45 protein-coding genes, 1 tRNA gene and 1 other RNA gene (1 of these 47 running past the window's edge) are annotated in these 57,671 nt (G+C 39.7%); 40 read left to right on the top strand and 7 right to left on the bottom strand.

All coding sequences use genetic code 11. The features are described 5' to 3' along the window. From BLS16_RS07840 to lgt, 13 genes are all read left to right on the top strand, one after another. Nucleotides 1-1,035, top strand: partial view of a PrkA family serine protein kinase gene (locus tag BLS16_RS07840; protein WP_092331973.1) — the 3' portion only. 867 nt of this gene lie to the left of the window's left edge; 1,035 of the gene's 1,902 nt are visible here — the last part of the coding sequence; its start codon lies off the left edge, out of view; its stop codon occupies nucleotides 1,033-1,035. 17 nt (nucleotides 1,036-1,052) lie between these two features. After that, on the top strand, nucleotides 1,053-2,192 hold the full coding sequence (yhbH, locus tag BLS16_RS07835) for a sporulation protein YhbH (protein WP_092331971.1): 1,140 nt from the start codon (nucleotides 1,053-1,055) through the stop codon (nucleotides 2,190-2,192). Between the two features lie 59 nt (nucleotides 2,193-2,251). Next, nucleotides 2,252-3,724 carry a SpoVR family protein gene (locus BLS16_RS07830; protein ID WP_092331968.1) on the top strand — a complete coding sequence of 491 codons (1,473 nt, stop codon included), beginning with the start codon at nucleotides 2,252-2,254 and terminating at the stop codon, nucleotides 3,722-3,724. Between the two features lie 336 nt (nucleotides 3,725-4,060). Then, entirely contained in the window at nucleotides 4,061-4,675 is a 615-nt protein-coding gene (locus BLS16_RS07825; protein WP_092331966.1) for a DedA family protein, read from the top strand. A gap of 86 nt (nucleotides 4,676-4,761) precedes the next feature. Then, on the top strand, nucleotides 4,762-5,274 hold the full coding sequence (locus BLS16_RS07820; RefSeq protein ID WP_092331963.1) for a peptidylprolyl isomerase: 513 nt from the start codon (nucleotides 4,762-4,764) through the stop codon (nucleotides 5,272-5,274). Between the two features lie 174 nt (nucleotides 5,275-5,448). Further along, complete coding sequence (locus BLS16_RS07815) at nucleotides 5,449-6,342, top strand: selenium metabolism-associated LysR family transcriptional regulator (protein WP_092331960.1); 894 nt, start codon at nucleotides 5,449-5,451, stop codon at nucleotides 6,340-6,342. A 123-nt stretch (nucleotides 6,343-6,465) separates the two neighbouring features. Beyond that, nucleotides 6,466-7,449 carry a DnaA/Hda family protein gene (locus BLS16_RS07810; RefSeq protein ID WP_092331958.1) on the top strand — a complete coding sequence of 328 codons (984 nt, stop codon included), beginning with the start codon at nucleotides 6,466-6,468 and terminating at the stop codon, nucleotides 7,447-7,449. Between the two features lie 53 nt (nucleotides 7,450-7,502). Further along, nucleotides 7,503-8,471 carry a 6-phosphofructokinase gene (gene pfkA / locus BLS16_RS07805; RefSeq protein WP_092331955.1) on the top strand — a complete coding sequence of 323 codons (969 nt, stop codon included), beginning with the start codon at nucleotides 7,503-7,505 and terminating at the stop codon, nucleotides 8,469-8,471. A 36-nt stretch (nucleotides 8,472-8,507) separates the two neighbouring features. Next, nucleotides 8,508-9,923 carry a glucose-6-phosphate isomerase gene (locus BLS16_RS07800; protein WP_092331952.1) on the top strand — a complete coding sequence of 472 codons (1,416 nt, stop codon included), beginning with the start codon at nucleotides 8,508-8,510 and terminating at the stop codon, nucleotides 9,921-9,923. A 268-nt stretch (nucleotides 9,924-10,191) separates the two neighbouring features. Next, nucleotides 10,192-11,823 carry a sensor domain-containing diguanylate cyclase gene (locus BLS16_RS07795; RefSeq protein ID WP_092331950.1) on the top strand — a complete coding sequence of 544 codons (1,632 nt, stop codon included), beginning with the start codon at nucleotides 10,192-10,194 and terminating at the stop codon, nucleotides 11,821-11,823. Nucleotides 11,824-11,877: 54 nt separating this feature from the next. After that, nucleotides 11,878-14,013 (top strand): cell division protein FtsA, encoded by a 2,136-nt coding sequence (locus BLS16_RS07790; RefSeq protein WP_092331947.1) that lies wholly within the window; start codon nucleotides 11,878-11,880, stop codon nucleotides 14,011-14,013. 49 nt (nucleotides 14,014-14,062) lie between these two features. Continuing rightward, a complete protein-coding gene (locus BLS16_RS07785; protein ID WP_014903445.1) occupies nucleotides 14,063-14,263 on the top strand; it encodes a hypothetical protein in 201 nt (66 codons plus the stop codon). A gap of 193 nt (nucleotides 14,264-14,456) precedes the next feature. Next, entirely contained in the window at nucleotides 14,457-15,248 is a 792-nt protein-coding gene (lgt, locus tag BLS16_RS07780; RefSeq protein ID WP_092331945.1) for a prolipoprotein diacylglyceryl transferase, read from the top strand. Nucleotides 15,249-15,274: 26 nt separating this feature from the next. Here the strand turns inward: lgt and BLS16_RS07775 are convergent, their stop codons facing one another. Together BLS16_RS07775 and BLS16_RS07770 are read right to left on the bottom strand one after the other, a co-directional pair. Further along, complete coding sequence (locus BLS16_RS07775; RefSeq protein ID WP_092331942.1) at nucleotides 15,275-15,709, bottom strand: formylmethanofuran dehydrogenase subunit E family protein; 435 nt, start codon at nucleotides 15,707-15,709, stop codon at nucleotides 15,275-15,277. Nucleotides 15,710-15,907: 198 nt separating this feature from the next. After that, complete coding sequence (locus BLS16_RS07770; protein ID WP_092331940.1) at nucleotides 15,908-16,279, bottom strand: TIGR04086 family membrane protein; 372 nt, start codon at nucleotides 16,277-16,279, stop codon at nucleotides 15,908-15,910. A gap of 148 nt (nucleotides 16,280-16,427) precedes the next feature. Between BLS16_RS07770 and panB the strand changes: the two genes are divergently transcribed. The 4 genes from panB (at nucleotide 16,428) to BLS16_RS07750 (ending at nucleotide 18,893) form a co-directional block, all read left to right on the top strand. Continuing rightward, the gene (gene panB / locus BLS16_RS07765; RefSeq protein ID WP_092331937.1) at nucleotides 16,428-17,261 is read left to right on the top strand and encodes a 3-methyl-2-oxobutanoate hydroxymethyltransferase; all 834 of its coding nucleotides are present in this window, start codon (nucleotides 16,428-16,430) and stop codon (nucleotides 17,259-17,261) included. Nucleotides 17,262-17,477: 216 nt separating this feature from the next. Further along, on the top strand, nucleotides 17,478-17,945 hold the full coding sequence (locus BLS16_RS07760; protein ID WP_092331936.1) for a catalase family protein: 468 nt from the start codon (nucleotides 17,478-17,480) through the stop codon (nucleotides 17,943-17,945). A 51-nt stretch (nucleotides 17,946-17,996) separates the two neighbouring features. Then, a non-coding RNA gene (gene ssrS / locus BLS16_RS07755) (6S RNA) lies at nucleotides 17,997-18,178 on the top strand. A gap of 94 nt (nucleotides 18,179-18,272) precedes the next feature. Next, nucleotides 18,273-18,893: a histidine phosphatase family protein gene (locus tag BLS16_RS07750; RefSeq protein ID WP_092331934.1), complete on the top strand. Its 621-nt coding sequence runs from the start codon at nucleotides 18,273-18,275 to the stop codon at nucleotides 18,891-18,893. 73 nt (nucleotides 18,894-18,966) lie between these two features. Here the strand turns inward: BLS16_RS07750 and BLS16_RS07745 are convergent, their stop codons facing one another. Beyond that, nucleotides 18,967-19,989, bottom strand: coding sequence for a phospholipase D-like domain-containing protein (locus tag BLS16_RS07745; protein WP_092331932.1), 1,023 nt, complete (start codon nucleotides 19,987-19,989; stop codon nucleotides 18,967-18,969). 140 nt (nucleotides 19,990-20,129) lie between these two features. Here BLS16_RS07745 and BLS16_RS07740 point away from each other — a divergent pair, with 140 nt between their 5' ends. Next, nucleotides 20,130-22,436 (top strand): M28 family metallopeptidase, encoded by a 2,307-nt coding sequence (locus BLS16_RS07740; protein ID WP_092331929.1) that lies wholly within the window; start codon nucleotides 20,130-20,132, stop codon nucleotides 22,434-22,436. A 66-nt stretch (nucleotides 22,437-22,502) separates the two neighbouring features. Then, complete coding sequence (locus tag BLS16_RS07735; protein WP_092331926.1) at nucleotides 22,503-22,742, top strand: YkuS family protein; 240 nt, start codon at nucleotides 22,503-22,505, stop codon at nucleotides 22,740-22,742. 234 nt (nucleotides 22,743-22,976) lie between these two features. Here BLS16_RS07735 and BLS16_RS24545 read toward each other — a convergent pair whose 3' ends face one another. Beyond that, entirely contained in the window at nucleotides 22,977-23,111 is a 135-nt protein-coding gene (locus BLS16_RS24545) for a hypothetical protein (protein WP_282433728.1), read from the bottom strand. A gap of 66 nt (nucleotides 23,112-23,177) precedes the next feature. Here BLS16_RS24545 and BLS16_RS07730 point away from each other — a divergent pair, with 66 nt between their 5' ends. From BLS16_RS07730 to surE, 8 genes are all read left to right on the top strand, one after another. Beyond that, nucleotides 23,178-24,455: a class I SAM-dependent rRNA methyltransferase gene (locus BLS16_RS07730; protein WP_092331924.1), complete on the top strand. Its 1,278-nt coding sequence runs from the start codon at nucleotides 23,178-23,180 to the stop codon at nucleotides 24,453-24,455. A gap of 64 nt (nucleotides 24,456-24,519) precedes the next feature. Then, the gene (locus BLS16_RS07725) at nucleotides 24,520-24,969 is read left to right on the top strand and encodes a Fur family transcriptional regulator (protein ID WP_014903434.1); all 450 of its coding nucleotides are present in this window, start codon (nucleotides 24,520-24,522) and stop codon (nucleotides 24,967-24,969) included. Nucleotides 24,970-25,196: 227 nt separating this feature from the next. Then, nucleotides 25,197-26,363, top strand: coding sequence for a tetratricopeptide repeat protein (locus tag BLS16_RS07720; protein ID WP_092331921.1), 1,167 nt, complete (start codon nucleotides 25,197-25,199; stop codon nucleotides 26,361-26,363). A 185-nt stretch (nucleotides 26,364-26,548) separates the two neighbouring features. Continuing rightward, complete coding sequence (queD, locus tag BLS16_RS07715; RefSeq protein ID WP_092331918.1) at nucleotides 26,549-26,926, top strand: 6-carboxytetrahydropterin synthase QueD; 378 nt, start codon at nucleotides 26,549-26,551, stop codon at nucleotides 26,924-26,926. Between the two features lie 35 nt (nucleotides 26,927-26,961). After that, the gene (locus BLS16_RS07710) at nucleotides 26,962-27,693 is read left to right on the top strand and encodes a 7-carboxy-7-deazaguanine synthase QueE (protein WP_092331916.1); all 732 of its coding nucleotides are present in this window, start codon (nucleotides 26,962-26,964) and stop codon (nucleotides 27,691-27,693) included. A 36-nt stretch (nucleotides 27,694-27,729) separates the two neighbouring features. Further along, complete coding sequence (gene folE, locus BLS16_RS07705) at nucleotides 27,730-28,302, top strand: GTP cyclohydrolase I FolE (protein ID WP_176786104.1); 573 nt, start codon at nucleotides 27,730-27,732, stop codon at nucleotides 28,300-28,302. 17 nt (nucleotides 28,303-28,319) lie between these two features. Then, on the top strand, nucleotides 28,320-28,511 hold the full coding sequence (locus BLS16_RS07700; RefSeq protein ID WP_014903429.1) for a YpmA family protein: 192 nt from the start codon (nucleotides 28,320-28,322) through the stop codon (nucleotides 28,509-28,511). Nucleotides 28,512-28,524: 13 nt separating this feature from the next. After that, on the top strand, nucleotides 28,525-29,277 hold the full coding sequence (gene surE, locus BLS16_RS07695) for a 5'/3'-nucleotidase SurE (protein ID WP_092331913.1): 753 nt from the start codon (nucleotides 28,525-28,527) through the stop codon (nucleotides 29,275-29,277). 99 nt (nucleotides 29,278-29,376) lie between these two features. On the opposite strand, the gene BLS16_RS07690 is transcribed toward surE, so the two are convergent. Continuing rightward, nucleotides 29,377-29,601, bottom strand: a complete 225-nt coding sequence (locus BLS16_RS07690; RefSeq protein WP_092331910.1) for an alpha/beta-type small acid-soluble spore protein — start codon at nucleotides 29,599-29,601, stop codon at nucleotides 29,377-29,379. Nucleotides 29,602-29,715: 114 nt separating this feature from the next. On the opposite strand from BLS16_RS07690, the gene BLS16_RS07685 reads away from it, so the two are divergent. Then, nucleotides 29,716-29,979 carry a hypothetical protein gene (locus tag BLS16_RS07685; protein ID WP_092331908.1) on the top strand — a complete coding sequence of 88 codons (264 nt, stop codon included), beginning with the start codon at nucleotides 29,716-29,718 and terminating at the stop codon, nucleotides 29,977-29,979. A 5-nt stretch (nucleotides 29,980-29,984) separates the two neighbouring features. On the opposite strand, the gene BLS16_RS07680 is transcribed toward BLS16_RS07685, so the two are convergent. Next, nucleotides 29,985-31,529, bottom strand: coding sequence for a putative polysaccharide biosynthesis protein (locus BLS16_RS07680; protein ID WP_092331905.1), 1,545 nt, complete (start codon nucleotides 31,527-31,529; stop codon nucleotides 29,985-29,987). Nucleotides 31,530-31,722: 193 nt separating this feature from the next. On the opposite strand from BLS16_RS07680, the gene iadA reads away from it, so the two are divergent. The 5 genes from iadA to BLS16_RS07660 all read left to right on the top strand — a co-directional run bounded on the left by iadA (nucleotide 31,723) and on the right by BLS16_RS07660 (nucleotide 40,552). Then, nucleotides 31,723-32,886, top strand: a complete 1,164-nt coding sequence (gene iadA, locus BLS16_RS07675; RefSeq protein WP_092331903.1) for a beta-aspartyl-peptidase — start codon at nucleotides 31,723-31,725, stop codon at nucleotides 32,884-32,886. 146 nt (nucleotides 32,887-33,032) lie between these two features. Beyond that, the gene (gene fusA / locus BLS16_RS07670; protein WP_092331900.1) at nucleotides 33,033-35,051 is read left to right on the top strand and encodes an elongation factor G; all 2,019 of its coding nucleotides are present in this window, start codon (nucleotides 33,033-33,035) and stop codon (nucleotides 35,049-35,051) included. Between the two features lie 235 nt (nucleotides 35,052-35,286). After that, complete coding sequence (locus BLS16_RS23510) at nucleotides 35,287-35,463, top strand: hypothetical protein (protein WP_176786103.1); 177 nt, start codon at nucleotides 35,287-35,289, stop codon at nucleotides 35,461-35,463. A 115-nt stretch (nucleotides 35,464-35,578) separates the two neighbouring features. After that, a complete protein-coding gene (locus BLS16_RS07665; RefSeq protein ID WP_092331898.1) occupies nucleotides 35,579-36,154 on the top strand; it encodes a TetR/AcrR family transcriptional regulator in 576 nt (191 codons plus the stop codon). Between the two features lie 51 nt (nucleotides 36,155-36,205). Further along, nucleotides 36,206-40,552, top strand: coding sequence for a 2-hydroxyacyl-CoA dehydratase (locus tag BLS16_RS07660; protein WP_092331895.1), 4,347 nt, complete (start codon nucleotides 36,206-36,208; stop codon nucleotides 40,550-40,552). A gap of 437 nt (nucleotides 40,553-40,989) precedes the next feature. Here BLS16_RS07660 and BLS16_RS07655 read toward each other — a convergent pair. Next, nucleotides 40,990-41,063: transfer RNA gene (locus BLS16_RS07655), tRNA-Trp, on the bottom strand. A 182-nt stretch (nucleotides 41,064-41,245) separates the two neighbouring features. On the opposite strand from BLS16_RS07655, the gene BLS16_RS07650 reads away from it, so the two are divergent. From BLS16_RS07650 to BLS16_RS07620, 7 genes are all read left to right on the top strand, one after another. Further along, nucleotides 41,246-42,073 carry a PHP domain-containing protein gene (locus BLS16_RS07650; RefSeq protein WP_092331893.1) on the top strand — a complete coding sequence of 276 codons (828 nt, stop codon included), beginning with the start codon at nucleotides 41,246-41,248 and terminating at the stop codon, nucleotides 42,071-42,073. 12 nt (nucleotides 42,074-42,085) lie between these two features. Continuing rightward, nucleotides 42,086-43,123: a potassium channel family protein gene (locus BLS16_RS07645; RefSeq protein ID WP_092331890.1), complete on the top strand. Its 1,038-nt coding sequence runs from the start codon at nucleotides 42,086-42,088 to the stop codon at nucleotides 43,121-43,123. A 90-nt stretch (nucleotides 43,124-43,213) separates the two neighbouring features. Further along, nucleotides 43,214-44,101 (top strand): BON domain-containing protein, encoded by an 888-nt coding sequence (locus tag BLS16_RS07640; protein WP_092331888.1) that lies wholly within the window; start codon nucleotides 43,214-43,216, stop codon nucleotides 44,099-44,101. A 276-nt stretch (nucleotides 44,102-44,377) separates the two neighbouring features. Next, nucleotides 44,378-45,340 carry a metal-dependent hydrolase gene (locus BLS16_RS07635; RefSeq protein WP_092331886.1) on the top strand — a complete coding sequence of 321 codons (963 nt, stop codon included), beginning with the start codon at nucleotides 44,378-44,380 and terminating at the stop codon, nucleotides 45,338-45,340. Nucleotides 45,341-45,414: 74 nt separating this feature from the next. Then, on the top strand, nucleotides 45,415-47,907 hold the full coding sequence (locus BLS16_RS07630) for a DNA translocase FtsK (protein ID WP_092331882.1): 2,493 nt from the start codon (nucleotides 45,415-45,417) through the stop codon (nucleotides 47,905-47,907). 134 nt (nucleotides 47,908-48,041) lie between these two features. Continuing rightward, the gene (locus tag BLS16_RS07625) at nucleotides 48,042-56,621 is read left to right on the top strand and encodes a glycoside hydrolase family 94 protein (protein WP_092331879.1); all 8,580 of its coding nucleotides are present in this window, start codon (nucleotides 48,042-48,044) and stop codon (nucleotides 56,619-56,621) included. 55 nt (nucleotides 56,622-56,676) lie between these two features. After that, entirely contained in the window at nucleotides 56,677-57,405 is a 729-nt protein-coding gene (locus BLS16_RS07620; RefSeq protein WP_092331877.1) for a class I SAM-dependent methyltransferase, read from the top strand. The last annotated feature ends 266 nt before the right edge of the window (nucleotides 57,406-57,671 follow it).

The following is a 57,671-nucleotide window of genomic DNA, read 5'->3' as shown; positions in this document are numbered from 1 at the left end:
GTAATCGCGCATACGAATGAGAATGAATATCGTGCGTTTATTGGAAACAAGAAAAATGAAGCTCTACAATCACGGATAATTGTTATGCCAATACCATACAATCTGCGGGTGTGTGATGAAGTGAAAATTTATGAGAAACTAATTAGCCAAAGTGATATCAGAAATGTACATCTGGCACCACACAGTCTATGGGCCACGTCTGTATTTAGTGTTCTTTCAAGGTTAAAACCTTCAAAGAAGCAGGGTATGGATTTGGTAAAGAAGTTGCGTATTTATGATGGTGAGGATGTTGAAGGATTTAATCAAAAAGATATTAAAGAACTAACTATGGAAGGGGAAGAACTGGCCGAGGGCATGAGCGGTGTAGATCCGCGTTATGTTATTAACCGAATATCGACTGCTTTAATTCGTGATGAGCATAAGTGTATTAATGCCTTAGATATTTTAAGAGCATTGAAAGATGGGTTATCTCAGCATACATCGATAATGAAAGAAGATAAGGAAAATCTTTTGAATCTCATCGCTGTAGCCCGGCGTGAATATGATGAAATGGCTAAAAAGGAAGTTCAGAAGGCTTTTGTATATGCTTATGAAGAATCAGCCAAATCACTTTTGAATAATTATCTGGATAATGTTGAAGCCTTCTGCAATTCTACAAAAATATACGATACCATTACCGGGGAAGAAATGGCACCTGATGAACAACTTATGCGCAGTATTGAAGAACAAATTGGTGTATCAGAAAATGCTAAGAAAACCTTTAGAGAAGAAATACTAATTCGCATTTCAATGTATGCCAGAAAAGGCAGAACCTTTGGGTATGAATCTCATGAGCGTCTGAAAGAAGCTATCGAAAAGAAATTATTTGCCGATCTTAAGGACATAGTGAAAATTACCACTTCAGTATCTCATCCTGATCAGGAACAGCTGAGGAGAATTAACAATGTTATGGATAGACTCGTTAAAGAACATGGATACTGTTCTATCTGTGCCAATGAGATTGTCAAATATGTTGGAGCCCTCCTTAACCGGTAGAGAGGATAGGGATTTGTATGGCGGATGACATTATTGTAAGCCGAGATGACTGGAGTTTGCATCGCAAAGGATATCTGGATCAATCAAGACATAAGGAGAAGGTAGAAGAAGTTATAAAACAACAAATGGGAGATTTGATCGTCGATGAAAGCATAATACTATCAGATGGTAAAAAGAACACTAAGATTCCCATGCGCTCATTAGAGGAATTTCGCTTTAGGTATGACTTTAATAAGCAGAACCATACCGGACAAGGCAGTAAAAAGATGGCTCCGGGGGATATCTTAGGACGGGAACAAGCTACCGGCAAAGGAAAGGGTAAGGGCAGTGGCGCCGGTGAAGAACCAGGACAGGATATTTATGAAGCAGAAGTCACCTATGAAGATCTGGCAAATATATTGTTTGAAGAATTAAGACTTCCTAATCTTGATGATAAGAAACGGCCTCTTATTGCTCATGATCGTCCGGAATTTAATGATGTACGTAAAAAAGGCTTAATGGCAAATGTTGATAAAAAACGCACGTTACTTGAAAGCATTAAAAGGCAGGCTTTTTCGAAGAAGATAGAAAAAGACAAACGCTTAAAAATTACTCCGGAAGATCTGAGGTTTAAGACTTGGGAGACTCGACCGAATTTTGAGACTAATGCAGTTATCTTAGCAATGATGGACACATCTGGATCAATGGGCCAGTTTGAAAAGTACATTTCCAGAACCTTCTTTTTTTGGATGGTGCGATTTCTCCGCTTAAAATATGAAAACGTAGAAATGCGTTTTCTGGCACATCATACGGAAGCAAAAGAAGTTACCGAGGAAGAGTTTTTTACTCGGGGTGAAAGCGGCGGTACTCGTTGCTCATCCGTCTATAAGTTTGCACTAGATTTAATTGAAAAGGATTATCCTCCAGCTCACTACAATATTTATCCGGTTCATTTTACGGATGGGGATAACATTGGTTCAGATAATTCCAGAGCATTGACTCTGATGAAAAACTTGGTTGAAGTAAGTCAGGTTGTTGGATATGGAGAGATCTTAAGAACCCATTATTCAAGTACACTTATGTCCACCTTAAAGCGTATATCAGACCCGAAACTGCGTTTAGTAACGATTAGGGATCGTAACGAAGTATATGATGCACTCAAAACAGTTTTCTCTTAAATTAGCTACGCTCAGGTAAAGTTGATTTAGTCTAATGACAGTATACGAGGGGGGGAGTCATGGACAGTGAGATGGAAGCCTTAAGTAAGGCAGCGCAAGAGATTGCCCAAGTGGCACGAGGCATGGGGCTTGATTTTTACCCGGTGAATTTTGAAATCGTTCCAGCGGAAGCATTGTATACATTTGGAGCATATGGGATGCCCGTTCGTTTTACTCATTGGAGTTTTGGTAAAGCCTTTTATAAAATGAAAATGCAGTATGATTTAAACCTCAGCCGAATCTATGAATTAGTCGTTAATACCAATCCAGCCTATGCCTTCTTGTTAGAGGGAAATCGATTCGTACAGAATAAACTTGTTATTGGGCACGTTTATGCTCATGTCGATTTCTTTAAGCATAATCACTATTTTTCAAGAACCCCTAAGGATATGGTTGAACGTATGAGTGCGCATGCTGAGAGAATCCATGACTATGAAATAAAGTATGGTAGAGACAAAGTTGAGAAATACATGGATGCAGTCTTGGCGATTCAAGAGCACGTAGATTATCGAGCCCACATCGGCTCTCTACAAGAATCCGATAATCTAGGGAAGATTGACAGAATGAGCACGGCTCAGAACTTGAATTGTCAAAGTAAAGGGTGTAAAGGCAACTGTGGCGGAGGGGTTGTTAAAGACCTAGGGAAAGGAGATTCTGTTAATAAGACTAATAAGAAGGGCGCCGCGTCACCTTATGAAGATTTGTGGGAAGACATGTCAAGAGATGATGCTGATGTTGACCCACTACTGGAATATGAAGACTTACTGTTATACTTGATTAAATTTGCCCCAGGTCTTGAACCATGGCAAAAAGATATCGTAAGTATTATTCGAGAAGAATCACTTTATTTTTATCCGCAAATTGAGACTAAAATAATGAATGAAGGTTGGGCAACTTTCTGGCACGCAAGAATCATGCGAGAACTCAGTCTAACAGACTCAGAAGCAATTGAATTTGCGTTAATGCATAGTCAGGTTGTTCAGCCTTCGCGCTTAGGCTTAAATCCTTACTACTTGGGAGTGAAGATTTGGGAACATTTAGCCGAAAAGAGATCTATCTCTGAACTTTTTGAACTACGTGAGATCGAAACCGACCTTTCTTTCATTCGAAATCACCTCAGCAAAGAATTGGTCGAGGATCTGAATCTATTCAATTATCGTAAAGTTGGTGCTCATTGGCAGGTTACTGAAAACGAATGGGAGAAGGTTCGTGATAATCTAGTCAAACAATTAGTTAACGGAGGGCATCCGCGGATTGTTGTTCTTGAAAGAGATTTTGAAGGTAAAGGGGGGCTATTGCTAAAACACTGTCATGAAGGTATTGATTTAGATATAATTTATCTCGAGAAAACTTTAGCGTTAGTACAATTTCTCTGGGGAAAATCAGTCGCCCTTGAAACTGTAGTCGATAACAAGAAATTCATTTATGAATCATCCAATGGGATGGTAAGCCGTCGTTTAGGATCAAAAAGTGAAGAAAATGGCGGTAAATAGCTATAAATAGGAGAAACTTAATCAAATTGAAACAGATGCTAGAAATAGCGTCTGTTTTTATTGTAAATAAAGGATTTTAACCACATAAGGTAGAATTTACTTAGATAAATTCTCTTAGCTTTGAGGAAAAAAATGTCTGAAGAAAGCAAATGTTATTCATGATAAGATTAGATGGCTAAGAGTTAAGGTATATGGTAAAATACCCACGGACATAAGTATTATTTAAATAAGCTAGTTTGTGATAATTGTCTTAAGCTCATAATAGTCGTGACAGTTTAGAATAAACTATGCCCTAAAATTTACCTAGGGTAATATGGTGGGGAAAGTAGGTAGGGCATGCAAGGGTTAGAACAGAATTTAATTGACATAATCTATCATTTTCGGTATATCGGTTTATTTGTTTTACTTACCTGTGGTCTAGTTGGGGTTCCGGTCCCAGACGAATTTCTGATGACTTTTAGTGGTTTTCAGACCTCTCTAGGAAGAATGGATTTTGGAAAAACACTTATTGTTGCTACCTTTGGGAGTTTTCTTGGTATGATTTTAAGTTATTGGATAGGAAGGAGATTAGGCATTCCCTTCTTACATAAAGTCGCTCCCTATCTTCATATCAATGAAAAGAAGATTGCTAGAGCTGAAGGATGGTTTCAGTGTTATGGTGATAGGCTAATCGTCATTGGCTACTTCTTTCCTGGATTTCGTCACTTTACAGCTTACTTCTCAGGGATGAGTAAGCTGAATTTTGGAAGGTATGTTATCTTGGCTGCCACAGGGGCCTTTATCTGGTCTTTAACCTTTATCTCGTTAGGAAGAATTCTTGGCGTGCATTGGCAGAAGATCACTCATATCTTACACCATTACTTGGCAAGGAGCGGAATTGTATTAGCAATCATTGTATTCTTGATCTATCTCTATAGTCAAAAACGAGGGAGGACAAGTCGTACTAACTAAAATATTTTCCATACATTAGGGAAACTCTAAATCCGGTGGTATAATATACAATGGAAAATATCCAAAACATAAAGGAGGTCACTGGGGTGACAAACGAAACTCAAGATCAAACAAAGGAAAACCCAATAGTAATCATCGAAATGGAAAACAACAACACGATTAAAATTGAACTTTATCCATCAATAGCCCCTGAAACTGTTGAAAATTTTATAATGCTTGTTTCTGAAGGCTTTTACGATGGACTAATTTTCCATCGATGTATACCAGGCTTTATGATTCAAGGGGGGGACCCGAATGGCACCGGAATGGGTGGAAGTAAAAAGAATATTCGTGGAGAGTTTACCGGTAATGGCTTTAAAAACGACTTGAGACATGATCGTGGCGTAATATCTATGGCTCGTACTTCAGCTCCTAATTCTGCAAGTTCCCAGTTCTTTATTGTTGTTAAGGCTTCAAGTCATTTAGATGGACAATATGCTTCTTTTGGGAAAGTCATCGAAGGTATGGAGGAAGTCGATCGTATTGTCAACGCCCCGAGAGATAGATCGGACAAACCTCTGGAAGATCAAAGGATGAAAAAAGTTACAATTCAAGCTTAAGTATAAAGTAAATTGTTTTGAGTGATTCTATAGTATAAGAGGAGGGCTTGCCCTCTTCTTTCTATATCTAATTTAATCAAAGTTAACAAAGTTAACAAAGTTAACAAAGCTAACAAAGCTAAGCTGCCATACTCAAGGTTTGTTGAATAAGTTCACTCAGGATAGAGGTGCAATATGTTAGATTTGATGCGGTTGTTTGGACAGGTAGTCGAAGAACAGAGTTTTACTGTTGTAGCGCGAAAATTAGGGATCAGTCAACCTGCTGTTTCAAACCAAATTAGAGCTTTTGAAGAAAAACTAGGGGTCAAGTTGCTTTATCGCAAAGGTAAGGGATTTGCTCTTACCCCGGAAGGAGAGACGGTTTATCGTCATACCTTGCACATGCTTGCTGAATGGTCAGAGCTTATGCGAGAAATTGGAGATTCAGAAATCCTGATGAGTGGAAAAGTACATATTGGGGCTTCTCACATTCCAGGCGAATACTTACTTCCTGGGTATTTATCTGAATTTCGTAAACTTTATCCGGAGATCAAATTCAAATTGTCTATTGGGGATAGCTTGGAGATGGCAGAAAAAGTACTTGCCCATGAAGTAGATTTTGCTGTAGTTGGGGCAATATTTGATACTGAAAAATTAACCTCCGAATTTTGGATGAAAGATGAATTGGGTTTTGTAGTATCTTGCCAACATCCTTTAAGTACTAGTGAATGCATTGATCTTGATTCCATAAAAGGAGATCCTATGATAATTCGTGAGACAGGATCGGGACATCGACGTACATTTGAAGAAGCTCTAGCTAAACGAGATTTAGATCTCAATGACTTCAATATTGCCTTAGAAGTTGGAAGTACTGAATCTGTTAAAAATGCAGTTCGTTCGGGTATAGGCTATTCATTTCTTTCAAAACATGCACTTGAATCTTGCGAAAAACAAGGGATTAAGTGGGCGAAGGTTAAAGGCTTGAATATTGAACGCGGTTTTTATCTTTTAACCCGCCGTAGTAAACCTTTAACAGTTATTGCTGGTGAATGCTATAGATATTTAGCGGATCAGAGGCCAGAGGAGTAATAAATCCATTAAATATTTTATCTCCAGCTTTTGTTAACGGAGGGGATTTCTCTTATTCGTAGAAAAAGTTAATAACATAGAGATGTTATTTGTATCTCAATCATTAATAAAGGAGAGGCTAGCTTGAACTGGTTTGTAAGAGATTTTAACATTCGAGCCTGCCGATTAGTAAAGAAGTTCCAATTTGAGAATGCTGCTAATGTAACATTGATTTATGGTCCATCAGGGGTTGGGAAATCTGTTCTGCTCCAATATCTCTACAAAAAAAACCAAACTGAAAAAGGGCTGGTAATCACCGATGCTTTAGCCTTTGCTCGTCAATATGCTTACGCAGCTCAGGAAAGAAAACTCAACCAATTTCGTGAGAGGTATCGTACAACTCGTCTGTTGCTGATTGATGACCTTCAATGTCTGGCTGGAAAAGCCAAAACAATAGAAGAGTTACATTATACCTATGAATATATCAATAATAATGGCGGCAAGTTGGTAATTACATGTGAAGCCGATCGATTAGATTTGGGGTTTTTAGGTGAGAGGCTGGCTTCACGGTTTTTAAGTGGTGTTGCTATTCCAATAGAGCGCCCTCAAGAATTTGAATTGGAAGCCTTTTTAGAAGAATATGTCCATCAAAGACGTCTTTTCATAGCTAAATCCGTATTAAAAATGGTCTCCGAGAGAATAGATAATTTAGCAGACGCTGTCAAGACGATTGAGGATTACATAAAATTTGCCGAGCTCCATGAAGATGAATTAAGTCTGGCTTGTTTTAATGCCTATTGGTACGAAAAAGAACGCAAAATGCTTAAGGCCCCTGATCCAATGAACATTATTCGAAATGTTGCTCAATCTATGGGAGTTTCCGTTGAGGACCTACAGAGTGCAAGTCGTAAAAAAACTATTAATGAAGTCAGAGAAATGGCTATTTATACGGTACGAAACCTTTGCCATATTTCTTTTCCGGCAATAGCTCACTATTTTAACCGTAATCATAATAGCATTATCTTGTCGTACCAAAAGATGCAGGACAAGCTTGTTAAAGATAAAGAATTGATTAAAATTTATCAGTCAGTATTAAATTATTTTGATCATGAAGAAACTATAGAGTAGTCGTATTTGACTAAAAAGCAACATTAAGAAAAACAATAGAAAGGGGTGATTCTATGTCAAGAGATATTAAACGCATAGGGGTGCTAACGAGTGGAGGGGATGCTCCTGGTATGAATGCTGCCCTTCGCGCCGTGGTCAGAAAAGGGATTTTTCATGGGCTAAGGGTCTATGGAATTAGTCGAGGGTATGAAGGGTTAATCCATGGAGAACTCACGGAAATGAGCTTGGGCTCTGTAGCAGATATTGTTCTACGCGGCGGAACCATCCTGAAAACAGCACGCTCGGCAGAAATGATGACTCCTGAAGGCCAACAAAAGGCCTTAGAGCAATTACATAAGCATGAAATTGATGCTTTAGTAGTAATTGGTGGAGATGGTTCTTTTAGAGGAGCTCAAACCTTGGCGAAAGGAATTCAAATAGTTGGGATACCTGGAACTATCGACAATGACATCCCGGGGACAGATCTAACCATAGGCTTTGATACGGCAGTTAATACGGTTATCGATGCTGTTGGTAAAATTAGAGATACCGCGACCTCCCATGAAAGGACATTTGTTGTTGAAGTTATGGGTAGGCACTGTGGAAATATTGCTCTTCAGGCAGGAATAGCTTGTGGAGCTGAGTCAATTTTAGTACCCGAAATTCCTTTTGATTACGATGAGATATGTGAAAAGTTGAAACGGGGTCATCAGCGTGGGAAAAATCACAGTATAATCATTGTTTCTGAGGGGGCGGGAAGCGCCTATAAAATTGGCGAGGAATTACATTCTCGTTCAGGCTTTGATACTAGGATTACTATTTTGGGACATCTTCAACGTGGCGGCAACCCAAGCGCTTTAGATGCTGTGATTGCTGCAGCCATGGGAGGAAAAGCTGTTGAAATTATTATGGCTAAGGAGACCAATAAAATGACAGCATATGTCAATCAGAAAGTGGTTTCTATCCCTCTCGATGTAGCCTACGGCGAGATGCCGCCCTTTAACACAGAACTGTATGATTTAGCAAATCAGCTTTCAATTTAGCCAGGGAAATCCATACGCGGAGATGAGGTTGAGTGAATGGATAATCAAGGTCAGTTAGGATTACAGATTGACTATACTGGGATGATGAAGGGTCCACAAAACCCAGATGGATTTAGGAATGAAGAGTTGCAGGGTCTTCAAACTAAGCTTGACCAAGCTAAAGCTTCCCTTGAAATACGCTGGGAGGCTGGTCAGCTAGATTTTACCAAGATTTTGATTTCTATTAAGGAACAGGTTCCTGAAATAATTAAGTATGCTGACACTGTTGCTACCCGGTTTGATAACTTTGTCGTGTTAGGAATCGGGGGGTCAGCCCTCGGCCCCTTAGCTGTTCATCAAGCCTTAAACCACTACTACTACAATGAACTTCCTCCAGAAAAGCGCAGGCATCGGCCCCGCTTATATGTGGTAGACAATATCGATCCGGTTCGCTTTAATGAGCTGATGGAGATACTTGATCCTAAGAGAACCCTATTTAATGTGATTTCCAAATCGGGTAACACGTCAGAAACCATGGCGCAGTTTCTCATTGTTCGTGATATATTGCGGAGAGAGTGTGGAAACAGCTATCCAGAACATATTGTTGTCACTACGGATAAAGAAAAAGGAAATCTTTTGCCAATTGCCCTGGAAGAAGGCTTTCATCGCTTTGTAATACCTACAGGGATAGGAGGCAGGTTTTCAGAACTAACTCCGGTAGGCTTGCTGGCGGCGGCGGTATGCGGCATTGATATTGATCAGCTTATGGATGGTGCCCTAAGTATGGATCATTGGATCTGGGAATCTAAAGGGGTACTTGCTAACCCAGCGCAATTACGGGCAGGGTTAGCCTACTTATCTTGGCAAAAGGGAAAGAATATTTCTGTGTTTATGCCCTATGCAGATGGCTTAAAAACCATGGCAGATTGGTACGCTCAATTATGGGCCGAAAGCCTGGGGAAACGTTATGATCTTCAGGGGCGTGAGGTTTTCGTAGGTCAGACTCCCGTCAAAGCCCTTGGAGTGACTGATCAGCATTCCCAAGTACAGCTCTATGTAGAGGGGCCCGATGATAAAGTTCTTTCCTTTGTAACCGTAGAAAAATTTAAGCAAACCCGAATAATTCCATTGGATTCGGAATTACCCGAAGATATTCACTTTTTAGGCGGACGAACTTTAGAAGAGTTGTTATTTGCAGAACAAAAAGCGACTGAATATGCACTCACCCTTGCTAATCGACAACACCAAAAGATTATTCTTTCCAGCTTGGATGCGTATAATATTGGTCAACTTTTACTGCTCTTAGAGTGGGAAACAGCCTACATGGGTGAGTTGCTTAATATAAACGCTTTCGATCAACCGGGAGTTGAAGAAGGCAAAAACGGAACCTACGCCTTAATGGGACGAAAGGGCTATGAAAAAAAGAAACTGGAAATAGAGGAATCTGGCAAAATTAGATATACCTTAAAGTAGAATATTGAGTAGGTAACAAGTGACCTATGCAAGAACCCTGAGCATATAACTGATTATGCTTGGGGTTTATGAATTTTGGAGGAGAAATTATTTCCTTAAACTATCAAATATTGAAATACGTCATAGAGATTCTTTGGATTATATGATATGATTTTGCAGTTATATAATTTTTAAAGTGACTCAAGACTGTTGGATATAAGGATAGGTTAGAGATGATCGAACAAGATATAAAATTGAGTTGCAATAACCTTTCTGGGAGGATACTTTTATGAACTTTATTTATAAAAGTAAATTATTCAAACAGCTAATAGGGGTAATTGGGATACTAGTTATCTTAGCTATAGGGATCCCAGGTGCATTTAATCTTTTCTATTTGACTCCCCATTTTGTCAAAGAACGATACCATCAGGTAATGCTCAATGATGTGGATTTTTTAGCATCCAGGCTGGATTGGAATTTATCGAAAAGTCTTAATGACATTGTGTTTTTATCCCAAAAAATTGAACTGTCTACGCCTGAAAAATTGAAAGAATCAGGAGAGGCAATGGATGTATTTGTGAGAAGTAGTTCAATTTTTACAGGAGGAGTGGTGACTGATACAGAAGGAATTGTAAAATTATTCTATTCATCTCCTCAAGGCCTATTGGAATTAAAGCAAAAGAGCAATATTAGTTATCGGGATTATATTCAAGCCCCTCTTAGAAGTAAGCAACCATATTTATCCGATGTCATTAAAACCAGTACCAGCGACGCTTCCCCGGTGATCTTTGCCAGTAATACAGTGGCCGAAAATGGCCAAATAACGGGAGTTCTGGCTTTAAGCATTAATTTATGGAACAGCAGCAATATTTTTAATTCCTTATTTCAAGGATTTCAAGCTAAAAAGCAGGGTAATCTATACGTTGTCGATGGAGCGGGAATCATAATTTACCACGAAAACCGCGAAATGGTCGGTAAAGCAATTTCTAATCAGGAAATTTTATCTTATATTTCTGAAGACAAAGGATCAATCGCTGATGATATTTCTACAGAGCAGGGAGATATTACTGCAGCTTTTGGTAAATTGAAAAATAATAACTGGGTAGTTGTCTACGAAATGAGCCATAAAGATATCTATGCCATGAGCAAAGTTAATATGGATATGACAGTTGGGACAATGCTGCTGGTTATAGCTTTAGGGTTATTAGTCAGCGTAATATTTGCTCAACTAATTATTAAGCCCCTAGAAGAAATTACCCTAGCCACAGAGCAGGTAGCTGCGGGAGATTTGAATCGTCAGATTGACTTTAAAGGACACCCTGATTTCCAACGAGTCATCCAAAATTTTAATATTATGACCACGAATTTAAAAGTTCAGTATAGAGAACTGGAAAAGTTATCCTTAAAAGACTACTTAACAGGTCTGGCAAACCGACGGTATTTTGAGCAACAATTCAACCTTGAATTAGATCGAGCTTGCCGATTAGGACATCCTTCGACATTGTTAATGCTAGATGTGGACAATTTCAAAAACATTAATGATAAATTTGGTCATTTAGAAGGGGACAAAGCACTGATAGCCTTGGCCAAAGTGCTGAGAGATTCAGTTAGAGAAATGGATTTACCCGTTAGATTTGGAGGGGAAGAATTCTTAGTCATGCTCCCGGAATCTTCTGTGGAAAGAGGAAGGATTGTGGCCGAAAAGATTCGAGAAAGAATTAGTGAGATTAGAATAATCAGCAGAAAAGGGAACATTATGTTTACTGTAAGCATTGGTATGACGAGTACTGAACAGCTTGAAGGGGTTGATGGTTCCGGTTTAGAATCAGCAGGTCTTAGCTTGCTGAAGCAAGCTGATGATGCCTTATATCTGGCTAAAAGTAAGGGGAAGAATCGAGTTGAGGCTTATCAACTCTCATAGCGAGCAGGATTTTGCTCTAATAAGGGCGAATTTACGTATAGAGAGGTGAAACAATTGGAACCGATTTTTGCGCTGGATATTGGAACCCGAATGGTTATGGGACTTGTAATGATAAAGAATGAAGATCAAACTTATGAGATATTAGCAAGTGCTCAAACTGAACACCGTCAACGTGCCATGTATGATGGACAAGTCCATGATGTGGATGAAGTTGCGAGGGCAGTTGACAAGGTTAAAACACATTTAGAAAAAAAGATAGATACCAAGTTGAAACAGGTTGCTGTAGCTGCTGCCGGTCGTGCTCTTAGGACAGAAGTTGCTGTAGTTGAACAAAAGGAACTCTTGCCGGTGCGCTGGGAGAGAGAAAAAGTATTAGCTTTAGAAATTGAAGCTGTTCATCAAGCTTTGCGTCAGCTCCAGTCTTCCGCTAATGAAGAATTACAAAGCTACCACTGTGTAGGGTATAATACGATTGCCAGATGGAATGAGGGAGAGGAAATTGCGAACCTAGTCGGACAGCGGGGGAGAGTTGCGAAGGTATCGGTAATTGCGACTTTCTTACCTCGGACCGTCGTCGATGGTTTGGTGGCAGTGCTGGGAAGAGTTGGTCTGGAAATGACGAGTCTGACGTTAGAACCGATTGCAGCTGGTCAGGCAGCTATCCCCCCGAATATGAGACGTCTTAATCTAGCCTTAGTCGATGTGGGAGCAGGAACTGCTGATATTGCGCTGACTCGAAGTGGATCCTTTTTCGCCTATGGGATGGTTCCCATGGCCGGGGATGAGGTCACTGAGGAGATCTGTACCCAATATCTGTTGGATTTTAAAGTTGGAGAAAAGGTCAAACGTGATTTGCAGAAGAAAAAACAACTAAGCTTTACGGATTTTTTGGGAGCTAGAGTCGTTGTAGGACAGTCCGACATTTTGGATATTATTAAGCCAGTGGTTGTAAAACTTGCCGAAAATATTTCCAATGAGATTTTAAGGTTAAATAACGGTGTCCCTCACGCCATTATCCTTATTGGGGGCGGAAGTTTAACCCCTTTACTCAGTGAACTGTTGTCAGAGACTTTAGGAATTCCTCAGAATCGAGTTGGGATTCAAGTTAGGGACAGATTAGCTGGAATTAGTGGTGAGAAAACTTTAAAGGGGCCGGAAACCATTACGCCCATTGGAATTGGAATTGCAGCTTTGGAAGGGAATGGGCTTCAATATTATACGGTCTCAGTGAATGGGACATCAGTTCCTATTTTTGCTTTGCAATTAGCAACGGTAGCCGAAGCCTTGTTAGCTGCTGGAATACAGCCGCGTTCATTTTTAGGGAAGCCGGGAGCAGCCTTGACCTTTGAACTAAATGGCGAAATGCAGGTTATAAGGGGAACCTTGGGAAGTCCTGCCCAGTTATTCGTGAACGGAAAACCCAGTAAGCTCGATCAATCTTTAAATGTGCGAGATGAGATTATCTTTACCCCTGGTGAATCCGGAAAAGATGCTCAGATTTGTTTTAAAGATGTCTTGCCGTTATATGATACAAAATGGATTTTGTGGAATGGGCAAAGTGAGAAGTATGTCCCGCAAATCTTTGTTGATGATCATTTAGTATGTGAAACAGATCAAATTCTAGATGGATATAAAGTAGCCTATCTTAATAATGATGACCTTGATAATTTACTAAAGCAAAAAAAATGTTATTCAAATCGAAAAGAGACCTTGGAAATAAAGGTTAGTGGAGAACTGCGCAGGTTTGAATTAGACCGCCAGGTTTGGGTAAATAATTGCTTGGCAGCAGGTAACAGACCTATACAGGATGGAGATTCGATAGAGACTCGACTGAGGGAACTTACAGTGGGAGATCTAAAGCTTAAGCCCGAGCCAATGATATTCCACATCAATGGGGAAGTAGTGGAATATCCTATTCAAGAAATCATTATTACATCTCAAGGGCAACCGGTTTCAGAATCTGAGCCGCTTAGAGATGGTATGGAGCTAAGAGTTAATGGATACAAACAAAAACCGATTCTATCAGAGCTATTGCCCTATGTTAAGTTTCCTGATGAAGTGCGTGCAGGTGAAACTTTAACCCTAACGGTTAATGGGCAGCCAGCAGAGTTTACAACAGTTTTACATCCTGGTGATCGTTTAAAGGCAAACTGGAAAAAGTTAATAATTGACAGAACCGCAGAAAAATAACTTGACAATATCGCTGTAGGACATAAAATGAGTATGGAGGTGTTGTGAAATGTTATTCTATTGGTTAGTTGCACTCATAGTATTTGCTGCTTTAGTAATTACATTATATTCTGATGCTGGGTCGGCTAAGAAAAAACATTCAGATTATTTCCAAAGGGTTCAGAAACCAGCTGGGAAAGCTGAACGTGATGCGGTGATACCTAATCCCAATAAATATGATCCTTTTTACACTAAACTAAATAGTTTGTAATTACTTAAAGACAGACTTGAAAACAATAAGTCTGTCTCTTTCTTTTGAGCTATTACAGTGAAACTTGAGATAACACCGTCTACAAGCTATAATATAAAGCGCAGAAGGGTGAACCTTCATAACTAAACCCCCACTTTTTACGTGAGGGTAGGTTCTTCTTTTGAATAATTAGGTTAAATATAGGGAGGAAGTCATGCATCAGTATTGGTTTTTTATTGGTGATTTTCCTATTCGGGCTTATGGGACAATTTTTGCTTTAGCGTTCATCATTGGGGTAGGGATTACGCTATACTTCGCCAAAGCAGAAGGACGACCGGAATTAATAGACACATTTATGGATTTAGCGCCGATCTTACTTCTGTCCGGTATTTTGGGAGCCCGCTTCTGGCAAGTGTTTTTTTTCGACTGGGGATATTATCGCCAATATCCCAGTGAAATCATCGCCATCTGGCATGGAGGGCTATCTATTCAGGGGGGCGTTGCCGGAGCGCTATTAGCTGGTGGAATCTATGTTTGGCGGAAGAAACTATCCTTTTGGGAATTAGCAGATATTGCTGCACCGGGCCTTATATTGGCTCAATCAGTTGGCAGAAATGCCAATCTTATGAATGGAGACGCTTTTGGAGGGCCGACGGGCGGAGATTTTGGGATTCTTTATCCTATTGGCACGATTGCGCGAGACACCTTCGGAGACCAACCCCTCTGGCCTGCCGAAGTGTGGGAAGGGCAAGTTGACATCATTATTTTTGCCTTGCTTGTTATTTTAAAACTAAGAAAATGGCCTTCAGGTATGATATTCTTGTTATATATGGTTTTGTATAACCTTGCTAGATTTTTCCTGGAAGGCTTGAGAGGAGATAGTCCTAGGTTTTTGTTTAACTGGACAGCTGCACAATGGAGTAGTATGGCGGCTGTATTTATTGCTCTACTGCTATTAGCTTGGAGGATATGGAAGGATAAGAAAGTGGAAGTCCCTAAGGACTAATTCTATTATAAATAAATTATTTGGGATTAGGCTTTGTGTTTTATTTCGCAGAACTGTGCCTCTTCAGTCCCAAGAATTATCTTTATCGCTTCTATGGTCTTAGCCTGGCGTTCACGGCTGCTTAAGGATACTACATCCTCAGTTATTTTCTCAATTATTTCTGAGTTTACGGTGATCTGTAACTTTTCAGCACGATCATTAGTCTGAAAAACATAACTATGAATATTCTGTTCTACAACAAATAGATAGTTTCGCCCATAGGTAGCTCGGTTTATAATTTGAAAAGCATCGAGTGCACAGGAATGGGTATAGGCAGTAACTTTAATCAGTGGCTCGAATATCTCGGAAACTCCTAATTCTCGATTAGCAATTTGGGCTACTCTATAGCCTAAAGCTATTTCGGCACAGGTATGTCCATGGAATTCTATGACTTGTTCCCAAGGTGTTTTTTCGATGCACATGGCTTTTCCTCCTAAACAAACAATTCTTAACATACTAATTGTATATCCTTAAGGTTAAAATGAAAAGTTAGTAGCGAAATTGTTCTGGGTATCCGGCAGGAATTTTTGAATATAAGTAGAAAATTATAAACAATAGAGAAGAGGGAAATCTCACTATGAGATTTCCCTCTTCTCGCAAGACAAGTTTTAAATAGTAAACTACGATTGAGGGAACAGAACTCCAATGATTCCACCAATCCCACCTGTGAGAAGTGCCACAATAGCCTTCTCAGCTATTTTGAGCCATACTGGGGTGTCGGACCAGAAAACGGAGGAAATGATCAATACCAAAAGAATAAATCCCACTCCAACAGATATTCCGTAGTACAAACCCCTAGTGCCTGCTTGGTAGGCTGTGATAAAGGCTGAAATAAAGACGCTTGCCCCAAAAATAATGTTGATTATCAAATTGGATTCTGGAAGAGATGTGAAGGAGAGTAGAATACCAAAAACGAGAGAGAATACCATTGCTAAAATCGAGGCTATAAGAATACCTTTTAAAACTAAGCTGATTTGAAAGGATTTTGACATGGGCTTTTATCCCTCCTTTTGTATATCTAGACAGAGGCAAGGCCTGATTATTGAAAGCTATTTAATAACTACCTATGCCGGAGTCATGCAGGGTATGACTGAAAAATTGTTTTAACATCAAATTTATAAATATAGGGAGGTAAGCACTATGAGAAAAACCATTCCGGATTTTGAAAAAATGAAAGAAATCGGTGAGAAAATTAGTATGTTGACAGCCTATGATTATCCTTCGGCGCAGTTGGTTGAAGAAGCGGCTGTCGATATAATTCTTGTGGGTGATTCTTTGGGGATGGTTGTTTTAGGGTATGATTCGACTGTTCCAGTCACTATGGAAGAAATGCTGCATCATACTAAAGCAGTTCGCAGGGGAGCTCCGCAGACCTTTGTCGTTGCTGATATGCCTTTTATGAGCTACGCCACGGTAGACCTAGCGATTCTAAATGCTGGCCGTCTAATAAAAGAAGGCGGTGCTGATGCTGTTAAGCTAGAGGGAGGAGTAGATATCGAACCAATCGTTGAAACTCTTACTCGTGCTGGAATTCCAGTTGTTGGACATATTGGTTTGACCCCTCAGACAGCCACACAGCTAGGCGGGTTTAAAGTTCAAGGTCGTGACCTGGAAAGTGCAACTCGGCTACTCGAAGATGGTTCGGCAATAGAGCGGGCAGGTGCTTTTATGATTGTACTTGAAGCGATACCAAGGCAAGTTGCTGCACAAATCTCCCAAGAGTTAAAAATACCGACTATAGGTATTGGCGCCGGTGCAGAATGTGATGGACAAGTTCTTGTCTTTCATGATATCTTAGGGCTTTTCAAACGGTTTACTCCTAAATTTGTAAAACAATATGCGGAACTAAGAGCTGCAAGTGTACTAGCAATAAAGCAATACGGAGAAGAAGTAAAGTCAAACCTTTTTCCCTCAGATGAGCATACCTTTGGATTGTCTGACGAGGTAATCCAAAAACTTTATGGTGATAAATAATTGTTCCGAATAGATTGTAGAAATTATTAATCTGGCTACTTCTAATTTGTAATTGTACAAGTGGAAGTTAGGTAGAGTGATAAATAAATATTATAGTTAATAGTTCAATTAAAATTAAATATTAACAATATTCAGTATAGCTTTTTTCCATAAATTTGATATAATAAAAATGATTTTTAAGTTGTGTTACTCTCGTTATGGAAGGATGGACTTGCATTGAGATTAAAAGAAAAAACTCATCGAAAATTTGTCGAATTTTTCGAGAAGATTTCTAGTATGTATCAAGGAAAGGAATTTGAATTAGCATATTCTGATATTCAACGAGAAACTGGAGCGGCAAGTGTAACTTTAAAGCGAGCTATTCAGGCTTTGGCTGAAGACGGAGTGATTGAAGTTCAGTCGGGACGAAATTCAAGATACGCTCGTTTTCGCTATTTATTAGCAACCCAAGATATTGAGGAAAATCCACCGAGCACTGCACCAACAGTATCCGAAGATATCAGTCATTCCGGTGACGAAGAAATTCCTCGGCATGGAGGAGCACTCGAATCTATGACGGAGGAAGTAGGTGAATTATCGTTACTGGTAGATCATCTGAAGCGTCGAGTTCGTAATCAAGAGATGGCCATAGCCTTACTTCAAGATCGTCTAGCTGAAGTTGAAGACAAAATACGTAAACGTTAATTTCCAAGGATTTGCTAGAGATTTTTTTGCCCAGTAGTGTTATAATATGTACATATCCTAGCTGGTGCGTATAGACTACCATGGTTTTGATCCTATTATGTGACAAGGGAGCTAAATGTCGGATAATTACAACAAGCCCTCTTTGAGGAAGGGAAGTTGGAAAGTTCGAACTAAGCACCCACCTGCGAGAGCAGGGTCAGAAACCTGGAGTCTTACGGCAAGTTGGGGGAAGGGTAGGGAAATAATCCCTGCCCTTTTCATATCAGATTGAAGACTGACTTATTTTGTCAGGAGATTTATACTGGAAGCTTATAAGGGGTTGTAGTTATGACAAGGATAATCCTAACGCGACATGGACAAACCTTATGGAACATAGAAGGACGAGTTCAAGGCAGCTTAGATTCTCCCCTCACTGAAAAAGGAATACTTCAAGCGAGATCTTTAGCTCTGAGGTTAAAGGACGAGGGAATTAATCATATTTATACAAGTGATTCTCTTCGTGCAATTAACACTGCTGAAGAGATTCGAAAGGGAATTGGACTTGAAAAAATATTATCGGATCCAGCTTTGCGCGAGTTTTCCTTTGGGGATTGGGAAGGTTGCATTTGGCAAGAGTTAAGGGATAGGAATCCTGATATCTTTAAGATATGGGACTCAGAGCCACATCTGGTAACAACACCTGGCGGAGAGAACATGGAGCTTGTGACGGACAGAGCCTGGAATTACTTACAGCAGATTATTCAAATACATCAGGGCGAAACAGTATGTCTGGTGACCCATGGATTAACCTTAAAACTTATTGTGACCAAAGCAATGGGTTTTAAGGTTCATGAATGGGCTAAAACACCATGGCAACATAATACTGCACTTAATATCTTAGAAGTTGAAGGAGATCAATGGATCCCCTTAGTTATTGGAGATTGTCAACATTTAGATGGTTTAGAGTAGATAAGTTACTTAACTAAAAAATCTAAGGGCAGGCGCCGAAGCGCCTGCCCTTAGATTTTTAGTCCCGAAATTTCTACTCGGAGCTTTTTTCCCAATCCATATTAAACATAGTGACTAGTTTGTTAGTGGCGACCGGGGAAGGAACGGTAATAGAAAATTCATGGTTAGCAAGAAAGGAATAACGTGTCCAACCAGAACTGCTTAACACAAATGCCGTACTATCAAATAGTGCTAAGTTTAGCCCTAGCTGACTTTGACTGGGGTAATAACGTATTTTAACTCCGCTCAATGACAATTCCTCCAGAGTAACTGGGGTTTTAGTAGTCAATGTACGATCAAGAATAAGACGTACGTCACATCCTTTAGCTGCGGCGTCTATCAATGCTTGCTTAAGGTCAGGCTCCGTAACTTCAGTAGTCTCGATCCAAATGGATTTTGTGCTGGAAGAAATATGATCAAGAAGTTGCTGCCGGACGTTAGCATTGGTTGCCAAGATAATATTATCTTCTGGAAGTGAGGATGTTTTTGAGACATCTAAGGGCAAGGTTGTAGTGAATGCCCAATCTTTCGAAAACAGTGTCGCTGCTTTCCATGCAGATCTTCCATTTAATTCAACCGCAAGATCGTGTGCTTGAAAGCCTTCAGCAGTCCAGGTAGGGCCGTAGATGAGAGCTCGCCTATGGTCAATAATGAGGTATTTAGTGTGATTAATCTGGCCTTTTTGGGCTGGGTAAAACTGAACTGAGACATTTTGGCTTTTCAATTGATCCAAGGTAGTTCGATTGGCCTTTTGCCACTGATCTAAAAGAATACGTACATCGACACCAGAACTTGACTTAGCTATGAGCAGTTGGATGAGATTTGGGTCATCAAAAACTGCCTGCTCTACATAGATTGATGATTGAGCTGATTCGATAAGTCTGACTGTCTGATTATAAATGGAGTCTTTGTCAATAAATAACGCTTCAGCTGGCAGGTCGGATATTGCTATTTCTTCAGGGAAAAGGTCAGGTACTTTAATTGTACATCCGCTTATAAATAGAATGTTGAAGGTTAGTAGAAGGAAAATCGAAATGATGGAATTCCTCTTTGACATGCGCATACTTCTCCCTGGAAAATATTATGACTACATTATACCATAGACCTCTTATTGGATAAAACCATTGTAGGCATAACCGTAAGAAGTTTTTCATAAGAATTGGCAAGGTGAGTTTGAAGTTCGAAGGGGCATGAACTATGAAAAAATACAGATTAATAATAATTATCTTAATACTAGCGTTAGGATTATCTGCTTTTTCGTGGTCGGTTTCTTCAAAAACTGATTCGATTTCGGTTCTAAAGAATTCAATATCTGGGTTTTCAGCAGATAATGCGTATGAACATACAAAGCATCTAGTACAAAAAATTGGACCACGACCAGCAGGTAGCAAGTCAGAATTAAAGGCCGCTCAATATATTAATTATGTTCTAAGACAAAATGGATGGAAGGTACGCGAGCAGCCCTTTAGTAAAATTGTTGTACGAGAAGCTTCTGTGCTGCAAAGGGAACAACAAGTGGAACTGATTAGCAGTCAGAATATTATCGCTGAATTGCCTGGAAAACGACCCGATACAATCATTGTCGGGGCACATTACGACTCGGCAACTGTAAATGCTCCTGGTGCAGTGGACAATGCTTCGGGTGTTGGTGTTTTATTGGAACTTGCCAGGGTGCTTAGTCAGGAGTCCCACGAAGAAACCTACCAACTTGTCTTCTTCGGAGCTGAAGAGTATGGTCTTGTTGGTTCTCAGTTCTATACATCCCAAGCAGATTTATCCGCGGTTCGTTGGATGCTTAATATAGATATGGTTGGAAGTCCTCTGGAATTTGATGTTGCCGGTAAAAAATCGACCCCACCGGATTTAATCAAGCAAGTAGTAGCCTTGGCAGGCGAAAGCGATATTCCTTTTCATCTTAGTCGAGATTCGATAATCATGACTCGTGAGAGTTCCCAAGGAGGAACAAGTGATTACAGTCCGTTTTTAGATCAAAACATTCCTGCAGTTGGTCTAGGTATCTATGGTAGACCAGAAGGGTATTTCCATCGACCGGAAGATCGTCTTGATCAAGTATCCTTGGAGGAATTCCAGAAAGTCGGAGACTTCAGCTATCGGTTATTGACTACAGTGGGGATGGACACTATAGGGCCCCATGAATGGGATGAATTCTATCTGCCATTTCAGTTAGGAAAACATGTAATTATTGTCCCCTCCTATGGAATACGAATTATTACAATCTTAACATTCTTGTTAACGTTATTACTATTGATTAAAATTTATAAGAATCATAAAAGGCAAAAGAATGCTTGGCAAAAAGTATTGGCGATAATAGGAGTTACTCTAGTACTTAGTGTTATTGTGGTTATTACAAGCGGAATTGGTGAGGTACTGTGGGGACTAGTTAAAGAGGTGAAACTTCTATATGTTGCCTATCCTTTGATCTTTGTAATAGCTCGACTGGGTATTGCTCTGGCGGTTTTTCTGCTAATTGCCGGTTACTTACATAAACTGCCTATTGTTCGAGATCCTCAGCTATACTGGGTTATCGGGGTGAGCTTACTTTTAGGGATTAGTTTGATCTTAGCACTTACACGTATTGACTTAGCATTTCCATTTGTATTTTGGTTATTGTGTATGAACCTTCAGTTTTTATTACCCAACATTATCTTAGTACTAATAGGCCCATATTTCCTTATTTCGATGCACTGGGGGCTTTTTAATTCCCACCAATGGATCAGTTTTTATCAAGCAATTCATAATTATTTTCTGGTTTTTTTAGTAATTTACAGTGTTCTGCTGGTTCCTTTCTTTCTGTCCCTTTTCCACATTGGGATTCCCAAGGCAAGTCTTTTTAAAAAGATTTTATTCGCAGTCCGTAAGCCTTCTTTAGGTGCCATTACCTTATTAATCTTAGCTCTTGGAATGGTTCCTGTTTACACAAAATCTTATCCACAGGTAGCTGTTGTTCAGGAGGAATGGTCAGGACAGAGTGAGGGAAAGGTACATGTATATTCAGATGATCCCTTACCAGCAAAAGTAATTCAAGATCTCGGTGGTCAGGAATCCAAAAGTATTTACGTGCCTATACTCAATGAAAAGCCGCCAATTAACATGGAGGCTGCCATGGTCGAAACAACTAAAAATGGCCAGCGAATTTTGGATATCACTCTAAAGTTAAACTATTCCCGGGAACCGTACTTAACTCGTATTAGACTGGAAAGCGATCAATCCTTTGAAGTACTAACAGATGAGTTCTTGCCAATGTCTAAGCTTCCGAGGAAACTGGAACTAAAAGGGATTCAACACATCAGTGGTAAGTACTCAATTGTTTTACAGAGAACGCCCCCACAGAGAAATCACATTCATTTGACCATCGAAACCCAGGGGTTAATAAGTTGCTCAGTAGAAGCAATGTTTTCCGACCCATCTCCGAGAATACAGATCCAACACGAATTATTATCGATAGATTACCAAATATGGTTCAAAGAAATGTATGATTTTTAAGAAAAAGCTATGAATAGTTAAATTCTATTTGGGAATTATAAAGATAATTTGGAGGAGGGTGAGAAAATGTATACAACGATTGCTGTTGAAGATGGTCTGGGAAATGTTATTCAGGCTCTTCATAATGCTGGTTTTAAAACAACTCCTTTAGAAGGTCAGCCCTTTAAGAATGTTAGGGCGGCTGTGGTTAAGGGAGATGGAACGGATATTTTGGCCAGTGAATGGTCTGAAAAAATGCCTGTGATCAAAGCTTCAGGCAGAAGCGCCGATGAAATTGTCGATCTTCTTCGAGATCGACTCTCATAGTTATTGATCAATTTCCCTGCGCTCTTCATTTTTCATAGCGCATCGGCACTGGTTCATTCTCACTTTAAGTGAGTGTGGGCCAGTACTTTTTTATAAACTATTTGGCGAAATTAGATATAGTGACCCAAAAGGCATATTTACCATATACTGGATAGAGTTAGACTATTCAAAAAGGAGTTGTTCTTATGTTCTTTGGACTTATTCCCTTTGCTCTGGGTTTTGGTTTAGGTAGTTTTACAGCAGCGCCCCGTTATGTTCCGTATCAATATCCGTATCCGTATCCGCCATATCCTTATCCGTATCGCGGATGGTATTAGAATTCTGGGCTAAAATGAAAGAAAAGAAAGCAAAGCCTTTCTTTTCTTTCATTTTCGAGGTATATTTTGAAGGATGCCAATGTCACATTATAGGGTAGATTGAAAGTGAGGGAGTATATTGTCGGTTCCGAAGGCGTATCTTAAAAAAAATCGCAAAAGGCGGCTTGAACATGGTCATCCTTGGGTTTTCCCTGGTGAAATTGAAAAGATAGAAGGGGATCCAAAAGGTGGGGATGTTGTACATATTGTAAATCATGTAGGACATTTTTTGGCCCAGGGGTTCTATAATCCACGGTCTCAACTTATTATTCGAGTTGTTAGTTACTCGGAGGAGCAAGAAATAGATCAGGAAATGTTTCATCAGAAGATTGAGCAAGCATGGAAGCGGCGACAGTGGTTGGTTCCGGAAGCTAAATCCTGTCGAGTTGTTCATGGCGAAGCTGATTTTCTGCCTGGGTTAATTATTGATAAATACGATGATATTCTGGTAGTACAAATACTTTCTTTAGGGATAGAAACCCGGCGGCAATGGGTCTATGATGCCTTAACGAAGATCTTTAAGCCACGTGGAATTTATGAACGAAGTGATGTCCCAGTCAGGAAACTCGAGGGACTTGAATTACGGGAAGGTTTTGTTAATAAGCCGTTTGATACTAAGGCAACAGTTATAGAAAATGGAATAAAGATTTCAGTAGATGTCGCCGAAGGACAAAAAACTGGATATTTCTTCGATCAGAGGGAAAATAGAGCGGCTTTAAAACCTCTGATTAAGGGATGGGGAGTTAAAAACGGTATAGAACTTAACGAAGAAGGTCTTCCTGTAGATCAGAATGGGAAAGTAATCAAAAATCCCTTTTGGGATGGTGCTGAGGTATTAGATTGTTTTTCTCATACCGGCTCATTTATGTTACATTCCTGTCTCTATGGAGCAAAAAAAGTGACCTGTGTGGATATTTCGGACAAGGCCATTGAAATGGCAAGAGGGAATGCTTTACTTAACGGATTCTTACATCGAACAGAATTCATTGCTGCCAATGCCTTTGATTATTTACGAGAACAGGTAAATGCGAAAAGAAAATGGGATATTGTAATCTTAGACCCACCTGCTTTTGCCAAAAACCGTCAATCAATTGAAGGGGCAGTACGAGGATATAAAGAAATAAATCTCCAAGGAATGAAATTAGTACGAAACCAAGGGATTTTGATAACAGCATCCTGTTCATATCATTTGAGTTCGGCTAGATTTTTTACTATGCTCCAAGAGGCTGCAGCAGATGCACATAAAGTTTTACGACTTGTAGAATTCAAACGTGCGGGTTTAGATCACCCAGTATTACTGGGCAGCGAAGAAACAGATTATCTAAAATTTGCAATCTTTGAGGTGTTTAACCGATAATTTGCAAGAAAATCCCTTGCAAAGGATTTTTATTACCATATAATAGGTATGAGGAGGGCTGGGAATGGAGGAAGTAAAAACTTTCGAAAGCATTTGCAATTTGTTACGCAACCGCTCCTATAAGTTAACCCCTCAGCGTCAAACAATTTTACAGACATTTCTAGAACACGTTGATAGACATTTGAGTGCTGAAGAGGTATACATGTTAGTAAAAACCCAAAATCCTGAGATTGGACTAGCAACTGTTTATCGCACCTTAGACATATTAGCGGAAATAGGAATTCTGCTTAAAAATGATTTCGGCGATGGGCGAAGTAGGTATGAGTTTAGCCGGAAAGATGAACATCATCATCACCACCATCTGATTTGCTTAGGTTGTGGAAATGTATCAGAATTCGATGATGATTTATTGGAGTCACTGGAAGCTGTGATTATTAAGCGTAACCAATTTAAGATCTTGGACCATGATTTAAAGTTTTATGGATATTGTAATGAATGTGGAGAGGGGCATTAAATGCACCTCTCATTTTTTTATTGTAAGAGAAGGTTATGCAATATATTAAAGAACAGAAGTTAGAATCCTCAGATAGTGACGAGTTTGCTAAGTTAAGGAAGATGATATTGCGAATTACCGCGTATTTGATTGGCATTTGACGTTCGATTCTTGTTCTAAATTAAAGGGGAAAACAATGTGAAAGGAGAACCTAAATATGGAAAAATAAGTAAAAAGGAGAGAAAACGATGGCTCTACCTATAGCCTCTAATAACAAGCAACAAAGGCCCTCTCTTCAAAATTCATATTTGTGGAATTTTCTCCAAGCCAGATGGCATCATAGCTTAGGGAAAACTGATGATGCAATTCAGAAATGGGTGGATCTATTAAATCGGGAGTCTTCTAAGCCTCGGTTAAAAGAAGTAGGTTATTTAATTGAGATTCAAGCACTACAAGAGGCTAGAGAATACTTAGAACAACTGGTAATTAACTCTGATGAAGAATTAGCAGAAATTAATTATCTTCTCGCAAAGTGTTATATTGGACAAGCTTTACTGCCCCAGGCCAAAGAAAAGATTGAGCAAGCAATTAAGGTAAAACCACAGATTGCTAAGTATTGGGATTTACTTGCTGATTGTAATCTAGAGCTGGGAGATTGGCGCGATGCCATTAAAGCCCTAGATAATTCAATGAGGGCTGCCCCTCAAAACGCAGAAACAAATTATCGTTTAGGAATGATTTATGCTTTTCATGAAGAGTATCATGAAGCTTTAAGATGTTTTCAAGGGTGTTGTCAACTTCGCCCCCGAGAATTCTTGTATTGGGAAATGAAGGCTGAAATGCATTTGCTTTTAGAACAACTGAAAGATGCCTGCAGTAGTTACGAGAAGGCACTTCGCTATGGAGGAACCCCTGATTTAGCGGCTAGATTAGCCTATTGTTACATTCAAGATGGTGAGATCAAAAAAGGGATTCAGTACTATAAATATACTTTGAAATATGAACCGGATCATTATGACAGTTTAAGTAATTTAGCAGCTGTTTATCAAAACCTTGGACGTTCCCAAGAAGCATTAGTATTGTTGGAGCAGGCCAAAAACATTTACCCAAAGGATCCGATTTTGCTTAATAATCTTGCTTTTACATTGGTTCATCAGGGTCGTACCCGGAAAGCTGCTGAGTATTATCGAGAAGCATTAGAGCTGACACCTGATCATCCTTTGATTCTCTACAATTTAAGTGTTTGCCTGACTCGAAAAGGGAATTGGCAAGAGAGTATTGAACTGATCAATAAATTACTAGATATTGACCCCAACCATTCTGCGGGTTGGGCCCTGCTGGGAAATATTTATGACCAAATTGATCAGTCCGATGTTGCAATTGATTGCTTTAATAAGGCATTAAAACTTGCCTAAAAGAGAAAGAGCAAAATTTTTCTTCTAAACAGAAGATAGAACACTCACTGGATAAGTGGGTGTTCTATTTACTTTTTCAGTAGAAGTATTAAATAATAGTAAAGGATTGATTTTTTGATATTTCATTTTCTTTTGTCAATAATAATGGTAAAATAAAATGTAATTTGTCTAATAAGGAGTACTAAATGTTTCAGGTATGTGTTCGAGCGCACTTTGATGCAGCTCATTATATTCGAGATTATGACGGGGATTGTTCTAACTTACATGGTCATCGTTGGGATATTGAGGTTTGTATATCAGGTGAAAAGTTAGACCATTTAGGAATGTTGATCGATTTCAAAGAAATTAAGCAAGCAATACGAAAAGAAGTAAAATTACTTGATCATTGTTTATTAAACGACTTAACTCCCTTTGGTGCTAGTGGAGTTAATCCAACTGCCGAGAACTTGGCTCGTTACTTGTTTTTAGAATTCAAGGAGGCCTTGTCACTTCAGGAGAAGCGCTTAGCTTGGGTTAAAGTATTTGAGTCTCCTGATACCTGGGCCATTTTTAGAGAAGATTAAAACGTTGTTCAGTGGTAAGAGAGGTTTGTTTTGAAATGTTAAAGTTGCCAGTAACCGAGGTGTTCTCTTCAATACAAGGTGAGGGCCCTTATGTCGGAGTTAGACAAGTTTTTCTTCGCTTGCCGGGCTGTAATCTAAGGTGTCCTTACTGTGATACTGTAACGACAACCCTCCAAGAACTTCGCCAGGAAAGAGACCCGGGCTCGGGGGAGTTTAGTGTTATTAAAAATCCAATTTCCATTGATACGTTATCACAGTTACTTCAGAAGTATAATTTTTCTCTTCATCATTCGATTAGTGTAACTGGTGGTGAGCCTCTTTTGTGGGCTCGTGAATTGAGTGAATTACTACCTTTGTTGAAAGAGAAAGGTATCAAGATATACCTTGAAACCAACGGGACTTTGCCTGAGCAACTCCTACAAGTTATGCCTTGGGTTGATATAATAAGTATGGATATTAAGCTGCCTTCTAATGATGATAATTTATGGGATCTTCATAAATCTTTTTTGCGCTTAAGTCTTCAAAAAGAGGTCTTTGTTAAAATCGTTGTTCAAGAAGATACTGGGCTTGTAGATCTAGAGTACGCTCGAGACCTAATCGCGGAGGTTGATCCGTTAATCCAAACAATTTTGCAGCCTGTAACAGCAACACGTGGAATAGTAACTCCAAAACCCTATCAACTTCTAAGCTGGCAAAGTTTTTTTCTTCAAAAACTAAGAAACGTGAGGGTTATTCCTCAAACACATGTTTTTATGGGACAACTATAGTGAAAAACTATCACATAGAGAAAAGGAGAAAAAAGTATGGGGATGGATTTAGATAAGATTGAGCAAGCTGTTCAAATGATCCTAGAAGCCATAGGAGAAGATCCTGATCGGGAAGGGCTTAAGGATACACCGAAGCGTGTAGCGAGAATGTATGCAGAAGTTTTTAGCGGATTACATGAAGATCCGAGTCACCATTTAAATGTGCAGTTTTCTGAAGAACATGAAGAGATGGTAATTGTCAAGGATATACCTGTTTATTCAATGTGCGAACATCATTTAGTGCCATTCTATGGCAAGGCTCATGTCGCTTACATCCCGAGAAAAGGAAAAATTACAGGATTGTCAAAATTCGCCCGTGTGGTTGAAGGATTTGCCCGCAGGCCGCAATTGCAAGAGCGGTTGACCTCGGACATTGCGGATGCTATTGTGGCTAAACTCTCTCCACTAGGTGTTTTAGTTGTCATTGAAGCTGAGCATATGTGTATGACTATGAGAGGGGTTAAGAAAGCAGGATCACAAACCTTAACCTCTGCTGTGCGAGGAATATTTAAGACAAACCCCATCACGAGATCAGAAGCATTTTCATTAATTCAGGGACACAGATACTAAGAAAGAGGTAATTTTGGGTGAATGACAATATTAACCCGTCTGATCGTCAAGGCAAAATTGAACTGATTGCCTCACAACGCTTGGGGGTCAATGGGGAGCTCTATAAAGTAGTAGATTTTCTTAATAAAAACCTTAAAGGATATCGTCTAATGTTTGGCTTAACAAAAAAAGAAGATAAAATGGTTATTTCTGTTTATGAAGTTGAGTGACCGGGAGGACCATATGCATATATTACTGACTAATGATGATGGATATCATGCCGATGGTATTCAATCATTGTATCGCAAACTACGCGCCCATACTGAGCATCAAATCTCTATCGTTGCTCCAGAAGGTCAGCGTTCGGCTACAGGACACTCCATAACCTTGTTTCATCCCTTGTTTATAACGGAATACGATCTTGAGCGCAATGAAAAAGGGTATGCAATTAGTGGAACTCCTTCTGATTGTGTTAAGCTTGCTATTCAGGGTGGGATTATTCCTAAACCAGATCTGTTGATCTCAGGTATCAACCAAGGATCAAATTTAGGAACAGATATTTTTTATTCTGGAACAGTATCGTCAGCTATGGAAGGGGTGATTTTGGGAGTTCCATCAATCGCAGTTTCTGTAGCAAGCTTTGAGTTCGTAGATTTTGGGCCCTCTGCTATCTATATCGCCCAACACTTAGATTCCCTAGTTCAGAGTAATAGGGCAGGTTTAATGAATATTAATTTTCCCGGTAAACCCTCGTCTGAGTGGCAGGGCTTAAAAGTAACCAGACTGGGAAAAACTGTATATGATAATGTCTTTGAACGCAGGATTGATCCTCGAGGAAGAACTTACTATTGGCAGTGTGGGGAAAGAATAAGAGATCTTGAAGAGGATACTGATCTAAGAGCGATTCAAGATAACTATATTTCTATCAGCCCAATGCATAGCGATCTGACAGATTTTAAGAGTCTTGAGTCTTGGAAAAAATTATTTACCCATTAACTCTTTCCTCTTCAAAAGGGTATAATAAAGGAGTACAGATCTTCTCTGTACTCCTTTAACCATTTACAGCTTCATTATTTATTCTTTTATAAATTTATTTTATGGATTGTTATTGAGAGATTCTTTAGCTCTTCGAATCATAGTTTTGACCATACTCCCACCAATTCTGCCTCCTACATGACCACACTCTCTTGAAGTCATATTTTCCCATCCTTGACTTTTTATCTTATTGCTTAAACCTAATTCTTCGGCAACTTCCCATTTAAATTGATCTAAGACTGCTTCCGGTAGAATTCCGCTATTTTTATTATTTCTACGACTCATATTTTACATCTCCTCTCAAATCTTAACTCGATATTAGTATTAACAGATGTTGAGAAGTTTATTGTACATAAATAATGGTTACACAATTCGTTTTTACTAATGGAGGAAGCTTTAATGATAATTGGAACATTTATTTTCTACTTTGTGCTGTTTATATTCATTTTTTCCTATCCGGGACTCAAACAGAAGGATAACTGTCATTCTAAATCAGTTCTTAAACTATTAGCTATACCTGCTCTATTAGGACTTGGTATGGTGTTTTTAACGGTCATCAAAGTATACTTTATTTATAAGATCTTTGCCTTATTAGCCCTTTTAGTGATATTTGTTTTGACATATTGGCAATGGGGAACTCAAATCACTCGTTGGTGGAAGTGAAATATCTAGAGAGGTAGATATTTGCCTATCCAGGGAAGTCGCCTTAGATCGTTAAAGGAAACCCCGCCATTAAAGAGCAAAATTATACCATAGACCACTATTCCAACCAGAAATTCCAAAGGATATCCTATTACATTCCCCCTGAAAAATGGATCTAAGAATTGAAATACAAGAAGCATTCCTACTCCTGCAAAAATTGGTTGGAGAACAAAACGTTGAAGGTCTAAAGGCATTCCCGTATACCTTGAAATAGCCAAAAGATTAAGAACGGCCATAATAAAGTAACCAAGTACATAAGTCCAAGCCGTCCCGCGCAAGCCCCATTGGGGAAGACCTGTCAGGTAGATTAATGCCGGGATGCGAATAATCGCTGCAACGATTGAATGCATGACGGGGAGCTGAACCTTCCCTAATCCTTGGAGAATTCCCGTTGTGGTTTGCTGTATATAGGAGCATATTCCCCCTAAGGCTAAGATCTGTAGAATTGGTGCAATCGCTGAACTTTTAAAAAACGAAGTAAGTGGATGAGAAAAATAGAACAAAATAATTAGACAAGGAATGCCAATAAGGATTGTCAAGCGAATAGCTTCAGCGCTGCGAGCGCGCACAACATTGAGCTGCCGTCTTGTTGCGGCTTCTGATATGGCAGGTACTAGTGAGGTTGCTAAGGCAAAGGTAAAAACACTCGGAAAGGTCAATAACGTAAAGGCTGATCCGCCAAGCTGGCCGAATAAGGTTACTGCTTCACGGGCAGAATATCCGGCTGCTTGAAGTCTGAGAGGAATAATAATCGCGTCTAGGGAAGATAAGCCTGTAGCAAGCAATCGGCCAAGGGTTACTGGGTAAGCTAATTTCCAGAGGCTCTTTAATATTTCGCGAGATGAATAGGTTGGCGATGAGTTATCCTGTGAAACTTTTGATTTTGATCGTTGATATTGGAAAACGATAGAAAGCAATCCGACTAATTCGCCGGCAAGCATCCCTAATGCCAAACCTGCGGCTGCCCACTCTACACTATTTTGTAATAGTCGCAATGCTGTTGTATAACCAATTGCTACGCGAATAATTTGTTCGAAAATCTGGCTCACAGCTGTTGGAACCATGTTCTGTAAGCCTTGAAAGTAGCCTCGAAAGACTGAGGAAATCGATACAATAAAAATCGCGGGAGTACAGATAAGAAAAGCATTAATTACTCTTGAATCAGAAAATATTCTTGTTGCAAGATAAGGAGAAAGGAAATAGAGAACAATTGAAACAATAGCCCCAGAAAAACTGAGCAGCACAAGAGATAGTCGTAAAATGGATTGAGCGTTGGAGAGACGACCAAGGGAAACTTCCTCAGAAACCATTTTAGCAATTCCTAAAGGAATACCTGCAGTAGTAATAACAAGAGCAAGCATGTAAATAGGAAAAACCATATTAAATAAACCATAGACTTCCCCACCAATATTAGTCATTATCAAATATTGGTAAGCGAAGCCCAACAGGCGGTTAAATAAGTTGGCTCCTAAAAGAATAGCAGCACCGTAGACAAAAGTCCTTCTCGCCATATGACCCTCCCAAATCTGAGTTATATATATGACTATGCTTAGAGAAAAAAAGAAATGCTTAGGTTTTTTTTTAGAGAACCTCTCTGGAGCAAAGGAATTTAACATATTATGAAGAAAATGTTAATGAATGTTAATTCCTATGGAATATCAATCTAACATTGGGGCACTATACCTCTTGGGAGGGGGTATTAATTTGTGGAAACTCTTTAAAAACGCTAAGCTCTATTGTCCTAACGTTTCAGCGGAAACTGATGTCTTAATTGTAGGGACTAGTATTGCTGCAATCGGAAAAGATCTAACCCTTCCCGATTTTGTAGATGGAAAAGTGATAGACCTTCAAGGAAAAGCATTAGTGCCAGGTTTTATTGATGCCCATGTACATATATGCGGAGGAGGAGGAGAAGCGGGGCCTGCCTCCCGTACTCCTGCAATCCAGCTTTCGCAGCTTTCCCGTGCAGGAACTACTACAGTCGTAGGTTGTCTGGGTACTGATTCCATATCACGTTCTATCGCTGAACTGTTGGTGAAGGCGAATGCCCTCCAGGAAGAGGGGGTAAGCACCTATATCTATAGTGGGGCTTATCATGTGCCGATGAGAACTTTATTGCCAAGCCTGGAACAAGATTTAGTATTGATTTCAAAGGTTATAGGAGCAGGCGAAATTGCTATTTCGGATCATCGCTCAGCTCAACCTCAAATCAGCCAACTCCAACAGTTAGCTGCAGAGGCCCGAGTGGGCGGCATGCTGGGTGGCAAGGCTGGAGTTGTACATATACATCTGGGAGAGGGAAAACAAGGCTTAAAGCCAATATGGACGATACTGGAGCATACAGATATTCCTATCACTCAATTTGTTCCAACTCATATTAATAGGACCCCCACTTTATTAGATCAAGGGATTCAATTTCTCTTAGCTGGAGGAAATATTGATCTGACGGCAGGGTGTGACGATTTTTCTGTTGACCTCCGAGTGCCTGCTGTTTTGAGAATGCTGCATGAGCGCCATTTGCTCAATGATCGAGTCACTGTAACATCTGACGGTAATGGAAGTATGCCTCGTTATAACGACGCAGGGGCGCTTATAGGCATGGGAGTAGGATCAGTAGAAGTTCTATGGCGCGATATAAGGACGGCGGTTTTAGAAGGCCTTCCTTTAGACGTCGCCTTACCAACAATTACAGCGAATGTAGCAAATATACTTTGTCTAAAGAATAAAGGGATGATTCGCGTTGGCTATGATGCAGACCTAGTAGTTTTAAATAATGACCTTGAGGTTGAAGCTGTCTGGGCCCTTGGAAAGTGCATGGTGTTCGACAAACAACCCCAAGTATGGGGAACTTACGAACAAAGCAATTAATAATTAACTAACATGAGAATACTTGCTCTACTCTAATCAATAGATTAGTACTAATCTGGGATCTGAGACATTAAAAACTCCGGTTATCTGTTGCGAGTAAAAGGCTGTGACCTTTTTCTTAAATAACAAATCAAGGAGGAATCGTCTTGAAAACCTATGACACTAAACAACTTCGCAATGTTGGTCTAGTTGGGCACGGCGGAGCAGGAAAGACTTCCCTGGCGGAAACCTTTCTCTTTAATTCAGGTGCGATCAATCGTATTGGTAAAGTTTCTGAAGGAAACACAATCTCAGATTATCTACCCGAAGAAGTAAAACACAAGGTGTCAATAAGTACGAGTCTTATTCCATTTGAGTGGCAAGGTGTCAAAGTAAATGTCCTTGATAGTCCAGGTTATTTAGATTTTTTAGGTGAAGTAAAGAGTGCCTTGCGCGTGGTGGAATGTGGAGTGCTCGTTCTTTGCGGAACAGCTGGGCTTGAAGTTCAAGCCGAAATAGCTTGGGGTCTGATGGAAGAACAAAAATTACCTAGAATTATTGTTATTAATAAACTAGATCGTAAGAATGCTAATTACCACAAGGTCTTGGAACAACTCAAAGATGCTTATCCTCAGGCCCGACTTGTTCCTGTTCAAATTCCCCTAGGGCAAGAATCTGGTTTTACGGGACTCATAGACATTCTGGATAACAAAGTCTATGAATATGATTTGGATGGCAGTGGGAAGTACTCAATTAAAGAAGTTCCAGATGAGTACAGGGAAGAAGTTGATCTTCTAAGGGAGCAATTGACTGAAGTAGTTGCCGAAGCAGACGATGAACTACTAATGAAATATCTGGAAGGAGAGGGGTTGACCGAGGCAGACTTACAGAATGCCTTGCAGTTAGGGTTAAAACAAAATCTTGTGATTCCCGTACTCTGCAGTTCCGTGAGCAGGAATATTGGAGTTTCAAAGCTTATGGACTTCCTGGCAAAATACGCTCCAGTACCTGAAGTAGTCTCGGAAACATCAGCCCTTGTTTTTAAAACCTTAACGGATCCTTATGTTGGGAAGATGTCTTACTTACGTGTTTATGGGGGGAAAATCAAAGCCGAGTCCTTCGTCTATAATTCAAGTCGTGATGTAGAAGAAAAAATTGGGCAGCCGTTTTATCTTAGAGGTAAAACTCAAGAGCCTATCGGGTTCGTGTGTGCAGGAGACATTGCAGTTATCGCAAAGCTGCAAGAGGTAAAAACTGGAGATACCTTATGTGGAAAAGAACACCCTCTAAGGCTTGAGGGGATCGATTTTCCCATTCCTACTCTGTCGGTAGCTATCCAACCCAAAACTAAAGGGGACGAGGATAAGCTTAGCGGTGCATTATCACGCTTGCTTGAAGAAGATCCGACGATAATAAAAACTAAAAACACAGAAACAAAAGAGTTGATTTTGACAGGATTAGGAGAGATGCAAATCGATATTCTTCAAGAAAAACTTGCCAGGAAGTTTGGAGTAGAGGTTACGTTAAAAGTCCCTCGAGTTCCCTATCGTGAAACGATTCGTAAGGCAGTTAAAGTTGAAGGAAAGCATAAAAAGCAAACGGGTGGTCATGGTCAATATGGTCACGTATGGATTAACTTAGAGCCATTAGAAGGAAGTGACTTTGAATTTACAGAGTCAATTTTTGGCGGTGCGGTTCCCAAACAATATATTCCGGCGGTAGAAAAAGGAATTAGAGAAGCAATGGCCGAAGGGGCAATGGTAGGATATCCTGTAACTGATATCAAGGTTACCCTTTGTGATGGTTCATATCATGCCGTAGATTCTTCGGAAATGGCCTTTAAGCTTGCGGCGATTATGGCTTTCCGTAAAGGTGTAGAGCAAGCCAAACCTACCTTGCTAGAGCCGGTTGTTGAAATTGAAGTACACGTTCCTGAAGCCTTCATGGGTGATGTAATTGCTGACCTAAATGGTAAGAGAGGGCGAGTGTTAGGAATGGATAGCAGTGGAAAAACTCCATCTATTCGAGCTCATGTACCGCAGGCTGAAATGATGCGCTATGCCATAGATTTAAGAAGTTTAACTCAAGGGAAAGGTTCATTCACGATGAGTTTTCTTAGATATGAAGAAGTCCCCAGCAAGATAAGTGAGGCATTAGTCAATCAATTAAAAACCGCCAACAATTAATAGAAAGATTCAATAGGGCTGGAAATTAAAGTTCCAGCCCTATTGTTGTGTGGAAATGAAAGTTCTTCTTTTTATGAAATGTTTTAGATACTCGTTCTTATAAAGATTTTTGGACAGGGAATCAAGTGATTCTTAGCTTCAGATGAGTTTGTTAAGAGGAATACTTACTCCATCTGAAGCATAGAAGAACTTATCCAGGGACGTAGCAGCCGTTATCTCATCCTCACCGCTAAAGTTGTTCTGTGTAGTTTGCGGTTCGGCGAAAGCAACCTGCGCCGTTATGCTTTTCTTTGGTGCAGGCGGCTTGGGCGAAACCCTCACCCGGGTTTCGTCACTGGATGCTTTCGTACTTATAGAAGATGGGAGTTTTACGGCTGGAAGTCATCGGATAATCTTTTATCTGGAGAACTGAATACAAATATAGGAAGCAGTTCCGTCATGATGATGGATTGAAGTTGTTTTAGAAGAATGATAAAATACATATGTTAGTAATAACTAACATTATTCTACATTGATTGGAGGACACTATGTGTACTACTGAAGATAAAATAATTGATGCAGCAATTGTCCTCTTTTCACAAAAAGGTTATACTGCTGTAACCACTAAAGAAATTGCCAAAGAAGCAGGCGTTAGTGAAATGACCCTTTTTAGACACTTCGAAAACAAGCATAATCTATTTGAAAGAGCATTTGATAGATTTGTTTTCACCCCGAAATTTATTGCTCTTTTTGAAAACCTAGAATGGAATTTAGAACGAGACCTATTCAATATATGTTCTTCCTACCAAGATGTATTAAGGAAAAACCAAAAAATCATATTGATGCACTTAAAGAATGATGAATTTAATCCTCAATTTGAAAAAATGTTATTGAAGTTTCCGAATGAGTTTAAGAATCTATTGAGTAGTTATTTCGAAGAAATGCGGAATAGAGGTGTCATAGTTGAGAACCCGGAAACCTTAGCCGTTAGCTTTTTAGCAACTAACTTTGGCTTATTTTTCACATCATTAGTAATGAGCAAGCTTACATTTAACACGGATCTTCAGACATGCATTTCAAATTATGTTAAAATATTTACAAAGGGCATAAGCCTTCAAAAGTAATGAGGTCACGCTATTAACTAGAATGTTCACCATACATTGTGGAGGAAGAGAATGAGTAAAGTTTTGAATATTGGTTTGGATGTTGGCTCTACAACTGTTAAGATAGTTGTTTTAGATAATCATAAAAACATTCTTTATAAGAGATATTTACGGCATTTTTCCAATATCCGAAACACAGTTATTACCGTACTGGAAGATGCAAAAAGTGTTATAAATGGACATTTACTAACCCTAATGGTCACTGGATCAGGCGGGTATAATATTTCTCAAAAACTAGAAAAGCCCTTTATTCAGGAAGTAATTGCCTGTACGAATGCAATCAAAGTTGTAATTCCAAACACAGACACAGCTATTGAACTCGGCGGTGAGGATGCCAAGATAACTTTTTTGGGAGATTCTATCGAGCAAAGGATGAATGGCACCTGTGCTGGAGGTACTGGGGCTTTTATTGATCAAATGGCATCTTTATTACAGACTGACGCTCCCGGATTGAATGAACTTGCCAAAAACTATCATCACATTTATCCAATCGCTTCCAGGTGCGGTGTATTTGCCAAGACAGACATACAGCCTTTACTAAATGAAGGAGCTGCCAAGGAGGACATTGCTGTTTCTGTTCTCCAAGCTGTTGTAAACCAAACGATAAGCGGACTTGCCCAAGGACGCCCCATTAGTGGAAATGTCGCCCTATTAGGTGGGCCTTTGCACTTTATGTCAGAGCTAAGAAATCGCTTTATTGACACCCTTAAACTAGAAGGAAATAAGGTTATATTGCCGGATAATTCCCAATTTTTTGTGGCCATAGGTGCAGCATTATCGTCGACTGAAATGGTTCCCTTTACAGTTAAAAGCTTGTTTGGCAAAGTACCTGAGATTCATAAAATCGATAACTCCGAAAACCACGAATTGGAAATCCTGTTTGCTTCAAAGGCAGAGTACGATGCTTTTAAGAAGAGACATGATGAGCATAAGGTATCGAGAGTAGATATAGATAATTATCACGGAAATGCCTATCTGGGTATTGATGCCGGTTCAACAACTACTAAGCTTGCTCTTGTCGATGAAGAAGGGCGCTTATTATACTCTTATTATGGAAGTAATATGGGTAAACCCCTAGAGTCTACCATAGACGCTTTAAAAGGTTTATATAATAAACTTCACAATGGCGTAAGAATTGTAAATTCCACTGTTACTGGCTATGGGGAACATCTTATTAAAGCAGCTCTCGGAGTGGATATCGGAGAGATCGAAACAGTCGCCCATTACACAGCAGCAAACTTCTTTCAACCGGGAGTCGAGTTTGTTCTTGACATTGGTGGACAGGACATGAAGAGCTTGGTTATCCGTGATGGAGTGATTGAGTCAATTACCTTGAATGAAGCGTGCTCTTCGGGCTGTGGATCCTTTGTAGAAACCTTTGCAAACTCCTTAAACATGGACGTTAAAGAATTTGCTCAATTAAGCGAGAGATCCAGGCATCCGGTAGATCTTGGAACACGTTGTACGGTTTTTATGAACTCTAAAGTAAAGCAAGCTCAAAAGGAAGGGGCAGAAATTAGTGATATTTCTGCAGGAATATCCATTTCAGTCATTAAGAATGCCTTATTTAAAGTTATCCGGTTGCGAAGTGTAGAAGAACTGGGACAGAAAATTGTTGTCCAGGGAGGAACATTTTATAACGACGCTGTCCTCAGGGCTCTTGAAATAATTACCAAAAAAGAAGTTGTCAGACCGGATATTGCAGGGATTATGGGAGCATTTGGGGCTGCTTTAATCGCTAGAGATCAATATGAGCTTGGCTGTCAAACGACCCTGGTTCAGGGGCATGACTTGTTGAACTTCACTACAAAGACCACAATGAAACGTTGTGGATTATGTGGAAACAACTGCTTGATAAGCAGCAAACACTTTTCTGGTGGAAATGAATATATTTCAGGAAATCGCTGCGAAAGAGGGTTGGGAAAAGACCTTATCAAAAGTGATATTCCTAATCTTTACGAGTACAAATACAAAAGAATCTTTAAATATAAACCTTTAACCAATGAAGAAGCAACGAGGGGAACTATTGGAATTCCCAGAGTTTTAAACATTTATGAGGACTATCCATTTTGGTTCGCCTTTTTCACAGAATTAGGGTATCGTGTTCTCCTTTCTGGTCGATCTTCCAATAAGATTTATGAACTGGGGATGGATACCATTCCTTCTGATTCTGCTTGTTACCCAGCTAAGATAGCCCATGGCCATATAATAGATTTAATTAAAAAAGGGATTAATAAGATATTCTATCCTTGTATCCCTTATGCTCGAAAAGAAGATCAAGAAGCTGACAACCACTATAATTGTCCGATAGTTACCTCTTATCCGGAAACTATTAACGCTAATATGGACAGTCTGAGAGAGCAGCAGGTGACCTTTTATCATCCTTTCTTACCATTAGATATGCCCAGCAGAATGCTAAAACGACTCTCTGTAGAATTAGAACCTGAGGGAATACCCAAGTCCGAACTTGCTCGAGCTCTTGATAAAGCCTATGCAGAATTAGATCGATACAAAGAGGATGTCAGGTTAAAAGGTGAAGAAACTCTAAACTATATTCGAGAAAACAAAATCAAAGGAATTGTCCTCGTTGGCAGACCTTATCACATTGATCCTGAAATAAATCATGGCATACCCGAGATGATAAGCTCCTATGGTTTTGCAGTTCTATCTGAAGATTCAATTCAACACTTGGGTACCGTAGAAAGGCCATTACGGGTTGTTGATCAGTGGGTTTATCATTCCAGAGAATATAATGCAGCAAGTTATGTAGCTCAGCAAAAGGATTTAGAATTAATTCAGTTAAACTCATTCGGTTGTGGGCTAGATGCCGTGACGACTGATCAGATAAAAGAGATTCTTGAAGCCTACGGAAAAATTTATACAGTCCTCAAAATTGATGAGATTAATAATTTGGGAGCAGCTAGGATTCGTTTGCGCTCGTTAATCGCGGCAATTAAAGAACGTGATAAAAGGAAATTCATCCCTAAGAAACTCTCCCAATATCCTAAGAGAGCTGTCTTTACAAAAGAGATGAAGAAAACACACACGATATTAGCCCCCCAAATGTCGCCTATTCATTTTCAATTCTTTAAGACGGCCTTTGAAGATTCTGGGTATAGTATAGAATTTTTGCCCTCTGTGGATAAATCAGCAGTTGATGAAGGCTTGAGGTATGTTCATAATGATGCATGTTACCCAGCCATTATTGTAGTAGGTCAGTTAATGAAGGCCTTAAAATCCGGAGACTATGATATCAACAACACTTCGGTGATAATGACACAAACGGGTGGAGGCTGTCGAGCTACAAACTATATTTCCTTTATCCGAAAAGCCTTAAAAGATGCGAACATGGAACATGTCCCAGTCATAGCCTTGAATACAGGAAATTCATCCGGACTGGAAACGAATCCAGGGTTCAAATTTACTATTCCAATGTTTAATAAGATTATGCGAGGACTAGTTTACGGAGATTTATTGATGAGGGTATTATATAGGGTGCGTCCTTATGAAAAATTTCCGGGCTCTGCAAATCTCTTGTATGACTATTGGGTGAAGCGGTGTCAAGAATCTCTAAAAAATGGGAATAGTAAAGAACACTCGGAGAACATCCGTCAAATTGTGGCAGATTTTGATAGTCTAGAACTATATGAGGATCTGGTTAAGCCGAAGGTTGGTGTTGTAGGTGAAATATTGGTTAAGTTTCACCCGACAGCCAATAACAATATCATAGAATTGTTAGAAGCTGAAGGAGCTGAGGCAGTAGTTCCCGACTTAACTGACTTTCTTTTATATGGTGCCTTTGATAACCGAATAAAATATCAGCAATTATCGGGCAGCTTTTGGCAGATGGTTTCAGGGTATTTTTCGGAGAATCGAATTGAATCTTATCGAAAAGTTATGAAGAAGGCGCTTGAAGCCAGCAAACGTTTTGAACCACCTAAACCAATCGAAGAAATTGCTAAGTACGCTGAAAAACACCTTTCGCTAGCCAATCAGTGTGGTGAGGGATGGTTCCTGACAGGAGAGATGGTTGAACTGATCCGCAGTGGGGTAAACAATATCGTTTGTTTACAGCCCTTTGCTTGCTTGCCAAATCATATTACCGGCAAAGGCATGATCAGAGAAATCAGACGCTCCTACCCGAAGGCCAACATTGCGGCAATTGATTATGACCCGGGAGCAAGTGAAGTCAATCAACTTAATCGAATTAAACTTATGCTCGCAGTGGCTACGGAAAATATAAAAAAAGACGCTTTTGAAGAGCCCCCCTCAGCCTTAGAAAAAGAGAAAAATTTACTCGAACCTAAGCTCACTATGTTAAGTGGAGAATCAAACTTAATTGAGTGTAAACTAGATTAAAATTAGTTAAAAAGCTCAACCTATTTTTTAGGTTGAGCTTTTAATTTGACCGATATTCACAAAGTTTGTGTTAAATGTTTTAGACAGATAATAGCCTGGGTTAAACCCAGGCTATCGCTTTGGGGGCTACGTTACTTCGAGTTTTCTGATTATTACTAATAACAGAGCGATTATTACTAATAAAGCTACTAAAACACCTAAGAATCCTAAAAGCATTCAGTTCACCATCTCATTTCAGAGTCACATAAGAATGAGACGTTTGTATATTCTATTCAGCATGTCCGAGGATGTTCTGTTTTCTATATTAAAAGGTGATTAAATTCTGTTATCTGTAATTAATTTATCTTTACTGACTGTTAGCCAATTGAACATTATGACATGCAGCGTGATGGCAATTAAAAACACCGCAATCACTTGCGATGTTAATCTTTTTTTTGTGGCAGGGGATGAGAGAGTCGAACTCCCACTGACGGTTTTGGAGACCGCTGTTCTACCATTAAACTAATCCCCTATGTTTTTGCAACGAAATGAATTATATCGGAAAAAGTTAAAAGTGTCAATACGTTTTAGAATTTTTTTGAGATATATTAATTAAATATAGAACAGGCAGGCAGGATTTTTGAAGAAAAACAAGAATAGGCATAGTATAATATATATTACAAAAGCAAAATACAATTTGAGGGAGGGATGTATTTGAGGTCCGATTTACACATTCATACTCATGAGTCTGATGGCTTGCTTTCAGTAGAAGAGGTCATTAGCCTTGCTCATGCTAATAATGTTCAAACTATAGCAATTACGGACCATGAAAGCACGCAAGCCGTCAGCAAGGCTGAAAAACTTGCTGAAGAACTAAATATCAAAATTATCCCTGGAGTAGAATTATTAACAAGCTACCGAGGTCATGAGGTTCACCTTCTGGGGTATTTTAATAATGTTAATCATCCGCTTCTCCAAGGGCGTTTAAAAGAGATCCGAACACAGCGCACTAATTTAGCCCATGATATGGTTGATTGTTTAGTTAGCAATGGAATAGCTCTAAAATGGCAAGATGTTGAGAAAGAAGTCGGTGCCGATGGTGCCGTTACAAAGGGGCATATCATGAGAGCTATGTATCACCAGGAAGACGGCAACTCTTCTAAGAACTGGAGAGAGATAGCAGCACACTTTCGTCCGGGAGGAGTAGCCCACTTACCCTATTTAAACCATGCTTTTGAGGATGCCGTAGATTTAATATTCTCTTGTGGAGGACTTCCAGTTATAGCCCATCCAGGACTACTCTGGGATCCCCAAATAGTGTTTTCGTTATTGGCCTATCGTCCAATAGGACTTGAAGTATATTATGGATATTGGGAAAGACAAACGGTGCTGATTCAATATTACACGGAGGTTGCTGAAAAAAATGCAATCATAGCAACCGGTGGAAGTGATTATCATGGACCTTCAGGGTATGTAAAGCTGGGACAAATAGATATACCCTATGAAAATATCCTTAAGCTAAGGGATTACTTAACAATTTGAGACTAATAGGTAATGCTTGACTTAACAGAAGAGGTGCAAATCGTGGTTAGAAGGGTTTGGATAGCCTTTATCGCTTTACTTGTTACAATAATCATAGGCACAGCTGGGCTAGTAATTACAGAGCATCTTACTATATCAAGGGCTATCTATCTTACGGTTCAGACAGTAACTACGGTGGGATTCGGAGACATTCAGGCTCAAACCGAAGCAGGGCATATCTTTTTAATATTCCTTATGCTGAGTGGAGCTGGTGCTATGTTATATTTTGCTGGACAATTAATGGCCTTTCTGATTGAGGGTCAGTTGGCTGGAGTATATTGGAGAAGAAAGATGAACAAAAAAATAGAAGAACTAGAAGATCATGTTATCGTTTGCGGAGCTGGACGTGTCGGCAGGCAAGTTGTTTATCGCCTTCGTAAAGAAGGTGCCCAATGTGTTGTAATAGAACAGAAGGAAGAGCTGGCTAACGAACTTATTGCAGAAGGCTTTTTAGTTATTAATAGTGATGCTACTCATGATGAAACCCTGAATAAAGCCGCCATAAACAAGGCTAAGGGACTTATCTCTGCTCTTCCGGAGGATTCTCTAAATGTCTTTGTCACTTTGACGGCCAAAGGACTGAACCCTAATATTAATGTGGTAGCACGTATGGATCAGCCGGAGTCTGAAAAAAAGCTGCTTCGTGCAGGGGCTGATAAAGTCATTTCCCCTGCAACCTTAAGTGGTTGGAGGATGGCCATGTCTATATTAAAGCCTATTAGTATAGAGTATCTGGAAACTGTTATTCATGACCATAATATCGAAATGGAAATGGTAGAACTGAAAATTGATGAAGGATCCTGTTTAGTTGGTAGGACCTTACTAACAAGTGGGATTAAACAACAAACAGGTGCAATTGTACTAGCTATCTTACGAGAAAATCAAGTAATCAGTAATCCCAATGCTGGTGACGAAATATACCAGGGAGATCTATTAATTGTCTTAGGTTTAAGAGATCAATTACATCGGTTAGAAGAACTTGCCGCAGACTTTTCAAATTGTAAATCTTAACAATCCCATTGCTTTTGGTTAAAAGGAGAAGTCTTGGGATAAAATACCCTCTATCGAAGCAGAAACACTTTTCATGGTGGAGGGAGATTTATGCGAAATTCACGTTCTGAACAAGACATCCTGCAGGATATTAAAAAACTTATTCAGACTCATTTTGGAGAGAGCGCTCAAGGTATACATGTTGATGTAAAAGGGGATCGAGCGACAATCTGGGGAACAGTAGACAGCCTTGTAGAAAAAGATTTTTTTGGAAGTAGAATAGCAAGGATTGCTGGGATTAAAGAACTGGATAATTCGCTGACAGTAGCCAATGACGGGAAGATCATGGATAAGGATATTGAAAGAGACATTATTGAACGTTTCCAAGGGTCTAACTATGAGGATATTGCCCGCTTAGGATGCCGAGTTAGCCGGGGTATTGTTACTTTACTGGGACATTTAGATAATCAAAGTGCCGAGCGATTTGCCAAACGTCTGGCTTCACAAATTAGAGGAGTTAAAGAAATTCGAAGTGAAATTCAGTTTTTAGAAAAAGCTGTAGACGATGCTACATTAGTCAATCGTATTGAAACTGCATTTGTTGAGTCACCTTGGGTAGATGCCCATGAGATTAAGACTGAGGCCCGTAATGGATTAATTACCCTAACCGGTCTTGTCGATACTCAGGAAGCAATGGAATGGGCGGTTGATACCGCTTATAAAGTGTCTGGAGTAAAGGCAGTAGTTAGCGAGATTTATACTCGGCATCAATCTCAAGGAGACGATCTGTGGTTAACAGAACAATTAGTTTCTAAGCTTGGTCAACACCGTCTAAATTCAGGGCAAATACGCGCTTTTGTTAAAGGTGGGATCGCCTTTTTAACTGGCGAAGTTTACTCCGATGAAGATAGGGAATGGGCTGAAAAGATCATTCATCACATTCCTGAAATCCACGAAGTTAATAATTCAATAAAAGTAGCCGCACATTCAAGTAAATAAACAACCTTAGTTACACAACTAGATAATCACAATTCTCTGAGCCTTCATAACACTTATTAGTGTGATGAGGGCTCAAAGTTTTGCCCTCAAACCTTGCGGTAAATGATATTAGCCTAAAGGTTTGATTAATAAACTTGCTTCAATGATTTAGTTATAAACATAAAATGGTATTACAGCAATAAAAAGACAATGTTTTTTCATTGCTTAGTCGTGCTATAATGATGACTGTATATTAAAATGCCTTAAGAATGCATCAAAGTAAAGATGAGGTGAACTATTCTGGATCCACTGACACATGGATTAATTGGGATCGCATTTAGTAGTCTATCCGGTCATCCGCTACAGCTTAATGATCCGGTTTTTTTAGGTTGCACGTTAGGTGCAATCCTCCCGGATTTAGATATTATTGCTCATGTAAAAGGTCGCTTGAATTATCTGTTAAACCATAGAGGTGCCAGTCACTCACTAATTGCCTTGACAACATCTGCTTTAGGGCTCAGTTCTGCTCTATATTTTCTTTTTCCAACTACTTCATGGTCTACTGTTTTTATTTGGACTTTAATAGGAACAATGTCTCACGGAATTTTCGACTTATTGAATTCTTACGGGGCAGAACTTTTGTGGCCTTTTTCAAGAAAAAAGATAACCCTCGATATGATTATGCTCACAGATCCGGTGGTACTAGGTTTAGTATTCTTATCACTAATAACGTCCCTTATTAGTCCTGAGATTGCCAGAACATCTTCACTCAGTGCTATACTACTTAGTGCAGTATATTTAGGACTTAGGTATTTAGGTAAGATTGAAATAAGAGATCGTTTGGCCAATGCTTATAATCTTGAGGATAAGGAGCAAGTAAAGATTATTCCAGCGATGTATCATCCTTTCAATTGGAATTTTTTGCTTTTCCAAAAGGAGCAGGTAAGCTTTGGAACCATTCGCAATCAGGTGCCTGCAATTTGTCGTGTCCTACCTAAAGTAAACGGGGATAATCCGTCTGTTGCTAATGCCTTGGAAGGGAATCTGGCTGAGATATTCAATCAATTTACACCGTATTATCACGTGATTGCCCACTATAAAGATAATGAAGAGTGTGTTGTAGAATTCTTGGATTTGCGTTATTGGGCCAAGGGTGACTTTATCTATACTGGTAATGTCTATTTAACCTTAGAGGGAGAAATATCTCATGAAATATTCCATCCTTTGCCCAATCAAAAAGGTGTGCAACTGAGTTATTGATGATAATATCAAAAAAATCTTTGACATTCCCCTAGAATATCTACCATAATGAATAATTGGAGGAGGTGGAAGATATGTCAAAAAAGAAATCAACAACTAATTATTTTTTTTGGCTTAAACTAGCAAGTGCACTTTTATTTACAGTTTCCTTTCTAGGGCTCTTAGGTGCTTTTGGTCTATCCATTGGCAAATATATCGATAACTTTTTCACAATCACAATGGGAAGTCTAGCCTGGACTGGTCCCTTCTTATGCTTTATAATAGGACTTTTGCTTTGGGTTAATGCGTCAAAAATCGCTGATTTAATAATGGAACCAGCTAAATCCAAGAAAAATCCTCCTAAAAACCCTATGAATTTTGAACAAATACAAGACTCTTCTGACATTCCTCTACCTGCAGGAAAAATTGTATCCCTCAAAGGATTTAATCAATATTTTTCTTCTCCTGAATGGGTAGAGCTGAAGGATAAAGATAACTTAATGAATGAGGAAATGAAAGAAATAGGAACAGATTTTCCGTCTTACTTTGGAACAGGAAAATCTGTTTTTACCACAAAAAGGTATGGCTTGACAAGTTTGAAAGGGCTTAATAATTATTTTACAGAGGTTGATAAGGAAGCTAGTGCCAGTGTTAATAGTCTTCAAAATAGACGCCATGAATCTGGGAATCAATCCAATATTTCTACTGAAAAACGAGAAAAATATTCACCAATATTTAAGACTAAAACTGAACAAGAAGAGTTCTTGGCTCAGTATAAAGAAGATTGTACTTCTCTTGTAATTGATTCGGTTGATTCTGAAGACACAGTGGAGAAGAGGCATATTGCAGAGATTCAGCAAGAAGTAGCAATTCAACAATCTGACGAACTTGAAATCGAACTAGAATCCAATGTTGAGGAATTATCCGAGCTGATAATTGCAACTGAATACGAAGCTCAAACAGAAATCGAAACCAATAACGAAACCAATAACTATAGGGATAACTATAACGATAAAATTTCTGAGCTTACATATGTTCAATCAGAGGTTGCTGCGGCTGAGCTTATCTTAGGATATAGTACTTATGAGAATAAAGAGATCGATTCTGTCTCAAAACCAAAGGTAATTGAACAAGTTACAAAGGCGTGTGAGGTTAATGTCGAAGAACTTAAGCAATGGGAGTTTCCGGGTTTTGATATCCTAGACCCATTGCCGGAAAAAACGATTATCCAAGATACAGAAACCTCTATGCAGCTAGAAAAAGTACTTTTTGATTTTGGAGTTAAAGCTAAATTAATTCGGGTGACGAGAGGGCCTGTCATTACGCGTTATGAGCTAGCTCCTGCACCAGGTGTTAAAATTAGTAAAATTGTGAATTTGTCCGACGATATTGCCCTTGCTCTGGCTGCTCGCGATGTGCGAATTGAAGCACCAATCCCGGGAAAAGCTGCAATCGGCATAGAGGTTCCCAATAAGCAAGCTTTATCAGTAGTTTTTAGAGAGGTGTTAGAAACCCCAAGTTTTAAACAGCATTCTTCAAAACTTAAGGTCGCCTTAGGTAAAGATATTTCAGATCAACCAATTATCGCTGATTTGATAAAGATGCCTCATTTACTCGTTGCAGGGGCCACAGGTTCAGGGAAAAGTGTATGTATAACTACAATCATCAATTCTATTTTGTTTAATGCTACTCCAGACGAAGTTAAGCTGTTGCTGGTAGATCCCAAAATGGTTGAACTCAGTCAATATAACGGTATTCCACACCTCTTAGCCCCTGTCGTAATTGATCCAAAGAAGGCTGCTAGTGCCCTAAAATGGATTGTTAAAGAAATGGAAAATAGATACGAACTGTTTGCTGCTTCAGGCGTTCGAGACATTGAACGCTATAATCGTCTAAACTTTAGCGAATCTTCAACTAAACCGGCATTACCCTTTGTTGTAGTGATAATTGATGAGTTAGCTGACTTGATGATGGTTGCTGCTGGAGAAGTGGAGGAAGCGATCTGTCGTTTAGCTCAAATGGCAAGGGCTGCAGGAATTCATTTGGTAATAGCTACCCAGCGTCCATCAGTCGATGTCATTACTGGAGTCATTAAAGCCAATATTCCTAGTCGGATATCTTTTGCTGTTTCATCACAAATTGACTCACGCACTATACTAGATGCGACTGGGGCAGAGAAATTACTGGGCAGAGGAGATATGCTCTATTCTCCTCTTGGTCAAAATAAAGCTCTTCGAGTCCAAGGGTGTTTGGTAACCGATGACGAAGTACAAAGAGTAATAATGCATTGGAAAGGGATGGGGAAACCCGAGTACCTGGATCCTGAAAGACTCTTTGCCGAAACGACTGTCAAAAGCGAAGAGGGTAATGGTCCAGATGACGCTTTATTTATAGATGCCGGTCAACTATTAATTAGGACAGGTATGGCTAGTGTATCTTTTCTTCAGCGCAGATTAAAATTAGGCTATACCAGAGCTGCACGTTTAATGGATATGCTAGAAGAACAAGGGGTTGTAGGAGGCTACGAAGGAAGTAAACCTCGACAAGTGCTTATAACTCTCGAAGAATTTAATGAACGTTTTGGATAAGTAAACAAAAAATCACTCTTGCCTTTTGGTAAGAGTGATTTTTTTTGTTATCCTAAAAACATTTTGGATGAATGAAGTGAAAAGAAATGGGAATAATTCATAAATAATGTAAAAAAATAAGACGGAGATGGAGAATGAAGTTTTTTACACGATCATTAACTAAGAATAAGCCCTATAAAGATATTGTACTTCATGGCGAAGACCTGCTTAGTCACGCTGAAGAAATTGCTAGATCAAATGCGAATCAGGGGACTGGCTATTTAAAGCGCTCCCTGCTGCCCAGAGTGAAGCAAAACATAAAATTTTTAGAACAGGCTTACCGGGATATCTCGGAGTATTCTGCAAGAACGCAAGATAGTGTACCTGCTACCGAATGGTTATTAGATAACTACTATAGTTTAAAAGACTTAAAAGTTGAGATTGAAAACAGTCTTCCTGATAAGTTTGAACGTCAGTTGCCCATAAATTCCATAGGAGATTTTCAAGGATATCCAAGAATTTATGGGGTGTTGATTGAACTTGTTGAACACACGGATAGTCAGATACAAGGAGAAACACTTAAAGCGTTTATCAAAGCTTATCAAGTTCAAGTACCTTTATCAAGCGGTGAACTCTGGGCGATCCCAATCATGCTGCGCATTATTCTTTTGGAAAACATTCGTAGAATCACAGAACAAATAATTTATAATCAGACAGAAAGAGATGCTGCAGATCAATGGGTATTCCCTTTGCTAGAAATTGAACACGGTTCTGAGGAGTGGAGTAGTCTTTTAAAGACTCTAACTCCCCAAGAGGAATATTCATCTGCCTATGCAGACCAACTTCTAAAGCGTATCCGTGACATTGGATCCGATGTGGGTCCCCTTTTACAATGGGTAGATAGAGCTGTAGCAAAACAAGATACGACTATCGAAGAACTTGCCAAACTGGAACGTCAGAGACAAACTATGTATCAAGTATCAATGGGCCATGCAATTTTAAGCATTCATTTTATCAACGCTGAAAACTGGCCCCGTTTTTTTGAAGATGTCAGTTTAGTCGAAGGTTTATTTGCAAAGGATCCAGGCAACATTTATTCAGCCATGGATTTTCAGTCCCGAGATTTCTATCGACACTGTGTTGAAAAGATTTCTAGGATTTATAAAGTATCGGAATTAGTTGTGGCACGCAAGATACTTGCTAAGGCTGAAAAGGCAAACTCTGAGGAGGATACGGAAGCAGCGCATGTCGGATACTATTTGCTTGGAAATGGTCGAGATGGCCTTGAGAAAGAATTAGAAGAGGACTTTGGGAAATCAAAGTATCTCTTGTATAGGGTGCGCCAAAAAATCCGTAAAAGGCCAAACCTTTACTATTTTGGCAGTATGTTGATTGGTATAGGAATTATATTGACCTTAGTACTTAATTATGTGCTTGACCATACACCAATTTCCTTGAGCTTTGCATTTCTACTATTTGGACTGCTGATTTGGTCAAGTAGCCTGGTCATCCCATTTCTAAACTGGATATCTTCGGAACTATTCCGGCCATCATTTTTACCGAAACTGGAGTTAGGGGAAGGTATCCCTGATGAATTAAGGACAATGGTTGTAATTCCTACTCTATTAACGAATATTAGTAGAGTTAATGAAATTGTCAGTGAAATTGAAGTTTATCATCTTGCCAATCGTGATGAGAACATACATTTTGCCTTACTCGGTGATTTTGCAGATGCTGCTTCCGAAAATACACCGGAAGATAGTGGAATTATTTCGGCCGCTACTGCTGCCATTGAGAGATTGAATACTAAATATGGCAGAGAACGATTTTTCTTTTTTCACCGAAAAAGAATTTATAATAATTCAGAAGGCGTATGGATGGGATGGGAGCGCAAACGTGGGAAGCTTGTAGAGTTCAATCGCCTTTTAAGGCAAGTAGGTGCAACAAGCTATAATGTACAAATTGGAGAAATTTCGATACTTTCAACCATTCGGTATATTATTACTCTTGATGCAGATACACAATTGCCGCGGGGGATTGCCAAGAAGCTGATCGGGACTATTGCTCATCCTTTGCATATCCCAAGACTAAGCAGTGATGGAAAAAGGGTGGTTCAAGGTTACGGCATCCTTCAACCTCGAGTAGTAGTATCCGTTCTAAAAGCTAATGCTTCAAAATTTGCTCGGATTTTTTCCGGCAAAGTGGGAGTTGATCCATACACAACTGCCGTCTCGGACGTATATCAGGACTTGTTTGGAGAAGGTATTTTTACGGGAAAAGGAATTTATGATATAAATGTCTTTCATCAAGTAACCGATCAATCATTTCCGGATAATAAAATTTTGAGTCATGATTTAATTGAAGGGATCTATGCTCGGGCAGGATTAGTCTCTGATGTGGAACTTGTCGATGGCTACCCAGCTAATTATCTCGCCTTTATGTGTCGCCAACATAGATGGGTAAGAGGGGATTGGCAGCTGTTACCTTGGTTATTCAAGCCACTGCCAATTTTATCTCGGTGGAAAATTCTAGATAATTTAAGGAGAAGCTTGGAAGCACCATCCCTACTCTTGCTAATAATACTAGGCTTTATTGCTCTTTCAGGAAATCCAATTATTTGGGTTGGAATAATTTCTCTAAGCTTATTTTCGCCCATTGTCTTATATCTGCTTAGTCAACTATTTACCGAGCGTTCTGACAAGGGGAATCTCAGTCATGACTTGATTACCCTAGGGATACAGTTTTTAGTTCAATTCTTGTTCCTTCCCTATAATACTTGGATTATGTTGGATGCGATAGTTAGGAGTCTTTATCGGCAATTTGTTTCACATCGTCATCTATTAGAATGGGAAACTGCTTCGGATGCCGAAAAGCGCATAGACGCTAATTTTAAAACTATGACTAATACGATGTGGCCCGTTATTCTCTTTGTCTTACTCACAGTATTATTTATCTATTCCTATTCAACAAAATTAGTGCTTTTCATTCCGGTTATGATTGCTTGGCTTGTCTCAATATGGGTTGCCCATTATATAAGTATGCCGATTCAACACAAAAAGGCCACGCTCTCAACTTCAGAAGAGTTTGTCTTACGGAGGTACAGTCGGAAAATTTGGGCCTTTTTTGAAGAGTATGTTTGTGAACAGGATCATTGGCTTCCTCCGGACAATGTTCAAATTGAACCACCTAATGGTGTTGCTCATAGGACTTCGCCTACCAATATAGGCTTAGCATTATTAACAAATTTAGCAGCCAGAGATTTTGGGTATATTCCTTTAACAAAGGTGCTTGAGAATATTCAGCATACCTTTCAAACTATAGAAAAGATAGAGCAATGGCAAGGGCATCTTTATAATTGGTATGATACACAGACTCTAACCCCTTTAGAACCTCGCTATATCTCAACAGTTGATAGTGGTAACTTCGTTATGTACCTAATGACCTTGAAATCTGGGCTTGCAGAGCTTTTGGAAAGACCTTTATTCGACAGGCAATTAGTTAAAGGACTTAAGGATACCCAGGTTCTTTTGCTTGAAGCAGTAGGCGATGATGCTTATGATGAGCTTAAATCCTTTAATCTGGCTTTAGATGAAGTATTAAGATCATCTGAAGAAAGCTGGAATCTCAATACTTGGCTGAAGCTATTATCAGAGTGGCCAGAACATATTATAGATCAAGATCTGGGTAAAGAGGGATTGTATTGGGCTAATCGACTGGATACTATGGTAAGATCATTTCGTTTTGAACTAGAAGAATTATGTCCATGGGCAACTGGTTCCGGTAGTTTTGTAACAGTATCACCACTAGGCGAGCAAGTAATGATTAACTTAACTATGGATAGTTTGGTAAAACAGTATTCTGAAGGACTTAGAAACGGTAGTCCTATTCCTGAAGAAAAAGAGATTATTGAGACTGCCCTTAGAAAGGTGCTTAATTATGTTCAAATATCCAAGGAGCTTCAGCTAAAGCTTGAGAAGATGGCCTTAGCTACAGATTTTACGCCCTTGTATGATGAATCACGTCAACTATTCTCAATTGGTTATCGAGTTGCAGACAGTAAGCTTGATAATTCTTATTATGATCTCTTAGCTTCTGAAGCACGACAAGCAAGCTTTTTTGCAATTGCCAAAGGGGATGTGCCAGCGAGCCATTGGTTTAAACTTGGACGTTCTTTAACCTTAACCAAAGGTAAACGTAGTTTAGTTTCCTGGAGTGGGACGATGTTTGAATTTTTAATGCCTCTTCTTGTGATGCGGAATTATGAGGGGACTCTTCTCCATGAAACCTATGACTCTGTTGTAAATGTTCAAAAGAAGTATGGCCTGGAGCGTAATATCCCATGGGGTATTTCAGAGTCTGGATTCTATGCTTTTGATCCACAATTGAATTATCAGTATAAAGCGTTTGGTGTTCCAGGACTGGGCTTAAAAAGGGGATTGATTCAAGACCTTGTTATAGCGCCATACGCAACCTTTTTGGCTCTCCAGGTTGTTCCTCGCGAAGCTGTGAATAACATTTCTGCCATGGAAGAAAAGGGTTTTAGCGGTCGTTACGGGCTTTATGAAGCTATTGATTTTACTAAGGATCGTATTCCAGTTGGGCGTTCCTATAGGGTTGTCCAGAGTTTTATGGCCCATCATCAAGGGATGAGTCTCTTAGCAATCGATAATGTGCTATTTGAAAATGTTATGCAGGAGAGGTTACACAACGAAGCACTAATTCAGTCCTCGGAGCTTTTACTCCAAGAACGGATTCCTGATTTTGTACAAATTATTCCACAACCCGAAGATGAGTATCAGGTTATGCAAAAGCAAACGAAATCTCAAGATGTTGAAAAGAATCAGTTTGTTCTATTAAATAATGTCAACAGTCCTATCCCGGTTGCTCATTGTATCTCTAATGGCCAGTACTCTGTCATGATGACGAATTCGGGATCAGGGCTTAGCCGTTATAAAAATATTAGCCTTTCGCGTTGGAGAGAAGATGTTACAAGGGACTCATGGGGTGTCTACTTTTATATTCAAAATCTCAACTCAGGAGATGTATGGTCAGCTGCTTATCAACCTTGTAAAACCTTAGGTGAAGATTACAAAGCGACCTACGCACCAGATCAAGTAGAGTATTGTCGAAAGGATGGTAATATTACAACCCATACCGAAGTTGTTGTATCCCCTGAAGACAATGCAGAAATGCGCCGTCTTTCCTTGACAAATCATAGTAAGCATGACAGAACTGTCGAGGTAACCAGCTATTTTGAAGTAGTTCTGGCCAGACAAAACGATGATCTGGCTCATCCAGCATTTAGCAACCTCTTTATTGAAACTGAATTTGAGAATGACACCCTTTTAGCGTCGCGAAGACCAAGGAGTGAAAACCAAACCAGATTATGGCTTATGCATACTGTTGCAACAGAGGGAGAAAAAGTAGGTTCTCTGCAATTTGAAACAGATCGTTCTCGTTTCCTTGGACGGGGCAGGAGTATGGCGAGACCTCGTGCAATGGATGCCAATCATCCTTTATCGAACACGGTTGGAGCAGTTCTTGACCCTATCATGAGTCTGCGTCAGCGAGTGAAAATCCCACCAGGTCAAACCGCCAGAATATCCTTTTCGATTGGCTATGCAGAGAGCCGTGAGGAAATAAATCGCATTGCAGAGAAATATAGAGATCCTCTATCAGTAAATAGAGCATTTGAGTTAGCCTGGACCCACAGTAAAATGGAACTTCGGCATTTAAATCTGACATCGGCTCAGGCCAATGAGGCTTTAAGCCTTGGCGGACATCTGTTATATTTGAGTCCTTGCCGCAGAGAATTTGAGGAATGTATCCAACAAAACCGTAAAGGGCAATCAGCTTTATGGCCATATGCGATTTCTGGAGATCTTCCGGTTGTACTTGTTAGAGTCTCTAGTGCGGAGCACTTGGACTTGGTACGACGTATCTTGACAATTCACGAATACTGGAGGCTAAAAGGGCTGTTGGCCGATCTCGTAATTCTGAATGAGGATGAAAGCGGATATGTACAGGCTTTTCAAGATACATTGCGTGATTTTGTCTCCATGGGACATGCCAGAGATCTTTTGAATCAGCCAGGGGGTGTCTTTCTCCTGCAAAAAGGCCTTGTTAAAGGGGAGGATCTTAATTTACTCTGTACTGTAGCCCGTATAACCTTTAGTGGCGAGGGAGGCTCCTGTTCTGCCCAAGTACGGAAAAAGGCCAAGCTCAGTGTGAAGGAATCTATGAAGATGTCTAATGAGACTAAAGAGATATCTGGATCAAAGGATGAAGCAAATATTAGTAAGTACCAAGATAGGATTGAGGGAATTGGAAGTCCACTGAATTTTGCTAACGGGTACGGCGGTTTTAGTGAAGATGGGAAAGAGTATATTATCGAGTTACAAGAAGATAATAATACTCCCTTACCATGGATTAATGTTATTGCAAATTCAAGCTTTGGCTTTCAAGTATCTGAGGTGGGAGCTGGATATACTTGGTCGAGGAATAGTCGTGAATACAAGCTTACTCCTTGGTCAAATGATCCGATTCTTGACCCTGTTGGTGAGGCCTTTTTTCTCACGGATAATGAGACTGGGGAATCTTGGTCTGTTACAGCCAGTCCCAAACGTGATAGCGGCGTCTATAAAATAAGCCATGGACAAGGATACTCGATTTTTGAGCATTGTAGCCGAGGCTTGAAGCAAACGTTGAATCTTTTCGTGCCCATAGATAAGCCGGTTAAGATAGTTGAACTAACTCTAGGAAATAATAGCGATCGTGAAATGACACTAAGTGTAACCCATTATGTCGAGTGGGTCATGGGAGTAGTGCGGGATCATACTGCTCCTTATTTGGTGACTGAGTATAACCAAGAACTCAAGACGTTCTTTGTCAGAAACACCTATCAAGAAGAGTATATGGGAAGGATTGGATTTGTAACGGCACTAGGTGCAGAGGTTAAAAGTTATACTGGAGATCGATCTGAATTTATTGGGCGTAACGGAAGTTTGGAAGATCCAATTGGCTTGAAGCTGGATTCATTGTCCGGAACAATTGGCGCAGGGCTTGATCCGTGTACGGCAATGAGGATTGAACTAGTAATTAGGCCTGGTGAGACTAAGACGGTGACAATTTTAGTAGGTGAAACAGAAAATAAGCATGCGGCAGAAGAGATTATCAAATTCTATCGTCAACCTGAGAAGATTAATGATGCCTTTACCGAGGTTAAGCGGTATTGGGATAAAGTTTTAGGAAACATTCAGGTACAGACTCCAGAGTTGTCCATGAATTTGCTTTTAAACAGATGGCTGATGTATCAAACGGTAGTTTGCCGCTTATGGGCGCGTTCTGCTTTTTATCAATCGGGAGGAGCCTATGGTTTTAGAGATCAGCTTCAGGATGTGATGGCTCTGGTTTATACGAATTCATCTGTTACTCGACAACAGATCCTCATTCATTGCAAACATCAGTTTAGAGAAGGGGATGTGCAGCATTGGTGGCATGCGGAAAAAGGGAAGGGAATACGTACTAAGTTCTCCGATGATTTGCTGTGGTTACCGTTTGTGACTATTCACTATATTGATCGGACTGGGGACACTAGTGTTTTAGATGAGCTAACCGAGTTTTTGGAAGATGAACCATTGAAAGACGGTGAAGATGAACGATATTCGATTCCAACTGTTTCTGAGGAGCAAGGCACTGTATATGAGCATTGTCTGCGTGCCATTGAGAGAGGATTAAGGTTTGGTGAGCATGGGTTACCCCTTATCGGCTCTGGTGATTGGAATGATGGCTTTAGTCGTATAGGACACAAGGGCAAAGGGGAAAGTGTTTGGCTGGGCTGGTTCTTATATATTACTTTGACTCGCTTTGCAGACCTTTGTGATTTACGTCAAGATCAAGACCGTGGAATTCGCTACCGCAAGCTAGCGGAAGAGCTCCTCAATAATATTGAACAGCATGGTTGGGATGGAGGATGGTACAGACGTGCCTATTTCGACGATGGAACCCCCTTAGGATCGTCCCAGAATTCTGAATGCCAAATTGATGCTTTAGCCCAGTCGTGGTCTGTACTATCAGGAGCAGCCAGGACTACTCGTACTCAGGATGCTATGTTAGCACTAGAACATTATTTATGGCGAAAGGAAGATGGTTTACTTCTCCTTTTAACCCCGCCGTTTGACAAGCTATTGCCTGATCCCGGTTATATAAAAGGATATGTACCCGGCGTGAGAGAAAACGGAGGACAATACACTCATGGAGCCGCCTGGGCTATATTAGCCTATACTACTTTAGGAGAAGGGGACAAGGCAACGGAACTTTTTCAGATGCTGAATCCTATTCATCATGCTAGAACAGAACATGAAGTGAATCGCTATAAGGTAGAACCCTATGTCATGGCCGCAGATGTTTATGCTACTCAATCCCATGTAGGACGAGGAGGATGGACCTGGTATACTGGAGCGGCCGGGTGGATGTATCAGGCAGGAGTGGAAGGTATTTTAGGCTTTAAACGCCTCGGAGATTCTTTAGTTTTGAAACCGTGTATTCCTAGTCGTTGGGCAGGCTTTAGCATGACTTACCAATATGAATCTACAAACTATGAGATTAATGTGGAAAATCCTAATTCTCGCTCCTTCGGATGCCAGAAAATAATGATTGATGGTGAAGTGTTAGAGGAACCGGTCATACTCCTCAAGGATGATGGTCAAACACATAAAATTCATTTAATCCTCTAATGAATTGGCATTATGGTTAAGAATATTGTAAAGTGGGGAGGAGGGGGTTGAAAGGATGGATTTTTATCGCTCCTTATCTGAGCATTATGATGAGATATTTCCGTTAAAGGAACCGCAGAAGTCATTTTTAAATGATTATGTGACCCAAGAAAAACTAAAATCAATCTTGGATATTGGTTGCGGTACAGGGACATTTGCCTTAGAAATTAGTCGAATGGGTTTAAAAGTACTTGGTGTTGATTTAAGCGATGAGATGATTGGAATTTCCAAGAAAAAGGCCCAGGGGTTTTGGGGGGACGCATCCTTCGCAGTTGCAGACATGCGGGATCTAAGCAAAATCGAGACTGAATTTGAAGGTGTACTATGTTTAGGAAATACCTTAGCACATGTTTCCGGAGAAACTGAACTAAAGGATGTAATTGTTGAGTTCTTGAAAAAGGGAACTCACCTGTTAGTGCAAACAGTTAACTATGACCGCATGCTGGCTGCGAGAATTCGTGAGTTTCCTGTCATTAAGACTTCTCATCTCACCTTTTATCGTTTCTACGATTATAGGTCCGATGGGAAAATCGACTTTTCCATGAAAATTGAATTTCCAGATACCAAAGAAGTTGTCTCTGGGGTTAATATTTTGTTTCCAATCACAAGTGCTGTTTTGAAAAAGGCCTTACTCGAGGCTGGTTGGGAGATATCTGGAGTGTGGGGTAATTATGAAGGAGCTTCTTGGACGGAGGATTCTCCAGCAACAATTATTGCTGCAAAACGCAAACTAGTTAAGAAGTAACCACACGTAATGCCGGCAACCTTTGCTCATTAAGGGTTGCTGGCTTTTTTTATCTCAATTAAAAATATTAAGCAAAAAAAGAAATTCTTCACTTTTAGTATAATTTTAAAGGAATTTCAGGAAATATGGTGAATAAGTAGAGTATTTAAAGCTATGGCAGATCATACCAATTCCTGACTTTAGAAGTTAGAGGGGTGAAAAATAGCTGAATCGCTTGGAGCACAAGCGATTCGGCTATTTTAAAAATGTCCTATTATTTCAGGTTT

It is taken from the genome of Desulfosporosinus hippei DSM 8344, assembly GCF_900100785.1.
Lineage (GTDB): Bacteria > Bacillota > Desulfitobacteriia > Desulfitobacteriales > Desulfitobacteriaceae > Desulfosporosinus > Desulfosporosinus hippei.
The sequence above is the reverse complement of the archived record's forward strand: the minus strand, read 5'-3'. Positions and strand labels throughout refer to the sequence as shown.

What these genes read in the sequence shown, in the direction of transcription:
- BLS16_RS07815 (WP_092331960.1), top strand. Translation starts at nt 5,449, where the DNA reads ATGTTAGATTTGATGCGGTTGTTTGGACAGGTAGTCGAAGAACAGAGT.
- BLS16_RS07830 (WP_092331968.1), top strand. Translation starts at nt 2,252, where the DNA reads ATGGACAGTGAGATGGAAGCCTTAAGTAAGGCAGCGCAAGAGATTGCC.
- BLS16_RS07770 (WP_092331940.1), bottom strand. Translation starts at nt 16,279, where the DNA reads ATGTCAAAATCCTTTCAAATCAGCTTAGTTTTAAAAGGTATTCTTATA.
- BLS16_RS07775 (WP_092331942.1), bottom strand. Translation starts at nt 15,709, where the DNA reads ATGTGCATCGAAAAAACACCTTGGGAACAAGTCATAGAATTCCATGGA.
- yhbH (WP_092331971.1), top strand. Translation starts at nt 1,053, where the DNA reads ATGGCGGATGACATTATTGTAAGCCGAGATGACTGGAGTTTGCATCGC.
- BLS16_RS07745 (WP_092331932.1), bottom strand. Translation starts at nt 19,989, where the DNA reads ATGTCAAAGAGGAATTCCATCATTTCGATTTTCCTTCTACTAACCTTC.
- BLS16_RS07825 (WP_092331966.1), top strand. Translation starts at nt 4,061, where the DNA reads ATGCAAGGGTTAGAACAGAATTTAATTGACATAATCTATCATTTTCGG.
- BLS16_RS07750 (WP_092331934.1), top strand. Translation starts at nt 18,273, where the DNA reads ATGACAAGGATAATCCTAACGCGACATGGACAAACCTTATGGAACATA.
- BLS16_RS07690 (WP_092331910.1), bottom strand. Translation starts at nt 29,601, where the DNA reads ATGAGTCGTAGAAATAATAAAAATAGCGGAATTCTACCGGAAGCAGTC.
- BLS16_RS07800 (WP_092331952.1), top strand. Translation starts at nt 8,508, where the DNA reads ATGGATAATCAAGGTCAGTTAGGATTACAGATTGACTATACTGGGATG.
- pfkA (WP_092331955.1), top strand. Translation starts at nt 7,503, where the DNA reads ATGTCAAGAGATATTAAACGCATAGGGGTGCTAACGAGTGGAGGGGAT.
- BLS16_RS07680 (WP_092331905.1), bottom strand. Translation starts at nt 31,529, where the DNA reads ATGGCGAGAAGGACTTTTGTCTACGGTGCTGCTATTCTTTTAGGAGCC.
- queD (WP_092331918.1), top strand. Translation starts at nt 26,549, where the DNA reads ATGTTTCAGGTATGTGTTCGAGCGCACTTTGATGCAGCTCATTATATT.
- panB (WP_092331937.1), top strand. Translation starts at nt 16,428, where the DNA reads ATGAGAAAAACCATTCCGGATTTTGAAAAAATGAAAGAAATCGGTGAG.
- BLS16_RS07735 (WP_092331926.1), top strand. Translation starts at nt 22,503, where the DNA reads ATGTATACAACGATTGCTGTTGAAGATGGTCTGGGAAATGTTATTCAG.
- BLS16_RS07640 (WP_092331888.1), top strand. Translation starts at nt 43,214, where the DNA reads ATGCGAAATTCACGTTCTGAACAAGACATCCTGCAGGATATTAAAAAA.
- surE (WP_092331913.1), top strand. Translation starts at nt 28,525, where the DNA reads ATGCATATATTACTGACTAATGATGATGGATATCATGCCGATGGTATT.
- BLS16_RS07620 (WP_092331877.1), top strand. Translation starts at nt 56,677, where the DNA reads ATGGATTTTTATCGCTCCTTATCTGAGCATTATGATGAGATATTTCCG.
- BLS16_RS07720 (WP_092331921.1), top strand. Translation starts at nt 25,197, where the DNA reads ATGGCTCTACCTATAGCCTCTAATAACAAGCAACAAAGGCCCTCTCTT.
- BLS16_RS07740 (WP_092331929.1), top strand. Translation starts at nt 20,130, where the DNA reads ATGAAAAAATACAGATTAATAATAATTATCTTAATACTAGCGTTAGGA.
- BLS16_RS07625 (WP_092331879.1), top strand. Translation starts at nt 48,042, where the DNA reads ATGAAGTTTTTTACACGATCATTAACTAAGAATAAGCCCTATAAAGAT.
- BLS16_RS07665 (WP_092331898.1), top strand. Translation starts at nt 35,579, where the DNA reads ATGTGTACTACTGAAGATAAAATAATTGATGCAGCAATTGTCCTCTTT.
- BLS16_RS07710 (WP_092331916.1), top strand. Translation starts at nt 26,962, where the DNA reads ATGTTAAAGTTGCCAGTAACCGAGGTGTTCTCTTCAATACAAGGTGAG.
- BLS16_RS07645 (WP_092331890.1), top strand. Translation starts at nt 42,086, where the DNA reads ATGCTTGACTTAACAGAAGAGGTGCAAATCGTGGTTAGAAGGGTTTGG.
- BLS16_RS07685 (WP_092331908.1), top strand. Translation starts at nt 29,716, where the DNA reads ATGATAATTGGAACATTTATTTTCTACTTTGTGCTGTTTATATTCATT.
- lgt (WP_092331945.1), top strand. Translation starts at nt 14,457, where the DNA reads ATGCATCAGTATTGGTTTTTTATTGGTGATTTTCCTATTCGGGCTTAT.
- BLS16_RS07725 (WP_014903434.1), top strand. Translation starts at nt 24,520, where the DNA reads ATGGAGGAAGTAAAAACTTTCGAAAGCATTTGCAATTTGTTACGCAAC.
- BLS16_RS07785 (WP_014903445.1), top strand. Translation starts at nt 14,063, where the DNA reads ATGTTATTCTATTGGTTAGTTGCACTCATAGTATTTGCTGCTTTAGTA.
- BLS16_RS24545 (WP_282433728.1), bottom strand. Translation starts at nt 23,111, where the DNA reads ATGAAAGAAAAGAAAGGCTTTGCTTTCTTTTCTTTCATTTTAGCCCAG.
- BLS16_RS07660 (WP_092331895.1), top strand. Translation starts at nt 36,206, where the DNA reads ATGAGTAAAGTTTTGAATATTGGTTTGGATGTTGGCTCTACAACTGTT.
- BLS16_RS07630 (WP_092331882.1), top strand. Translation starts at nt 45,415, where the DNA reads ATGTCAAAAAAGAAATCAACAACTAATTATTTTTTTTGGCTTAAACTA.
- folE (WP_176786104.1), top strand. Translation starts at nt 27,730, where the DNA reads ATGGGGATGGATTTAGATAAGATTGAGCAAGCTGTTCAAATGATCCTA.
- BLS16_RS07795 (WP_092331950.1), top strand. Translation starts at nt 10,192, where the DNA reads ATGAACTTTATTTATAAAAGTAAATTATTCAAACAGCTAATAGGGGTA.